Genomic DNA, 41,766 nt, shown 5'->3' on the forward strand with positions numbered 1-41,766 from the left:
TGGTAAGGGATCGCTACGAGCAAGAAAATAAAGTGCGTTCGCAAATAACGTAATTTATCTTTCGATAGGAAAAGTTCCAAAACAAAATCGAAAAGAAAAAACAAACAGATCCATAATTGAATCTTCTTATAAGAAGTTTGCGTGTAAAAGGGAATATTCTTAAATGTATCGATGGAGATACTGATAACCAAGAACAGCGACAACAATAGTATAATGATATGTAACACACCATATACCCCCTTCTTTCTCAATGCGAAATCAAATACGGCCATTTTCATAAGCGTTACTATTTATTTAATTATAATCCTTTTCATTTTGGTTTATGACAACAAACCTCATATACCATTTGTTTAAACAGCGAAATGTGTTAATTAACCAAGTTTTACGTAGCAAAAACAAAACATCTTCTTTGATTCGCTGTTATAAACTCAGACTTAAACGAGAGAAGTAATTCTCATTTTTAAAACATAAATCTATGGCAAATATCAACAAGACAGTAAAGCTAGGTGTGTTTACCCTAGCAATCATGAACGTGACGGCAGTAGTATCTTTACGCGGACTGCCAGCAGAAGCCGTATACGGACTAAGTTCGGCTTTCTATTACTTATTCGCGGCAATCGTATTCTTAATCCCGACCTCTTTGGTGGCAGCGGAATTAGCGGCAATGTTCCAAGACAAACAAGGTGGTGTATTCCGTTGGGTAGGTGAGGCCTATGGAAAACGTCTAGGCTTTCTGGCTATCTGGGTTCAATGGATTGAAAGTACGATCTGGTATCCGACAGTATTAACTTTTGGAGCCGTATCCATCGCCTTCATCGGTATGGATCATCCCGAAGATATGCTGCTGGCGAATAACAAATACTACACGTTAGCGATCGTGTTAATTATTTATTGGCTGGCTACATTTATCTCACTAAAGGGATTGAGTTGGGTTGGAAAAGTAGCGAAAATTGGAGGTATGGTAGGTACTATCATCCCGGCGGCGTTACTCATCATTTTAGGTATCGTATATCTAGCGACTGGCGGGCATTCCAATATGGATTTCCACAGTAACTTCTTCCCCGACTTCAGTAAATTCGACAACTTAGTCTTAGCCGCAAGTATCTTCCTTTTTTACGCAGGTATGGAAATGGGCGGTATTCACGTGAAAGACGTTGACAATCCTTCTAAAAACTATCCGAAAGCTGTATTTATCGGTGCCTTGATCACCGTTGTAATCTTCGTACTAGGAACTTTTGCGTTGGGTATTATTATCCCAGAGAAAGACATCAATCTTACGCAAAGTTTATTAGTGGGATTCGACAATTACTTCAAGTACATTCATGCCTCATGGTTATCCCCAATTATCGCTATCGCTTTGGCATTTGGCGTATTAGCAGGAGTATTGACATGGGTCGCTGGTCCTTCCAAAGGTATATTCGCAGTTGGTAAAGCAGGTTATCTGCCCCCGTTCTTCCAGAAGACCAATAAGATCGGCGTACAGAAAAACATCCTTTATATCCAAGGAGCGGCTGTTACACTTCTTAGCTTATTATTCGTGGTAATGCCATCCGTACAAAGCTTTTATCAGATCTTATCACAGCTTACGGTGATCTTATATTTAATAATGTATATGTTGATGTTCTCCGGAGCGATCGCATTACGTTATAAGATGAAAAAGGCAGGTCGTCCTTTCCGTATCGGAAAAGGTGGCAATGGCTTGATGTGGTTGATCGGAGGTTTAGGATTCTGTGGTTCCTTATTAGCGTTCGTATTAAGTTTCATTCCTCCTAGCCAGATTTCTACAGGAAATAATACGGTTTGGTTCGCCGTTCTCTTCATCGGTGTAATTGTTGTCGTTGCGGCACCGTTTATTATCTATGCGTCTAAGAAAGCATCTTGGGTAGATCCGAACACTGAATTCGAACCGTTCCATTGGGAAGTAAAAAATGACGTATCCGAGACGAATACGACAAAAGCATAACACACATTCATCTCGATAATTACCTAGTCCGGGCTGCGAAAATATTGCAGCTCGGACTTTTTCGTAAAAATAGCACAGAATATTTACGTTTTATTATGTGTATTATAAAAATGTAATTATCTTTGCGATAGTATTCATAAAATAAAATATCAAAAGAACTATGGCACGTACAGTAGATTATTCAAAAAAGGCAGAGAAAATCAAAGAGCAAGTAGATGAATTAGTACAAGAATTAATGGCTGCTAAATCGGCTCCGGTAGTCTCCAAAAGAAGTTTAAAAGTAGCTGACATCAATTTCGAGAACGAGGATGTTAATACATTAATGCAAATACAAGCTCGCCTCGCTCGCGTTATCTTGGAGAAGAGCAAATAAGAAAAAACTCTGCTAAGGTTTTAATAAAAGCGCCTTTCCCGTCTTTAAGGATGTTTCGGGAAAGGCACTTTATTTTTCAGGTCTCGTGCGAACTTTCAAAGAAAAAGCTTATCTTTGAAAACCTAATCAATAACATGTATGGAACTAACACTCCCAACGAAAGTTAATGTGACACATCCCATCATGCTAGACACGAAGATATTAGTCGTGATCGGAGCGAACGGTGCGGGAAAAAGCTCTTTTGGCAGAGATTTATTGGAGAGATATGCGGGTCAAGCGAAAAGAATATCCGGTATACATGCCTTATTCATCAGCGATGACGAATCTAAATTATCGGCCTCCAATGAATTCGCACGTTTACAGTCTATGATCAAAGAACGACTGTTCATGCCACGTATTTCTGAATACGAGAAACTGATTTTGCAACTCCAGAGCGAGGAGTTCGAGGCGGCAGTCAATTTCAAGGAAGCCTGCAAGACTAATAACGAAGTAGATCCTCCGATCACCAAGATAGATATTATACAAGCGATCTGGGAAAAGATGTTTCCGCATAATCGTCTGATACGAAAGTCGGGATTTATCGAGCTTGTATCCACGGGGCGTGATTCAAATTCCTACACCGCCGGACGCATGAGCGATAGCGAGAAACTGGTGTTCTACTTGATTGGGGCCGCATTATGCGCATGCCCGAACGCCTTGCTCGTGATCGAAGAGCCGGAAACCCTTCTCCACAACTCCATAAAGAACCAGCTTTGGGACGAGATTGAGGCGATACGTCCGGACTGTACGTTTGTTTATCTCACACATGACATTGATTTCGCCACCTCCCGCTCCGACAGCAAACGGATCTGGATTCGTTCTTACGATGCGGATCATTCCGTATGGGATTACGAGTTGATCGAGAGTAATGAAAGTTTCCCGGAAGAAGTATATATGGAAATACTTGGCAGCCGGAAACCGATCTTGTTTATCGAAGGGACCGACACGAACAGTATCGACAGCAAGCTTTACCCCTTCATATTCCCCGATTATTTGGTGAAACCGATGGGTGGTTGCCAAAAAGTAATCGAGACAACCAAAGCGTTCGGCCAACTGAAAGACTTCCATACATTAGATAGCAAAGGTATCGTAGATCGTGATAGGCGTACGCAAGGAGAAATAAACTATCTACGGGAACAACATATTTATGTACCGGACGTAGCGGAAGTGGAGAACCTATTGATGATAGAGGATGTGATCAAGACGGTCGCCAAACGGTTGATGAAAGATCCGGACGATGTTTTCAAGCAAGTGAAAGAAAACGTAGTACGTCTTTTCCAAAAAGAACTGGATTCGCAAGTAATCCTTCATGCCAAACATCAAGTCCGTAAAAAACTGGAGACTACCGTTGATCGCAAGATAACGACGGTGGAGCAATTAACCGAACATGTAGAGAGTATCCGTCTGAACATCCATGCGGAAGAAATATACAAAAACATAAAAGAAGAGTTCGAGTCTTATATAGAAACGGAGAACTACAAAAGCATCCTCCGTGTTTATAATCAAAAAGGGATGTTACCACAGAGCCGCCTATGCGCGATCTGCGGTATCAGTAACAAAGAGAGTTATTTAAACCTGATTCTCTCCATATTAAAGGAAAACAAGGAGGATGCGGAAGCGATACGAAAGGCTATCAAACATTCATTGGGCACATAAAAAGTTTCTAAAAATGCGGGGAAAGTCCATAAAAAATTGTTCTTTTGCAAACTGTTTTATAACATTAATGGGCCAAAGCCCTATATATTAATTGTCATATGCGTACACCTACACTTCAATATCTTTACTTGCAAAAGCCGGTAACCATGATGGTAGTAATCTGTATTATATCTGTGTTACCTTGGATTGGCCTCGGCGACTTTTCCACCAAAGGGGAACCTCGGGAAGCGGCCGTAGCGATCTCCATGCTCGAGACAGGTAATTGGGTCTTGCCACAATCTTACGCGAACGAGTTCGCTTTTAAGCCACCGATGGCGCATTGGTTAATGGCTGCTTTCTCCTATCCACAGGGATATGTTTCCGAGTTCACCTCCCGCTTGCCATCGGCTTTAGCCTTTATTACCTTGATCGGGTTCGTATTGGTCTTTTTCGGTAAACGAATCGTAAAGTTTCAGGAGGCATTCATAGCGACCCTCCTATTGGTCACCTGCGTAGAGATACATCGGGCGGCCATGACGACTCGGGTGGATATGTTGCTCACTACTTTCATCGTCATAGGGCTTTTCCAGCTATATCGATGGGAAGATAAATTAGAGCTGAAAGGACTTCCCATATTCATACCTTTATTATTAGGATGCGCCGTTCTGACCAAAGGACCGGTAGGCGTAGTATTGCCCCTATTCGTATTCGGCATTTATCTATTAATGTTAGGTCAATACAGTTATCTCACCATATTCAAGACTTTATTATATGCGGGAATTTCCTCTTTATTCCTACCGATGTTGTGGTATACCGCTGCATGGAAGCAGGGTGGAGATGAGTTCCTTAATGTCGTATTAGCGGAGAATTTCGCTCGTTTCTTACACCTAAACACTCCTGAAATTTCCTATGATCTGGGGCATGAGAATGGTGTTTGGTACAATTTCATGACGTTGGCGGCAGGCTTTATACCTTGGACTATTTTCTTTTTCTTCTCTTTATTCGGGCTGAAACTTAGTAAGCCTGAGCAACCTATTAAAGAGATCTTAAAGAATACGTGGAAACGTATCCGCTCCATGGAAAAAGTTCGTTTATTTAGTTTGGTTGCTTTAGTCGGCATCCTTTTCTTCTATTCGATCCCTTCCAGTAAACGAAGCGTATATTTAATGCCGGCTTATCCGTTCATTGCCTTGTTCTTGGCTCAGTATGCCTTATATATTACAGAATACCGTACGAAAGTAACTCGGGTATTCGCTGCCTTTTTAGCTTCCGTAGTAAGTGTCGTCATGATAGCGATCTTGCTTACGGTATTCAGTATTATTGATCCTGTTGGTATCGTCGGTCAATATACACAAAACGCATCGACCTTGGACATGGTACAAATGGTATCAAAAGTATTAGTTCACCCCAGTACGCTTACGATCTGTATTATCTTCATAAATCTATTGATATTAGGAACGGTCTATTACCAGATGTTCAAGAAAATAAATATCAAGATTCTCTACGCTACGATAGCCTTGACATTCTCGGTTAATTTATTAATTGATGGTGTCATTATGAGAGGTATTCGTGAAGGGGATTCTTGCCGTGTTTTCGCTGAACGTATCCTGAAAGAATATCCATTGAATAAAAAGAATGTATATGTCGTAAATAACCTTCGGATTTATCGGAATCTGTACGGGTTAAACTTCTATATGGGAAATATCTTCCATGACTTCGATAAAGAAACACCCGCCAAAGGTTATTTCCTGATCGGAGAAAATGAGATGGAAAAGGTACTTTCCACATACGGGGATAAATATACCTTCCGTACACTGACTAAGTCAGATCAAACGTTCAGCGAGCTAAAACAAAAAATCGTGCTTAGCGAGTTCGAGTTGAAATAGAAATGTAATATCTAATAGTATACCATGAATAGTTCCTATATTTCCCCTTTCGCCAAGCCGGTCTACATCATGTTGAAACCGGTTGGTTCTGTTTGTAATTTGGCATGCGAGTATTGTTATTACCTTGAGAAAAGTAAGTTCTATCCGGACGTGAAGAATCACATCATGACGGATCAGATACTCGAGAAGTTCATCAAGGAATACATGGAATGCCAAACCATGCAAGAAGTCTTGTTTACATGGCATGGAGGCGAGACGCTGATGCGGCCGATCAGCTTCTATAAAAAAGCCTTGGAGTTGCAGCGTAAGTATGCGGGAGGACGGCAAATAGATAACTGTATCCAAACCAATGGTACCCTATTGAATGATGAGTGGTGCCAATTTTTCAAGGAAAATAATTTCTTGGTGGGTGTATCTATCGATGGCCCGCAAGAGTTCCACGACGAATACCGTAGGAACCGGCAGGGACTCCCCTCTTTCTATAAAGTGATGAAGGGAATCGAGTTGCTGAAAAAACATGGGGTAGAATATAACGCCATGGCCGTCGTGAATGATTATAACGTGGATTATCCGCTGGAATTCTATAATTTCTTCAAGGAACTGGATTGCCGTTTCATCCAATTCGCCCCGATCGTGGAGCGTATCGGCCGGCACAAGGAAGGTACCAAGCTATCTTCTCCCGAGGAGCAAGACGCAGCGATCGAGCTAGCTCCGTTCTCGGTAGATAGCGAGAAATGGGGGGATTTCCTTTGCGCCTTGTTCGACGAGTGGCTGAAAGAGGATGTCGGCAAGTTCTACATCCAATTATTCGATTCCACCTTGGCGAACTGGGTAGGCGAGCAACCCGGAGTTTGCTCCTTGGCCCGCCATTGCGGTCACGCCGGGGTAATGGAGTTCAATGGCGACGTGTACGCTTGCGACCATTTCGTATTCCCGGAATACAAACTCGGGAATATCCAAACAAAGACATTAACGGAGATGATGTACAGTCCGGTACAACAAAAGTTTGGAACGGATAAAGAAGATAAGCTCCCTACGCAATGCAAGGAATGCGAATATCTTTTCGCTTGCCATGGGGAATGCCCGAAAAACCGGTTCCTCCATACGCCGAATGGAGAGCCGGGACTAAATTATCTATGTAAGGGATACAAGAAATTCTTCAAGCACGTAGCTCCTTACATGGATTTTATGAAAAAAGAGTTATTGAATCAACGTCCACCCGCAAACGTGATGGATTGGGCTAAACAACAACAACATGAATATTAACAGACGTGATTTCATTAAAACAGGAAGTATGGTTATGCTTGGAACATTAGCGGCTCCTTCCCTACTAGGAAGTTGCACCGGTAGTGAGAGTGATAAAGCAGCCGGTATTTCATTCGCCATGAATTATTTCAAGGTGAGTGAGGGGGATTTGAGGAAAGTATTGGCGGCAGCCTTGGAGAAAGGCGGGGATTATGCCGATTTGTTTTTTGAGCATTCATACAGGAACAACGTAGGGTTGCAGGATGGTGCCGTAAACCGTGCCTCATCTAACATCGATTTTGGGATGGGCGTACGTGTTTTGTCCGGCGACCAAACGGGATATGCCTACGTGGAGAACGTCAGCTTGGACGAGATGCTAAAGGCGGCTCGTACGGCCGCGCGTATCGCCACCGGATCAGCGAATACCGCTCCTATCAACTTAACGGAAGAAAAGCATACGAACAATTTCTATAGCGTACAAACACCTTGGGACGAGATAGCCATTAATGACAAGATGCCTTTCTTGCAGAAACTGAACGATCAGATATTCGCCAAGGACAATCGGGTCACCAAGGTGATGGCCTCTTTGGGAGACACGACCTCTCATATCTTATTCTGTAACTCGGAAGGGCAGATTTATTACGATTATCGCCCGATGAGCGCCTTGAGCGCCGTCTGCATCATGGAGGATAACGGGAAGATCGAGAACTCGTACGCCGCACGGGCTTTTCGTATGGGAGCGGAATTCCTGACGGACGACCTGATCGACGAGCTTGCCCAAGAGGCGGTGGATAAGACCTCTATCTTATTTCAGGCGATCAAGCCAAAAGGCGGGGAAATGCCCGTTGTCATGGGTGCCGGTGGCTCTGGCATCTTATTGCACGAGGCGATCGGCCATGCTTTCGAGGCGGATTTCAACCGTAAGAACACCTCTATTTTCTCTGATCAACTGAACAAGAAAGTTTGCAACGAGCATATCAACGTGGTGGACGACGGCACGATTCCTTTCAACCGGGGCTCGGTCAATATCGATGACGAGGGTGTGGACGGACAAAAAACCTATATCGTACGGGAGGGAGTCTTGACCAGTTATCTGCACGATCGTATCAGCGCGAAACATTACGGCATCCCCTCTACGGGCAATGGCCGCCGGGAGTCTTTCCGTCAGATGCCTATCCCCCGTATGCGTGCCACTTATATGGAAGCGGGCAACGTGACGGAAGAGGAGATCATCTCTACCGTAAAGAAAGGTATCTATGCCGCCAACTTCACGAACGGGCAGGTACAGATCGGCGCAGGCGATTTTACCTTCTTCGTGAAGGATGGTTACTTGATCGAGAACGGCAAGCTTACCCAACCTATCAAGGATATCAATATCATCGGTAACGGCCCGAAAGCGTTGGCGGATATCACGATGGTGGGTAATAATTACAAAATGGATAACGGCACATGGACCTGCGGTAAGGATGGACAGTCTTGCCCGGTAACCTGCGGTATGCCGTCGGCCTTAGTCAGCAAACTTACAGTAGGAGGAGAAAACTAATATGATAACAAACGAAAATAAGAAATTGGCTCAATGGGCCATGGAATATGCCTTGAAGAATGGTTGCCAATCTTCACGTGTCACGCTTTACAATGGTTCCAGCAGTTCGTTTGAGATACGGGATATGAAAATAGACCGTCTGCAACAGGCGTCCGAGAACAGCATGGTGGTTCATTTGTTCGTGGACGGCCGTTACGGCTCCTACTCTACCAATCGCTTGGATAAGAAAGAGCTGGAGAAGTTCATCAAGGATGGTATCGCCGCCACTCGTTTCCTCGCCGAGGACAAGGCTCGCACGCTGCCGGACGCTTCCTTGTATTATAAAGGTGGGGCGGCGGACTTGCGATTGGTCGACCCGAATTTCGACTCCGTGCAACCGGACGACAAGGTAGCGTTGGCCATGAGCGTCTGTGAGGAAATCATGGGCAAGGACGACCGGATCATCTCCGCCAACGCTTCCTACAGCGACGAGAAGGACTTTAAGTACATGGTAGCCAGCAACGGTTTCGAAGGCGAGGCTTCTGGTTCCTCTTATGGCTTGGTGGGGAGTGTCAGCATCCGTGGGGAGGGTGACGCCCGTCCCGAGTCTTATTGGTACGACTCTTCCTTGTATTATGACGAGCTGGTGAAGACCGGTATCGGTACGAAAGCGCTGGAACGGGTGCTTCGAAAACTGGGACAGCGGAAAGTGGCGTCCGGTAAATATACCATGATCGTGGATAACATGAACTCCAGTCGTCTGCTTTCTCCAGTAATCGGAGCCATTTACGGTTCCTCCATCCAGCAAAAGAACTCTTTCTTGTTGGATAAGATCGACCAAAAGGTAGCGAGCGACAAGATGACCTTGATAGATGAGCCTCATTTGGTAAAGGCTTCCGGCGCACGTTATTTCGATAGCGAGGGTGTTGCCACGAAACGTCTTCCGGTATTCGAGCAGGGTATATTGAAAACGTATTATATCGATACGTATTCCGCCAACAAGATGGGCATGGAACAAACGATCGGCTCTCCCTCGATTCTTACCATGCGGAATGGTGATAAGGATCTGGACGGATTGATCGCCTCTATCGACAAAGGTATATTGGTGACCGGCTTCAACGGTGGAAACTGCAATAGCACGACTGGCGATTTCTCGTATGGCGTGGAAGGTTTCTTGATCGAGAGAGGCAAGCTATCCCAACCGATCTCCGAGATGAACGCCACGGGTAATATGCTCTCCCTATGGAGTAACCTAGCGGAAGTCGGAAACGACCCCCGCCTATCCTCCAGCTGGCGAATCCCTTCCTTGCTTTTCAATGGGGTTGATTTTAGCGGATTATAAATACAAGAAACAACATCCGGAAGAACAAGAATAAAAGAAGCCGGAACCGCTAAACACAGTTCCGGCTTCTTTGTTTTTCCTTACACCAAATTATAGATCGCTATAAAATGGCAAACCGTTCCCCCGAGAACGAATAAATGCCATGCGGAATGCATATATTTATATTTATCCAGAAAGAAGAAAATCGTTCCTAAGGAATAGAACAAGCCTCCTCCGATCAGCCAATATAAGACATACATCGAATCCGTACGCTGGAAAACATCGATCAAAGGTTTGAAAGCGATAATCACCACCCAGCTCATCAGCAGATAACAAACCGTTTTCAGATTATCCTTTTTCTTCATCCGACGGAAACTAAACCATACGCCGATAACCGCGGCCAGCCAAACCGTAATAAATAATCCCCAGCCCCAGAAACCCTCGTCGCGGAGAGCCACCAAGGTAAATGGCGTATAAGTACCCGCGATATGCAAATAAATAGCGCTATGATCCCAACGGCGCAACTGGCATTTTCGCTTGGGATCGGAAGCGGCGTGGTAAAAGGTAGATGTCACATACGAGGAAGTCATGCACAACGCATAAACGGCGAAACTACCGATCACCCACGGATCACCTGTACGAATCCCGGCGATCATCAAGACGACAATCGCCGTTAAGCCGAACAACATGCCCGCGCCATGCGTAAGCACATTCGCTACTTCCTCACCATGAGTCTGTCTTTGTTTTCTCATCCATCCGATCGCTACGACTACAAGGCGCTGGCCTTGAAACCGGCCTCCGATACGGCTGAAAGAATGGTCTCCGCCGGAAGATCGGTTGTTATAGTCAATGTTTTATCCGGGGATTTCAAGTCGATCGACCATGCGTCCTCTTTTACTAATTTATTCAACTTAGCACCGATAGCCGCCACGCATCCGCCACATTTAGCGTTTGTCTTAAATTTTAATGTTGCCATATCTCTACTTATTATTTAAAGTTTACTCCATTTCAACCGTAAGCTATTTAATACCACCGACACGGAACTGAAAGCCATCGCGGCGCTCGCCAACATCGGGTTCAGTAACAGTCCGTTCACCGGGAATAAGACACCCGCCGCCAATGGGATTCCGATCAAGTTATAGATAAATGCCCAGAATAAATTCTGGTGGATCGAGCGAACCGTACGTTTCGACAAGCGGATCGCATCCGGCAATAACATCAAATCCGAAGTAATCAACGTGACCATCGCCACATCCATGGCGATATCCGTTCCCTTACCCATCGCAATGCTCACATCCGCACGGGCTAAAGCTTGCGAGTCGTTGATACCATCCCCAACCATAGCCACTTTCCTTCCGGCGGCTTGCAAGGAACGGATATACTCCTCCTTATCGCTCGGCAAGACATCTGCCTTATAATGACGGATATCCAGCATGGCCGCAACGGTCTCGGCGGTCCGTTTTCCATCGCCGGTCAATAAATGAACCTCGATACCCATTTCTTTCAAGGCCTCTACCGCCTCTCCCGACGTAGGTTTCAACCGATCCGAAATAGCCATGACCGCAAGCAATTCCGATTCCCAACCGTAATAAACGATACTCTTGCCATCCTCTTCCCACCGGATGATTTCCCGCCCAGCCTCGGGCGGAACCATCGCCTTGAAGGTTTCCAAAAAGCCTTTGCTTCCTACCCAATACGTCACGCCATGTACCTGCATTTGGATACCACGCCCCGTTACGCTCTCGAAACTATCAGCGTCGATCTCCGCAGCCTCCGTTCCTTTCAACCATGAGAGGATAGCGGACGCCAAAGGATGCTCAGACTTCATCTCGGCGGTATAAAGGATATCCAGCATATCCCGGCTCGCCTCCGATATCCAGAAAGAGTCTGTCACCTCGGGCACGCCCTCGGTCAAGGTCCCGGTCTTATCCAGCACGACGGTATCCACCTTACAAAGGTTTTCCAAGGCAAAAGCGTCTTTGATCAATATATGATGCTCGGCGCCTTTACCCATCCCGACCATCAAGGCAGTTGGCGTAGCAAGTCCCAACGCGCAAGGGCAAGCGATCACCAATACCGATACCGCCGATAAGAGAGCGTACGAGAAGTACCCGCTTCCTCCTACTACCAGCCAGACGATAAAAGTGAGTATCGCCAATCCGACAACGATCGGTACAAATATACCACTTATTTTATCAACGATACGCTGCACGGGTGCCTTACTTCCTTGAGCGGCTTGTACCATCTGTACGATTTGCGATAATACGGTAGCGCTCCCCACCCCGGTCGCCTCCATCAAGAAAGCGCCCTTTTGGTTGATCGTCCCGGCCAAGACCCGGTCACCTTGTGATTTCACGACAGGGATCGGCTCGCCACTCAACATGCTCTCATCCACGGAAGAGGAACCTTGAGACACCGTGCCGTCCACCGGGATCTTCTCACCGGGACGGACACTGACAAGATCTCCCACCCGCAAGAACGAGATAGAGACCTCTTCCTCCTGTCCATCCCGCACACGACGGGCGGTTTTAGGCTGCAATCCCATCAAGCTCTTGATAGCGGAAGAAGTGCTGTTCTTCGCCCGCTCCTCCAGAAGTTTACCCAACAGAACGAACGCTATGATCACGCCGGATGCCTCATAATAAACATGCGGCTCCAATCCTTTCTCATACCAGAACCGCGGATATACGGTATTGAAGAAACTGAACAGGAAAGCGATCGAGGTACTCAACGCCACCAACGTATCCATATTGGCGCTACCGTGCAACGCATGGCGCACGCCGTTCACGTAGAACGACCGCCCGAACACGATCATAATCACCAAGGCCAGCACCATCATGATCCAGTTACCGCCGGGCGTATGCATAAACACCATTCCCAGCAGGGCCAGCGGAATGGAAAGTACCCACGCCCCGATCGTATTCCGGCGTAGCTTCCGGTAATGCTCTCGTGCCATCTCTTCCTGTACCGCCGTCGGATCCTCTACCTCCACGACCAAATCGTATCCGGCCTCCTGCACGGCCTCTCTCATTTTCTGAGGAGTAATCAAGGATGGATGGTATTTGACGGAAAGCGTATTCGCCGCGAAATTCACCGATGCCTCCTCCACGCCGGGAAGTCCCTTCACCGTATTCTCTACGTTATTGGCACATACGGCACAACTCATCTCGAGAACCGGTAGTATAATTGTCTCCAAATCTTTCATAGATCGTATCACCTGTTTAGTTATATATAAATGAATAACAAAGATACGATAAATATGATTGCAACCAGATTGCAAACTTTACGAAACAGTATTTACGTACGTTAAGAAACCTAGGAACTTAATAGATTTATTTGAGAAATATGACTATTATTTAACAGGGAAATACCCGACATTTGTAACGATTTTCAAACCAATTACTAAAACTTAATAACAATATGATTCTAGACTCACTTGAGAACTCTAAGCGGATCGAATGTATCCATCCGCTGTTTAAGCAGGCTTTTGACTATGTTAAGTCTACTGATTTTTCAAAAATGGAAGATGGTAAATACGATATAGCGGACGCTGGTTTCACGGTTAGCATCGCCAGCCTCTTCGGAAAGGAGAAGTCGGAAGCGGCCATCGAGACCCACAAGAAATTTATCGATATCCAATTCCCCTTATTGGGCGTAGAGAAAATCGGGTGGAAACCGGGAGATCAATTACTAGAGGAGTCCGTTCCATACAACGAGGAGCAAGATATCGCCTTTTATATCGACAAACCTACCGCCTATACGAAAATCTATCCCGGACAATTCGCCATTTATTTCCCGGAAGACGGGCACGCCCCGGGTATCGGCCAAGGGAATATCCGGAAGGTGGTTATCAAGATCCCGGTCCAATAGTATCGAATACCCTATCTGTTCCGCAAGAATAATCAGCTGAATACTTATATATTCTATATCGGATCTACTTCTATTCTACAAACCACGGCGTGGTCTTTGTAAACCACGCCATGATCTGTAAAGACCACGCCGTGGTTTATAGGATTCACGACGAGAATCAAGGAATAGATACAGATACGATTATCTTTATTCATAAGAAGATTTCCCTATTCAACCGTATATTCGCATATATGCGTTTGTAATACTTTATTCACCTCAAATCCACTTAAATCTCGTAAATTCTTGTTACCTTTGATGCCCGGTACAAAATAAAAGTAATACAAAGGAAGATGATTTCAGAAGAATTGAAGAACGACCTAAAGATAAAATGGGATCGGATGAGAGATGGTATGGCGAAGATGGATATGGATGCCTGTTTGCTTACCGTAGATGTAAATCTTTATTATACGACAGGACAAATCTATAGTGGTTATTTTTATTTGCCGGTAGACGGTGAGCCGTGGTTCCTAATCAAGCGACCGAACGGGCTTTCAGGACATCAAGTGGAATACATCCGTAAGCCGGAAGACATCCCACCCTTATTTGCGGAACGAGGGATTAAGATGCCCAAAAAGCTCTTGTTAGAGGCAGATGAGTTAACTTATAATGAATACATCCGTTTAGATAAGGTATTCCAACCGGAGGAGGCCGGTAACGCCACCGCTTTCATGCGAAACCTTCGCCGGGTAAAAACCCCTTGGGAGATCGGGCAATTCCGTATCGCCGCCCGCAAGCACGAGGCTACTTATAGCGAGATCCCGGAATGTTTCCGTCCCGGTATGACAGACTTGGAGTTCCAGTACGAGATCGAGAAACGTATGCGCAAGAACGGCTCGATCGGTCTTTTCCGTGCTTTCGGAGCCAATATGGATATCTATATGGGTAGTATTCTCGCCGGGGAAAACGCCGAGACCCCATCCCCTTTTGATTTCGCCTTGGGTGGAGGCGGCATAGACGCTTCTTGTCCGCTAGGCGCTAACGGTACGTTATTAAAAGAAGGCACCGCTATCATGGTGGATATGGCCGGCAATTATACGGCTTATATGACGGACATGACCCGTGTCTTCTCCGTAGGGCGCCTGACGGAGGAAGCTTATCGGGCGCATCAAGTGGCCCTTACGATACAGCAGGAGGTAGAAAACGCTACCCGCCCGGGAACCGCTTGTTCGGATTTATATAATATAGCGGCGAATATCGCTAAGAAAGAAGGTCTTTCGGCTAACTTTATGGGAACCGAGCAACAGGCTAAATTCGTAGGACATGGCATCGGTATACAGATCAATGAGCTACCTGTGCTTACCCCTCGCTCGAAAGAGGAGCTTTTACCGAATATGGTGTTCGCCTTGGAGCCCAAATTCGTGATCCCGGGTGTCGGTGCCGTGGGTATCGAGAACAGTTTCCTTGTAACGGAGACGGGCGTGGAGAAGTTGACACGGTTCAACGAGGAGATCATCCCACTTGGAAATTAGGATTTAATAGAAGAATTTGTTATACATTATTAAATTAAAGCACATGAAAAAAACATTAGCTTTTCTACTTTTGCTGGCTATTATCATTATGCCGGCCAATGCCGTGGAAAAGGAGAACGTGAAGCCTGTCAAGAACGTGATTCTCTTAATCCCGGACGGAACCTCATTGGCGACTATCTCTATCACCCGTTGGTTACAATGGTACCAAGATCCCAGCAAACCGAAATTGAACATCGACCCGTATTTGTGCGGAACGGTGCGTACGCATTCTTCTAACGCCCCTATCGGCGACTCCGCTCCTACTACATCATGCTACATGACCGGACAGCCGAGCCGTACGGGTTATGTATCCACTTACCCGGAGAACGACGGTGATAACGATATCTACCCGACCGACCCGGCCCGTGCCTTCCAACCGCTTACCACCGTATTGGAGGCTGGCAAGATGTTGCAGGGCAAAGCTACAGGATTGGTTTTCACTTGCGAATTCCCGCACGCTACCCCGGCGGACTGCTCCGCTCATAGCTACAATCGTGGTAAATACGACTGGATCGCTCCGCAGATGGTTCATAATGATATCGATGTCGTTATCGGTGGTGGAGTTTCTATCCTTACAAAGGATATGGAAGATTATCTATTGGCGAACGGATACAATGTTTATAAAAATGACTTGAAAGGTATGCGTGCCGATAATAATCAGAAGATGTGGGCTTTATATGGCAACAAGGAAATGGCTTACGATATCGACCGCAATCCGGAAGAGCAACCTTCTATCGAGGAAATGACTCGTAAGGCGATCGACAAATTATCCAAGAACCCGAATGGTTTCTTCTTAATGGTAGAAGGCAGTAAGGTAGACTGGGCCGCTCATGGCAATGACCCGGTAGGTATGGCTACCGATTTCTTGGCATTCGATCGTGCCTGCGGTGCCGCATTGGAGTTCGCACGCAATAACGGCGAGACTGCCGTTGTCATCGTACCCGACCACGGAAACAGCGGTATCAGCTTAGGTAGAAGAGATTGTAAAGGTTACGATAAATTGACGAAAGACCAATTGTTCCACCAATTCTCCCTGTATAAATTGACCGCCGAGGGTTTCGCCAACAAGGTAAACAGCGTTCCTAACTCAGAAGTGCAAAACGTATTCCGCACCTACGCCGGCTTCGAGCTGACTCCGGAAGAGATGAACGCGTTAAACAATTGCAAGGATTATAAGAATAGCCCGATACCGGAAGACCAACGCAAACCGGAAGATAATTCCTCCATGTACAGTGGCTCGTTAACCGGATTGATGGCGCATATCATCACTTCCCGCACTTGCTTCGGTTTCACGACCGGCGGCCATACGGGCGAGGAAGTATTCCTAGCCGCTTACCATCCGCAAGGAACCTTACCCCTAGGTATGAATACGAACATCGAGCTGAATGAGTACTTATGCAATTTGTTCGGATTGACACACGGAAACTTGGAAGATCTTACAAGCAAGAACTTCGCACGCCACACGGACGTATTCGAGGATTACACTTGCGAGATCGTCCCTGCCGCCGACGAGAAAGGTTCTCCAACCTTGATCGTTAAGAACAAGAAAGATAAGAAAAAACAGCTAACGATCACCCCGTTCTCCAATATCGTGAAGTCCGGGAAGAAAGGCCAAGATGAGATACGGTTAAACTCTGTCGTCGTTTATGTCGATAAAAATAACACGTTCTATCTTCCGGCAAGTCTAGTTGATTTCTTAAAATAAAATATAAAGCGGAGGCCCTTCGGTCTCCGCTTTTTTTATACATTCGCGTACATAAGACAGAATATACACAACCTATGAAAAGTAAAAGTTTAGTTTCTATCGATCAATGTTCCAAAGAGGACATTCTTCGTATTCTGGATAACGCAAGGAAGTTTGAGGAGAATCCGAACCGGAAATTACTGGAAGGCAAAGTCGCCGCCACCCTGTTCTTCGAGCCCTCTACACGTACGAGACTGAGTTTCGAGACAGCCGTAAACCGTTTAGGTGGACGGGTGATCGGTTTCTCGGACGCTTCCACGACTAGTTCCTCCAAGGGCGAGACCTTGAAAGATACGATCTTGATGGTAAGCAATTACGTGGACTTGATCATTATGAGACATCATCTGGAAGGAGCCGCCCGCTATGCTTCTGAGGTGACGGATGTCCCTATCATCAACGCTGGTGACGGGGCAAACCAACATCCCTCGCAAACCATGCTGGACCTGTATTCCATCCGCAAGACACAAGGCAAACTGGATAACCTCACCATCACGATGGTCGGCGATTTGAAGTATGGCCGTACGGTTCACTCCTTGATCGTGGGAATGTCTCACTTCCATCCGACCTTCCACTTCGTCGCACCGAACGAGCTACGCATGCCGGACGAGCAAAAGAACTTCTGCGACAAGCACGGACTCAAATACGAGGAGCATACCGATTTCACGGAAGATATCATCAACCAGACGGATATCCTTTATATGACCCGTGTACAACGTGAGCGTTTCACAGACTTGGAAGAGTACGAGCGGGTAAAGAACGTGTATATCCTGCGTAACGACATGCTGAGAAACAGCCGTGAGAACCTGCGTATCTTACATCCGCTACCCCGTGTGAACGAGATCGCTTACGATGTAGATGACAATCCAAAGGCTTATTACATCCAGCAGGCACGCAACGGGCTGTTCGCACGCCAAGCTATCATTTGCGAAGTTTTAGGTATATCTATCGACGAATAAAAACGAAGTTTTATGTCAGCAGAAAAGAAAAAAGAGTTGCAGGTAGCCGCTTTAGAGAACGGTACCGCCATAGACCATATTCCTCCCAGCCAATTATTCAAGGTAGCCTCTTTACTGGGACTGGAGAAAATGAACAATACGATCACGATCGGCAATAATTTCCATAGCAACAAGATGGGATGCAAGGGTATGATCAAGATCGCCGACAAGTTTTTCGAGGAGGACGAGATCAACCGTATCGCCATGATCGCCCCGAATATTATATTGAACATTATCCGTGATTATGAGGTTGTAGAGAAGAAGACGGTTACTTTACCCGACGAGCTGATTGGCTTGGTCAAATGTAACAATCCGAAATGTATCACCAATAATGAGCCGATGCTTTCCCGCTTCCACGTGATCGACAAGGAAAAGGGAACCATTAAATGTCATTATTGCGAACGTAAGATTAATAAAGAAGACATTATCATTAAATAATTGAAAGTTGAGAATTGAGAATTAGCTTTACGGAATCTTTAATTCTCAATTCTCAACTTTCAATTATAAAAACGCAGTTTTTATTATGAAGCATGATTGGAAACCGGGAACCATGATCTATCCATTGCCTGCCGTAATGGTGAGTTGTGGGAATGAGCCTTCCGAGTACAATATAATAACAGTCGCATGGGTCGGTACGATTTGTACGAATCCGGCGATGTGCTATATATCCGTACGTCCGGAACGATTCTCTTATCCGATCTTGAAGAAGAATATGGAGTTCGTCATCAACTTGACGAATCGTGAGCTGGCCTACGCCACGGATTGGTGCGGGGTAAACTCAGGGAAAGACCATCATAAATTCGAGGAGATGAAGCTCACTCCCGGAAAAGCGACCGTCGTTAACGCCCCTACGATAGACGAGTCTCCGCTTTGTATCGAATGCCGGGTAAAAGAGGTAATCGCTCTCGGAAGTCATGATATGTTTATCGCTGATGTCGTAAACGTACAGGCCGACGACCGATATCTAGACCCAGAGACAGGGGCTTTTGATATGCAGAAAGCGGATCTTTTAGCTTACTCGCATGGTAAGTATTACGGGTTAGGTGAATTTGTCGGTAAATTCGGCTGGTCCGTGAAAAAGAAAAAATAACGGTATGAAAAAAGTCTACCTTATAGGAGCGTTGCTATCTTTCGGTCTGTTAGCAGAAGCCCAGAGCTTCATGCGTTTCGAGGACAAGGCATTCAACTTTGGAGCCAAAGTGGGATTCAACGCTACTTTCCCAGTCATAAACTCCCTTTCCATCAATGGGAAGGAAGCGGAGAATATAGACATCGAATATAAGGTAGGTTATCTGGCCGCGGTCTTTTGCCGGGTCAATATCGAACGGTTCTTCCTCCAGCCAAGTTTCTCATGGCATCGCTCTGAGGGAAATATCCGTTTTTCCATACCTCAAAGTTTGCCGGAAAATAATATGATGTCCAATACATCGGCAACTACCGACCTCTTGATGATGAAAACCAGTTCCTTAGAGGTTCCCATAATGGTAGGCTATAACCTAGTGAAGAAAGGGCCTTACGGACTTAGCCTTATGGTCGGCCCCAAATTAAAATACAACTATAAGATCGCCTATACGGTAGAGTCTTCCACCACGCATGTAGAATACGTGAATGACAACACCCCGTTCGGAGTCAATATCGCTACGGGTGTAGGGGTTAGCATCGGACGGCTATTCTTCGACTTTGTCTATGAGTTCGGATTGAATCAAGTGGAATCCGATTTCGAGAAAGTCAACAACCCGGTTCCCGAGATTAATTATGATATCAATATTGACAAGCGAACGAACGTGATGAGTATCTCACTCGGCGTACTCTTCTAAAAAGACATTTTACCCATTTTTCAAGTACTTGACCAAAACCTTATCGATCCGGGCGCCATCCATATCTACGATCTCGAACTCAAAGTCCAGCCACTTTAATTTCTCACCCGTCTTCGGTACACGTTCCAATATCTCTAGGATCAAGCCGCTCAAGGTATTATAATCATGCTCGGCATACAAATCCTCCATGTCGAAATATTCCAAGAAATCATAGAAAGAATATTGGCCGTCCACCAACCAAGTACCATCCTCACGTTGTATGATCTCGGACTCCTCTCCGACTTCCGGTACTTGCCCGATTAAGCCTTCCATAATATCCTTCAAGGTTACGATACCTTGGATACCTCCGAACTCATCCGTAACGAGTCCATATTTCACGTGTGTCTGCTTGAAAGATTCCAAGGCGTTATATACGCTCTGGTTCTCGGGAACGAACTGTGCCGGGCGGAGTACTTGGTTGATCGAGAAATCCGGTTGGTCGATCCTTCCGAACAAATCTTTCAGATAAACGACCCCTACTATATTATCGAACTTCTCCGAAGCCACGGGATATATATTAAATAAGTTCTCCTCCACTTTCTCCCGAATCTTCTCCGTACTATCCGTCACATCCAGCCAAACCAGCTCGCTACGATGCGTCATGATAGAACCCACGTTACGGTCTCCCAGATTAAAGACCCGCTCTACGATGTCCTGCTCTACCTCTTGCACCTCGCCACCGTCGAAGCCCTCTTTCACGATCGCCTTGATTTCTTCCTCTGTTACCCTATTTTCCTCTTTCGTATCCACGCCCGTCATCTTCACAGCCAACGCCGTACTCTTTGAAAGTAGCCAAACAAAAGGAGAAGATATCAAGGAAAGAAAATTCATGGGTTTAGCAACTAACATAGAGACCTTCTCGGCACACCCCATGCCGATCCGCTTCGGTACCAACTCTCCGAATATAAGTGTAAGATACGTCACGATAATAACGATCGTCGTTTTAGCGATCCCCAACGCATACGGTTCTAGGGCCGGTATTTGCGCTATTATAACAGCGAAATTATGAGCTAACGCCTCGCCAGAGTACAAACCGGTCAAGATACCGATCAAGGTAATTCCGATCTGGATGGTTGAGAGAAACTTATCCGGCTCATTTGCCAGCTTCAAAGCAGTGCCCGCAGATTTATTACCACGTTTCGCTTCGGTTTCCAACCTAGCCTTCCGGGCCGAGACCAAAGCGATTTCCGACATCGCAAGAATTCCATTCAGTAAGATAAGGCCAATAATAATGACTATTTCCATTAATTAATTTATAGTTTGATTATGCTGCGAAGATATATAAATACTTTAATATATAAAACAAGACACCTAAGTGTCTGCGCTTACATTTAACTAAAAAACCTTACGAATCCCTTGCGGTTTCAAAAGAAAGGCGTACTTTTGCATGACAAATACAAAGTGTGATTAGAAATGCTCGATAAAATTAAGGCTCTGCTTCATGAAGTAGAGAATATGAAAGTGGCAAATGCCGAGGAACTAGAAGCTTTACGTATAAAGTATCTCAGCAAAAAAGGCGAGATATCGGCGTTGATGAATGATTTCCGTAATGTGGCGGCTGATCAAAAACGTGAGGTTGGTAAATACTTGAACGAACTGAAGGAAACAACCCAGAGCAAGATCAACGAATTAAAAGAAAGCTTTGAGAATGTACAGACCGCAAACGATGATATTGATTTGACTCGTACGGCTTACCCGATCGAACTAGGCACTCGTCATCCTCTATCACTTGTAAAGAAAGAAATTTGCGATATATTCGGACGGTTAGGATTCAGCATCGCTGAGGGACCGGAAATCGAGGACGACTGGCATGTCTTCTCTTCCTTGAATTTCGCCGAGGACCATCCTGCCCGCGATATGCAAGATACGTTCTTTATCCAGCATAACCCGGATGTATTGCTTCGCACACATACTTCTTCCGTACAGACCCGAGTAATGGAAAAGCAAGAACCGCCTATCCGTATCATCTGTCCGGGACGTGTATATCGTAATGAGGCTATCTCCTATCGTGCTCACTGTTTCTTCCATCAAGTAGAAGCGTTATATGTAGATAAGAACGTCTCATTCGCCGACTTGAAACAAGCCTTGTTGTTCTTCGCCAAGGAAATGTTCAGTCCGGATACAAAAATTCGCTTGCGTCCTTCTTACTTCCCGTTCACGGAGCCATCCGCCGAGATGGACATCTCCTGCAACATTTGTGGAGGTAAGGGTTGCCCCTTCTGTAAAGGAACCGGTTGGGTAGAGATCCTCGGTTGCGGTATGGTAGACCCGAACGTGCTTGAGAACTGCGGTATCGATAGCAAGGTTTATTCAGGCTACGCATTGGGAATGGGTATCGAGCGTATTACCAATTTGAAATACCAAGTAAAAGACTTACGCATGTTCTCGGAAAACGATGTTCGTTTCTTGAGACAGTTTGAGTCGGCCAATTAAATTGAAAACCTAAATCATTTACCATCTCCCCGGGCCTTAACCTAGCCCGGGGGAAACACACTAGGTTAATTATGATAAAGGTTTTTCTTTTAATAATAGGAGGAGCTATCGGATCTGCGCTACGGTTCGGAGTTTCCACGTGGGTGCAACGATCGATGCTTTACTCCTTTCCTTTTGGTATCTTGTCGGTCAATGTGATCGGCTCCTTTTTAATCGGCTTCTGCTGGAGTATAGCGGAAGCCTATAATTTTTCTATCAATACAAGAGCTTTCCTATTCACTGGTCTTTTCGGTGGTTTCACGACTTTCTCTTCTTTCGCTCTCGACACGATGGTACTTATGCGTACCGGAGAATACAAGATGGCACTACTCAATGTACTTGCCAGTAATATCCTTGGTTTGATAGCGGTCTTCCTTGGGATCATACTTGGGAAGAATATCATTGCAATGATCAAGTAAATAAAAAAACACGGCACAAGTCAGTCATGACAAGGCCGTGTTATATCGAATAAAGCTGTTTCCAAATTATCTATTTACTAACCTCAAGAATACTTTCTTAGAAAAATAAGAAGGTAAAAACAGAATAAAGAAATACAGATACGAAGCCATCGGGGAGTATCCGAGAACCGTTTTATAAACACTTATATTATACTTCATAAGAGCCCCCTTATTCCTTGAGATCGAATTTGAGTGAATCCGGTAAATCGCCAACGGCTCTTTCAAGCCGTAAGCGACCTCACAACGCCTGAGTATGGTAAGCCATAATCCCCAATCTTGCCGCTTACGTAATTCCGGCATAAATACTTTTCCCACTTTCTCCGTATCATAAACTGCGGTCAGACAGCCAATTCTATTATCACACCGCATAGAAAAATAGGTCTCTCTTCTTTTTCCGATAACAATGCTGGAAATCTTGCCACTCTCGTCGCAAGTCATATACGAGGTATAAGATAAGGCACAATCCTTCTCTCGCATAAAAGCCAACTGTTTCTCCAGCTTCTCCGGACGCCATCGATCATCACTATCGCAAAAAGCGATAAATCGTCCTTTGGCCTCCGAGATAGAGCGATTCCGGCAAACACCCGCCCCACAATTCTTTTCTAACCGGAACAACTTAATACGGGAATCCCTTTGAATATACCGCTCTATGATCTCAACAGAACGATCCGTAGAGCAATCGTCGGTAATCAACAGTTCCCAATTAAGATAAGTCTGAGAAAGAATCGACTCAATGGTTTCCGCTATAAAAGACGAAGAATTATAAGAAGGAGTAATAATGGAGACCAAACCGAAATTATCCATAACTATTTTCCGATGCATTCATAGGTAAAGCCTAGCTCACCCAATTCCTTCGCGTCATAGATATTGCGACCATCCAGCAGCAAAGGTTGCCTCATTACTTTCTTGATCACGGCCCAACTTGGCAAGCGAAACTGTTTCCACTCGGTCAACAACAACAATGCGTCTGCATCGATTACCGCCTCATACATATCCTTCGCGTAAACAACCCGATCAGCAACTCTACGTTTGCACTCGCCTATCGCCACAGGATCAAACACCTTGACCACGGCACCCGCTTTCCGTAAAAGATCAATCATCACCAAAGAGGTAGCCTCACGCATATCATCCGTCTCCGGCTTGAAAGACAAGCCCCAGAGAGCGATCGTTCTCCCCTCCAAAGAGTCAAAATGTTTTCTAAGCTTCGTATAAAGGATCGTCTTCTGACGTTCATTCACCTCCTCCACGGCCTTTAGCACTCCCATCGGATAACCATTCTTTTCCGCCGTCTTGATAAGAGCCTTCACGTCTTTAGGGAAACAACTACCTCCATAGCCACATCCCGGATACAGGAATTTATTACCGATTCGACTGTCCGAACCGATCCCCTTCCGGACCATATTCACGTCAGCGCCAACCAACTCGCAAAGATTCGCTATATCATTCATGAACGAGATACGAGTAGCCAACATGGAATTAGCCGCGTACTTAATCATCTCCGCCGAGGGAATATCCGTAAAGATCACCCGGAAATTATTCAGGAGAAACGGACGATAGAGCTTGCTCATCATCTCCTTCGCCCTCTCCGACTCCACACCGACCACTACCCGGTCCGGACTCATGAAATCCTTGATGGCCGCACCCTCCTTCAAGAACTCCGGATTCGAGGCCACATCAAAGGGGATATCCATCCCACGTTTACTCAACTCCTCTTGAATCGTAGCCTTTACCTTCCGTGCCGTACCCACGGGAACCGTACTCTTGGTTACCAATACCGTATATTTCTTAATATATTGGCCAAACGTACGAGCCACCTCCAACACATAACGCAGGTCGGCGCTACCATCCTCGTCCGGTGGCGTACCCACGGCGCTAAAAACGATATCCACGTTATCCAGACAAGAGGCCAGATCCGTCGTAAAATGAAGTCTACCTTCCTTGGAATTACGCAATACCATCTCTTCCAACCCCGGCTCATAAATCGGGATATTCCCCTCCAACAAGCCATTTATTTTCTCCCGGTTGACATCCGCGCAAGTGACATCAACCCCCATCTCGGCAAAACAAGTCCCGGACACCAGGCCTACGTAGCCGGTGCCGATAATTGCGATATTCATAAGTTATAAGATTATATATTTCAGGAAATCTATAGAGAAGTAGTCAAGTTTTGGTATACGTATATTACGCATATCAAGCCAAATGATATGCGATATTCAATTTTTTAAACTATTTACGGCAAAGAAGACAAGGATAGCCTCATGCTTTTCCCTCTATCAACGAAAGCAAGGTATTCAAATAATTATCAACAGAATCCATCAAGGGAAGAATCTCATTGGCATCGATCACAATCCAATCATCATAATCCCCACTTTGTCTCAACTCAAATAGTTTACTATAAAAACGTCCCAAGTCTTTACTGATTATTCCTGTACTTACAAAATGAAGACCTAATAAACGAATCACTCCTGAATGCGTAGAAGCCTGAAAGCCATTTTTAATTAACAGTGCCGTGGTCATATAATAACAAGCATAATACATTCTATTAGCGGCCGCATGCCAATAACCACACTCTACGATCCCTTTGGTTTCCTCCCAAGTATCAAAAGCTCTAGCCTTTCTTGCTATAACAAGGGCTTCCCGTTCTTCATCTGTTAGATTCATAGTTCTATACCATCTAATTCCACATTCTTGAAAAAAGGAGTACCTTTACGTTTCATCCATTCAGTAAAGGTATATAACTTAGTGCTAAAATATTCGCCAAATTGCCATCCTAGGTCGATTAAAGGATAGGCATAGGTATCAAAATCCGCAGAGGTTATCTTTTCCTTGTCCAACAATATTAGAATATCCCAATCCGATTCATCATGGACATCTCCACGGGCTTGCGAACCAAACAAAAAAACCTTTGTTCCAGCTGGCATCACTTGCTTTATCAAAGCCCTAAGAGAATATAATATATCGTCCTTCCTCATTGTTGTACAAAATAAACATATTATCATACGATCGATCATATTGATTTACAGCCATCGCACGATAGTTACCACCACAAATATACTTACTTTTAGCTAGGCCACAAATATTCTTCTTGATTTTTATCGTATAAGACACCTTGCCTACATAGCCGGTACCGACAATGGCATTATATACAACCCCCGTTTTCCAGTACGAGGCGAATCAAAGCATAGGTACTTTCCAGAAGGGGATACTCTGGGATGTAAATCGCAAGCTATATGGCATTTAAAATCTTTCGTTTGAAACTCTTTGGGAGAATAGATACTTAGCAACAAATCCGCACTTTGAGTATTGATATCAGCCTTATAGATTTTTGCCATCCTATATTTATCCGGATAAGTATCCGCCACAAAAGACGTATCCGAGATAAAGGACTGATGACCATCCGAATTCAACACATCCCCTACTATTATTTGATAATGATCTACATCTTTCATGTCATACAATACATGACAACTGTTACCATTTATAATGCAAGACGCTATCAATTGATTCCTGTTATTCCATACATAATGAGAACCGGACTCTTGAGTAGGTAAGGTAATAAGTCGCCGATCACGCAAATCATAAACCATGATCTTGGTATGCCGCCTCATATAATCCCCATCGGTTGGTATTTTTCGGTATAAGAAAGAAAGATACCGACCGTCTTTCGAGAACTCCGAATGGGTTACAAAATGCATATAGCCCTGCCTATAGGATTCATCTTCCATCTGTGCCAATTCAGACAAAGAGATAAGCAACTCTGAAGTATTCTCCTTTAAATCCACCAAGAACAAACCGCTATCTTTAGGTGCCGGATCATCCAATTTCCCTCCATCCCGATAAGGATAACCATACCCGGGCATACAACGCTCCAAGCGCTCATAACTAAAAGAAGAAGCCAAAGATCTTTGCTCATCTTGATAGACCGCATCAATCGGGCAGTCTATTACTTGGTATTCCCCTGTCGATAAATCATGAATCTTAGACACAAGCCGATTCGCTATCGCCGTATTATAAATCATCCGGTTCTTATCCAACCATTGCAGCCTGCATCCTTTATGATAATTCCATGCGTAAGAGGTATCCACCCTATGAAAGTCCTTTATAGAGCCTTGTTCCAAATCAAAATATCCGACATCCAGTCCATCAGACGGTAAAGGCATACGTAAATCCAACCTATTTTGATTCGCCAATAGCTTGGTCTCATCAAAAGAAAAAGGCGTGACATCGTGAAATCCGAAAAAGAAGCCTTCCCGGTATTGATAGGGAGAGGCGAAATACTCCTTCTTCCTTGGCAGCAAATCAAATATGCCTTGATACATATTCCGCACGAACTGCTTTAAGGCTGGATTTTTACGGACGAGGTTATAGATGGTAGATTCTAGTTTATTCATAAATCAACATGATTATTTTTTCAATTCAGAGACAACTGCCTTAAACTTCCCTGCTTTTGTACGGGGAATCTCATCCACATACTCAAATTTTACCTTTATGGTAGGGCTTATCCATTGAGATATATTTACCAACAATTTCTTCTCCGTAGCCACACTATAGGAATTCCTTCTCACAATACGTAAAATCATTTCACCAAATACTTTTTGGACTACTTGACACTCCTTCACCTCCGACGTATCTTTGAAAATATAATCCAGACGCTGAATGTGAAGCCCCTCTGGTGTAACTATATAGTCTTCATTGCGACCAACAATATCTTCTATAATTTGGCTATGTAATCCACATCCACATTCCCGGTCGGAGAACACTGCCGTATCCCCATTTTGATAACGAATAAAAGGCATACCAAGATTAGCGAACCCGGTAGCCAAAATCTCACCCTGCATCCCACTCTCTGTAGGAACAGCTTGATCCAATTCCATATGACCAATCTCGAAATCCTCGTGATAAACCGAGTGGATACAATGGGTAGCGATAGCGGCTTGCTCAGAAAAACTATACAACTCATGGATTTGGACACCTTTAAAAACAGCCTGTAAGATATTTTTCTGATTCTCGTATAACTTCTCGGCACCCGTGAATATGTGTTTAGGAGGAAAATCCAAAGCCATACCCACATTCATCAACTCATTCGCAAATGTGGTCATAATAGATGGATAGCCTATGAACATCTCTATACGTTTCAGATTAATCCAATTTACGATATCCCGAATCTTCTGTTCATTCAACTGATGCATATTTATGAAATAACGGTTCAAGGCTCTATCATATCTCCAAAAGGGAGGTCTCGAAGTTGAAATAGGAACAATAGGACGACCGGAGAAATTTATACAAGCTTTTCCGAGATCAAAGCCAAATCTATTTTTATATCTTTGGTCTACCGCCCAATAATAGGCTGCACTATATTTAGTCCAATAGAAGTCCAACGCTTTTCCCGTTGAGCCACTAGTATTAAATAGAATAAGATCTTTTTGAGGAATATTATTGGCAACCAAGCCAAGCCAATTCTCTCGAATTTCCTCTTTCGTCAGAATCGGGAACTTTTGCAAGTCTCCTAATTGTTTAAAATCAGAAGGAGATAAACCAGCATTAGCATATTTCTTTCGATAATAAGGACAGTGATTATAGGCCTGTTCCAATATCTTAAAAATATGTTCTTCTTTGTAAGAACGAATCTGTTCTTTTGACCAACCCTGGGTTGAGTTCAAGAAATCCAAGATCTTATAAAAGTCATCGTTGAAACGCTGTCTCTTTAGTTTGTAGCCGTGAAGAGAGACTGCGATATTTTGAAGCCAATAAGGGAGGGAAGAGTAAATAGATATAGTGTTCATTTGTCATTTGTCTTTTGATAATTAGGTAACTCGATATACCCCTTCCAGCCAAAATAAGGAACAAAATCAAAATGCTCCTTCTCTCTCAGTTCATCCAAGCTACCCCTCCAATCTTTAATATCACTAACTATATTTATAGTTTGTGGGTCAATTTCAGATATAGGCATTTCATGCTTTGAGAAAGCCTCATATACCACAGGTAATTTTCTCCAGTCAAAACCCATCAATGTCGTAGCCACAGTATCTACACTAGCGGGATCCTCTCCCGATATATAGACACCACATTCCTTTGGATCTCCTTGCATCGGACCAGCTCCTTCCATGGCAATAACACCATCTATAACTGAATAATAACGTTTTTTTGTTTTCCGAAACGTACCATCCGGATTCCCATATATCAGACAACGATTCAAATCCAGCGTCATTCGCCAAGTGGTATCATTCCCATACCAGTTCCCACTCCGGATTGTATTGTGCGTAGCGCCAAATACCTTCTCCCCCTCTGCACGAAGTATTTGAGCCATCTTAATTCCTATAAATGGAATATTGATTATTATCCTTTTTACGAACTTGGATCCCCATGTCTCGAACTGTCGTTTAAATGATGTATCAGGATAATCATCACCTCCATGTTTAGGAGATCCCCATGTGTGATGGGGCAAATAATTCTTATCAGCCGTTATCCCCACAAAATTCTTAATGCTTAAAGTAACACCTGTTTTTTTATGTGTTTTCATCTTCGGCAAAGAAATCACCACATCTGCCATAATAGGAGTAGCGCAAAGTAAATACTCTTGTATTGTTCCCTGATGATGTTTATTCAACTCCTCATAATTGGAGTCTGCTCCAAAATAATTACCTTCTCCCTTATGCCCATAAAACAAACTGTTCTTTTCTAAATTAAAAAGAACTGTTCCATTTGGGTCACCGGCCAATTTCTTTTTATGCGTGATAATCCCTTTCTCACTTGTCCACTCTTCATTCCGCAAATCAATTATTCGTACCGGCACTCCATACTTAGAGGTACAATCCGAAGCTATTTTTGTTAAGCCTATTTTTTTATCAATCTGCTCAAAAGAGGAATCGGTTTGAGGAGCGTCACAAATATAGACTTCTCCCTTTCCTCCTAATTTCTCACATACATAATTCGCTACATACCGAATCAACTCCGGAGATGTAACAACACATTTCCATTCATTTTTATCCGTTTCTTTTCCCTCTTTCACCAAATTTGGCTTCAATACCACCCGATCTCCCGGACGGATATCCATGAAATCAAGATAAGGAAATTGTTCATTTACATATACGTTCATATTCATTACGAATTAATATTCATCTACACAAGGATTGATACAATTGATTGTAACGATTCCCCATAACGGATACATCATATTTTTCACTCCGTTGTTTACATTTTTCAGAAACACTTTTATAGAATAATTGATCTTCCATCAACAGCCTTATTTTAGCCGCTAAATCTTTCTCATTATGAGGCTCAAAAAGAAGTCCTGCACCTTCTACTATATTCGACAGACCTTCCACATCCGAAGCGATAACAGGTTTTCCCGCAGCCATACCTTCTACTGCCGCTAAACCAAAACCTTCAAAATTGGATGACATAACAACAATATCTGATGCCTTCAAGATAGAAATAGCATCCTCCCTTACACTCAAAAATAAAATTCGTTTCGATAGATTGTAATATTGAGCAAGTTTTTGATACTCATCTAACAAGGGGCCATCTCCGACAAACAGAACATAAAAATCATCTGGTAAAAGAGCTAAAGCCTTTATAAGAGTCTTTTGATCTTTTTGTGGATAAAACCGACCTATTTGGACTATCAATTTTGCTTGAGAGGAAAGATTCAATTGTTCTCGGCCAATAATCTCACATTGCCGAATATTTTTTACATTAACACCATTGTTAATCACAAAAAACTGATACTTATTCCCTAGATACGATTTAAAAAATAGAGAAACTCCCTCTGAAATAGCAACAATTGCATCATATTTAGAATAAATAAATCTCTCTATAGGCTTCAATATCTTAAAAGACTGCCTATTGTTAAACGTACTATGTTCTGTCAATACCAATTTACAAGAAGCTGAAGAGAAATACTTTGCTAATGCCACCCAATAAAGAGCGGGAAACAGATGCACATGAACAATATCAAACTCTTTAATTATCTTTCTTAATTGAAAAAAGAATTTAGGATTATATAAAGAGTACCTTCTATTCTCTAAATAAATAACCTCACATCCCAACTTCTTTAAATCCTTTTCGTAAGAAGGAGACATTATAGACAAAGAAACAACCGTCACTAAGTTACCATGAGTAATTTGATAATCTACTAAATCTTTTACGATCTTTGCGGCACCATTTCCCCGCCACAATTGAGGGATAACATGAAGGATTCTCATTTTTAATTTTCTCTTTCTAGTTTAGCATACAAATCCATATAGCACTTCACGATAACAGGTAATTTAAATCGCTCAATATTTTCAAGTCCTCTCTTGATGAGATCATCACGATAATGATGATTTTTAATAAGTTTCATGACTCCATTCCTTATACTCTCTATACTATATGGATCCACCAACAAAGCAGCATCACCTGCTATTTCTTTCATAGGTTCCAAATCGGAAGTGAACACCACTCTCCCGACTGCTTGCCCTTCTATAATAGGCATTCCAAAGCCCTCATATAATGAAGGAAAAGAAACTATGTCACAATTCATATATTCATCTAATATTTCTTGATTAGACAAATCACACTTATAGACATATCTAATAGAATAAAAACGAAGCATATCCTCTATATCTTTTCTATATTTTCCCACAATATGCAATTCACAATTAATTCCTTTTAATGCAGGTATCAATCGTTCTAGATTTTTATTTTCAGCAGTTCCTATATGTAGAATAATCGGACAACCCTCATTAAATAGTTTAAATTTATAGTTATAATTTGTATCTAATGGATTATATATGATATGTATCTTATCTTTAAAACGAGGAAAATACGAAATAAGCTTCTCTCTCACCTCATTTGATATGCAAGTCACGTACGAAGCCTTTCTCATGGGAAGATAAAACCAAAGCCATTTAAAGATCATTTTTTTCAGCCCATGTTCAAAATCAAGAAATCTCGTATCATGAATGGTTAATACGACCTTTCCCTTACATAAAAGGATCGCATAATGCGTATCTCCCGTCAAATGAGTAATGCTATTACATAATCTTTTTACATAAAGAATGTTACGCAATAAATTACTAACACAAACTCTCGCATAGGGTAAGAAAATATTCTTAACAAGGACATTCTCCTTACGCAATCCGCTTTCCACAGTATTGAACACATGTTCTATACTATAATTTAAACCGGATTTTCTATAAACAAAAAATACATCTTTCATTAAAAACAAAATTGATAGGGAATAAATGGATTATAGCGACCGACTGAGTAATAATCAATACCTTTATAAAGCATACCAATAAAATAAACAAAGATCATTATTAGCATTATTATTTTTACACCTTTACCTTTATAACCATAAACCACATAAGAGACAATGAATACCTCATATATTGTGAAGTAGTTAGTACCTCTTGACACGATTATCTGAAAATCAGTTCCATTGAATATTGTATAAATAAGCAAAGATAAAAAGTAAAGGTTAAAGGAAAGCAACAATAACCCTTCTCGTTCTTTCTTCAATAGAGGATACGCAAGAAACAACCAAAGTGATTTCCGTGCTATTCCTAAAAAAGAAGCATTTACGCCTGTAGATTCTATTTCAGTATAGCCCATCAATCGTGTATCATCCCCTGATACATATGGTACTATCTCCCCAAAATATTTATCTATTACATCAAAGACAGATAGTCCGATACAAACAACCAGTAAAAGAACATAATATTTAGTCTTCAACTTGCTGTTCAAAAAATAAGCGACAGCAAATATCAATATAGACAAATGAAACGGGCAAGCCAATAATATAGACAAATAAAAAAAAATCCATTGACGGTTCAATATAAACCGAATACTATAAATACTGATAGCCAATGAGATCAATTGACGATTCATCCCTAATACGGGCAATAATGTGCAATAAAGACAAAAAAGAGTAAGTAAGGGATCTGGCGAATATTTCCTTATAGTGGGAAAGATTAATCCCCACACGATCACCGCTTCACAAAGCAAGAATACGTTATAATCTATCGTAAGTCCCCTTATCAGCTGATTAAACAAAACATATCCCGGCTCGAACTGTTCCCATTCATCCCATAAGCAATTTAAAAAGAACCGATAATAGTTTCCCCAATCCGTTCCCGTCTCCCACCGAAGGCCATCATGTAATACAAACAGGAAAAAAATGAATGTAAATAAAATATATCCAATCTTACGATTTGCCTTAAAATCGAGCCAAGAGCAACTATAAAGGAACAGTACCATAAATATATAGACAGCCATACTTGTCAAATTTTAGCTGCCTCATTCAATACATATTCAACCAAACTATCATAACTATAATGTTCCACAAAATGATTGTATATTAAGTTTGACAAGTCATATCTATCTTGTGAGTGATCTAGGTAATAGTTTATCTTTTCCACCGCATCGTCAATTGTCCGAAATGATACGAGCTCCGGATCTATCGGTAGAAGATCTTTCAATATCGGACGATAATCACACAGCTGGAAAGCACCGGATCCATTAATCTCAAAGAACTTATTATTCACAGATTCAATTTCCGCATAATGCAAATTATTAAATACGATCTTAGCTCCATATAATATACGAGCTTTTTCCTCTCCTACTATATATTTCCCTTGGAAACAATCATCTAACTCTGAAGAGAAATAGGCTCCTTTTTTACCGTACAAAGCCAAGTGTACTCCTCGTTTTTTCAAGATAGAAAGCATTCTAGTCCGATATGGGTACATATTACCAAACGCCAGTACATCTATATTCTCTTCCTGTTCGCATGTCAATTTATCTCGCTTAGGCCGTTTATGGATACGTGTATTAAATGCCTCATTATACAACCTAACATTCAACTTCATGTTATCCCGCATGAATCTCATCATATAAGGATCTTTAGTAAAATAGAGGTCATAAGGTTCTACAAATAATTGCAGACGTTCAAGAGTTGTTAGTTGATCTGGATTTATATGGATAATATGGATTCTATTAAGCTTTATTATACGTACTAATTCCGGATGGATAAACCGATAAACCCCTATCACCAGATCCGGATCACGACGAAGAACACTATCAAGTACCCTATTAAACACACTCCGATCATAAGTTTCCGAGTATCTTCTGGCTAATGTATCAAATGTACGTAACCACTTATTAGTACTAACAGAAGAAGAGTAAATATCCACAATCGAACACGAATGCCCCTGTTGATTGAATGTTTCATTCAAGTTATATTCCAAAGAATCAAACGATTTCGATCCAACAATTACTATTTTCATATTTAGATAATTTTATACATACAAATATTTATTGTATTATCCTATAAACAACTTCTTTAAAGAATCGATATATACTTCTTAATTGAACATTAATATGTGTTTTATATATATAAATAATCATTTGCTTAAAAAATAACAATAGATCGATCTTTATAAGAGCTAAAACAAACCATAATGTATAATTATAATATTCTATTTTATTTATATCATAAAGAAAATCATTCACTTTATATCCAACCTTTATTCTTGATAAAAGATATTCCTTATTTAGAGAATACTGAAGAGATCCATATCTTACATTTCTTATATATACAATATAGTTGCAGATATCAATTTCTTTTGCTACATAGCCAACATTAACACTAAACCAAACATCATTTGAAGCGACAACTTCCTCAAATTTAATACTATACCTTTCTATCATACTAACTTTTACCATTTTTGCCCATGGCGAATAGCACCTATATCTTAAAGTATCACTTCTTTTCTTATAAAGGTCTTCTTCTAGATTAGTAACACACAACCCATCTTCTAAATCTTCTCCTGTTATTAAATCTATCGTTTTATATGGAATGTAAATTACGTCCATTACAGAATTCTCATAATCATCAAATAATCTATTTACATTTTCAGAAAAATAATCATCTGCATCAGAGAATAGCAACCATTTACCTTTTACATATTTTATACCTGTATTTCGGGCATATCCTGCACCTTTTCCTTCTTTTGTAAAAATAACTTCAACATTAGATCTATTTAAACCAGGAAACTTATCAAAATCTACAATATTAGGATCACTATTATCATCTACTACAATAATCTGTACATCCTCTCTATTGGGAATCGAATCCAAGCAACGTTGAAGTAAATTAGGAATATTTTTATGTGGAATAATTATTGAGTAATTTATCATTACATTAAAAAATTAAATTAATAAAAAACAGTAGCATTTATATTCTCTTTTTGAATTCCAACAGCTCTAAGCACCAATTCCTATAAATCAGCGTTACAAAGCAAAAAAACTCTACCGAAACGACCATCACCGTCATCGTATAAAGATTTACGTGTTGTGTAAGTAAAAGCAAAGTGATTCCTGTCATAAAAAATAAGCAATTATTCACCATCACACGCATATAAATAGCCGAATATCCAAACGGAACGAGGCGATTTCCTCCCATAAAACTATTGAAGGAAACTAAGATCACAGAAATACCCAGTAATCGTATAATAACAGAAGTCTCCTCCATATATTGCCCGATAAAAAGATACACAATCCAATCACTACAAAGACACACACATATATATGCCAAAAGCACAGCTCCTGCGACCAAAAACATCACACGATTAACAAATCTAATATTACGTTCACGAGCTATCCTTGGGAAAACTGCTTGTGCCATCATTGAAATAGGGAGCTTCAAACATTGTATCACCTTATCAGCCATATCATAGATAGATACTTCTGACATACCAAGAATAGAACCTATCACTAATTTGTTTATATTCACGTAGATTTGAGTAGATAAACCCGAAACAAACAATGGAAGACTCTCCTTATAAGCTAATTTCAAATCTCTTATTGATATTATTGACAACCTTATCTTCTCTTTTCCTAATACGATATATAAAGATAGGCTACCTGCCAATATAGTGCCAATACCATTCAAGAGCGGCACCAACAAATAATCCTCCTGATTATGGATAAACAAGAATATAGCGACCACGAACAGCAAACGGGCCGACAAGTTTACGATCGCAATATATTTCATCTTCTCAATTCCTTGGAAGAACCAAATAGGTAACAAAAGCTCATTAAATGTCAATAAAAAAGTAAGGGCATAGACCCAATAATGATCCTTAAAAAACGGGACTATACTTATAACCGAAAAATATACGATCAAACAAATCAACCAAAGGATAAACTTACACAAATAAGTGGATGATACAATCTGAGATAGCCTCTCCTTATTCCCTTTATAAACCGCTACATTCTTCGCTCCGGACATATTAAATCCAAAGTTTATAACCAATGATACATAAGCTATAATCGTTTGAGCGAATACGATCACTCCATACAAATCCAAACCTATGATCCGTAATAAATAAGGATAGGTCAATAATGGGAATAAGATCGTAAAAACTTGCAATATGCTCAAGTAGGAAAAATTAGCCAGTACGGTCTTATTCCTACTCAGTTTCTCTCGTAAAGACATGATTTGTAAAGTGAATCTGTAGGTATACAAATATAAGAGTGAGTTCCATTTGGAACCTACCTATATTTAGATATTCAAATTTTATCGGTTATTCCTATTATCGTTTTATAGCTGCGGCTCTTTCATATAACGTGATCCACCTTTAGCGTTTTCAATTGATCTTCCACCCCTCGATCGTCCTCTTCTCCGTACTGAAATTAATCCCCACCTTCACCACCGGCAGGCCGCAGAGGGCGAAACGTTCAGGGTAATCCTTCAAATCGATTTGCTCCATGGCAGCTTCGGCGCTTTGGTCCAATTTCAGCTCGATCACGTAAAGCGTGGAAGGTGTGCGGAGCACCATGTCCACACGGCCTTGCGGCGTACGGACCTCCACATCGACATAATTACCGATCAGCGTGAAAATGACATAGAGCAATTGCTGGTAATGGCCTTCGTAATGCGTGTTATCGCAATAGGGGATCGTGGAGAGATAGGTGCGCATCAAGCGCAACGCACCATCCATGTCACCGTTGTAGATCATCTCCGCCATTTCCGCCACCATCGTATTCAACTCGGCAGGACGTTGCACATAGTTGGGCAACAGGCTGCGCATCAAACCGATCCGGACCTCTTTATTCGGGATATCGAGCTTATAAAGACCGGAAAACGCCGAGTAGCCCTTGATCGTGATATAACCGCTTTGATAAAGTAATGGCGTGATGCTCGTCATCCGTTCCGTTGGTGCGTCAAAATCAGCCGCCACACATTTACGATTACCTATTTCTTGCGGGATCACGTGGTACTTACGCAGCATCTCGACCAAGTAGGTCGGCGTTCCGCTACCGAACCAATAAGAGTCGATCCGGCCATCGGCTAGCGCATTCAGCAGGCCGAACGGATTGTATATATCGGGCGACGGCCACGTGAAATGATAACCGTCGTAATTCTGTTTCAAGACTTCCAAGGCCTCTTCCGGAGTAACGCCGAGGTTGCCGGCCAAACGACCGATGCCCTCACCCATCTGTTCTCGCATCTCCTCTTCCGTGATACCGCAGATCGATCCATACTCGGGGAGCATACTGATATTCTTGATATTATTCAGCTCGCTGAAGATACTCAACTGGGAGAATTTCGTGATGCCGGTCAGGAAGACGAAACGCAGGTAAGGGTCGCATGCCTTCAGTGGGCTGTAGAAGTTGCGCATCACGTTGCGCAACACGGGCAGATTCTTCTCCTCATGCACCACATCCAGCAAAGGAGCGTCGTACTCATCGATCAAAACAACCACCTTTTGCCCGGTCTGCTCGAAGGCACGTTTGATAAGGCTCTCCAAGCGGTCGTTCACCATAAGCGCATTCTCATCACGCCCATAAATGGACTCCCACTCTGACAAACGACGCCCCAAATAATGTTCCAAACCCTCCCGATCCAAGTGCTTGCCGAGGCTCATATCGAAATGAAGCACCGGATAACTCGTCCATTCCTTCTCCAATTTCTTGATAGCCAAGCCCTCGAACAGCTCCTTCCGGCCCTCAAAGTAGCTGCGGAGCGTGGAGGTCAGCAAGGACTTACCGAAGCGACGAGGACGGCTCAAGAAGATATAACTCGACGCTCCATGCGTCATACGGTACACTAACTCGGTCTTGTCCACGTACACATAATTACCCTCCCGTAATTTCGAGAATGTCTGGATACCTATCGGATATAATCGTCGTTGCTCCATAGCCGTGAAGATTTATGATTTTATACTACAAATATAACACATTTCCGGCAAACCATCAACCATCAATCACAAATCCCCCCTCTCTTTCTCCACCCTCTCCCGCACCTTCCCCGATAGCGGATAGCTCAGCTCCAGTATCCGGCTGCGGGAACATCGGAGTTCATTTCGCTCGGGCTCACGCTCCTTCTCCGGGAAATGGAAGGACACCAAGTGGAGGAAGGTGGCGTAGACACGGTCTAGTGATTCCAGCCGCAGACTGCCATCCGGATGGCTTGGACTCAACTTCGACAGTGTGTGGCGGCTGATACCCAAGAACACGGAAGCGTCTCGCACGGAGGACAGACCCCAACGATCCAAGATGAGGTATACCTCGAAGGACGCCACACGAATCCAAGGGTTCAGATCCGAGCTTTGCGGTTCGATCATTACGTCTCAAGGGGGAAATCTCTCCATGGTGAAACGCTAAAACCTTGAAGAAACATTAAAATAGGTTATAATACTCTTAAATTGGCGCACCCATGAGTGCGCCACCCACAAATTCAAAGGCTATATCTTTACCTGCGATCCGAAGCGAAAGCCTTGGATCATCATTGTTTAAACCTTATTAAAAAACAAACACAATGAAAGAATCCATCATGTCTTTTTACAACGCTCCGATTACCAATCAAGTGCCAAACGGAGTGGTCAGTATCGACCAATTGTACACCTACGTCAGCACCAATGAATGGCTACGGGAACGGACGGACCGCACACGTGTCGCACTGGACGACGAGAAACGGTTCAGGCAGTTGAAGCAAAGCCTGCTGCCCTATGTCACGCCCGCCGGGGTATTCTCCTACCGAAAGGAGGACCGGTTGCTTTTTCCCTCGGGTGAACTGGTTATCGATATCGATCATCTCGCCTCGCCCGAGGAGGCTTGTACGTGGCGAGACACGCTGTTCGCCGACGAGCGGCTACGCCCCGACCTCGCCTTCATCAGCCCCAGTAACACAGGCGTAAAGCTCTTCGTGCCTTATCGTTTGTCCGTTACCGCCACGATCGAGTGGGCCTTCGACGAGGCACGACGATCGGCTTGGGAATACCTTGAGTGGAGATACGGACTGAAAGCCGATACCTCAAACGCCGACTTGTCAAGGGCTTGCTTCCTCTGCCACGACTCTTCAGCCAAGCTGAGAAATCGTGGCAATTGAAAATTGAGAATTGAAAATTGAAAATTATATATTACCATGAACACTATTCAAGATTTAGAGCGGCTCGTGGCCGCTATCGAGAAACAGGGGGCGAACGTCGCTCCCACCTATCAAGAGTATATGCCGCTGGCCTTCGCTATCGCCAACGATTGCGGTGAGGCGGGACGGTCGTTGTTCCATCGCATCTGCCGTATCTCGGAAAAGTATGTGTCCGACGAGGCGGACAGACTCTTCGACCACGCCCTCAAAGGGGGTAACGGGCGAAACGGAATCGGGTCTGTCTATCACTGGGCAGAGACCGCTGGCGTGAAACTCGACAAGCAACTGGCCGGTACCGCCCGGAGCTACGCCGGGAAACAGCCCGAAACTTGCGAACTTACAAACTTGCAGCCCGCTCATCCTCTCACACACACCTGCGCACATGAGGCGTACATTAATATGCCCGTCTTCGGAAACTATGATTGGCCCCTTTTCTTGAACCAGCTCATCGACTGCGGTGACTCCCCGGCGCAACGGGATATCCTGCTGCTAGGTGCCGTCACCGTACTAGGCGCTACCCTCAACAAGCACTTGCGCATACTCTACGGACGTAAATACCATTATCCCTGCCTGCAAACCTTCATCGTGGCACCTCCCGCCTCGGGAAAAGGGGCGCTCACTTGGGTACGCCACCTAGCCGAACCGATCCACGAGGCAATGATGGAGGAATTCAAATCCCTACGCAAGGAATACCGGCTGGAGAAGGCACGCTGGGGTTCCCTAGGCAAGGAGCGGGCGAAAACCCCTGAGCCGGAAGAGCCAAAGCCTAAGATGTTCCTGATCGCCGGCGATAATTCCGGAACGGGCGTATTGGAGAATCTGATAGAGGCGGACGGCGTGGGGCTGATCTGCGAGACCGAGGCGGATACCGTCAGCACCGCCATCGGCACGGATTACGGCCATTGGAGCGATACCTTGCGCAAATGCTACGATCATGACCGACTAGCCTTTAACCGGCGTATGAATCATGAGTATCTGGAATGTATGAAATCTTTTCTCAGTGTCTTGTTAAGCGGGACACCGGCACAGGTGAAACCGCTCATTCCCTCGGCCGAGAACGGATTGTTCTCACGCCAGATGTTTTACTATATGCCCTCCATCACCGAATGGGTAAACCAGTTCGACCTGTCCGATGAGGATTATGATTCCCGGTTCACCGGATGGGGCAAACAGTGGAAGACGTTCATCGAGTGGCTCGGCGCTTCCGTGAATCTCATTCAGCTCAAGCTGTCCGAAGAGCAAAAAATCCGTTTCAACGAACGTTTCGCACAACTTTTCGGCCATGCGGGTTTCACGCATGGGGGAGCCATGAGAAGCACCGTGGCACGTATCGCCATCAACATCTGCCGAATCCTAAGCGTGGTGGCCCTGCTACGAGCCACGGAAAAACTCCTCCCGCCACACAAAACAATTTTCAATTCTCAATTCTCCATTTTCAAATGCCCCGGTCTCTCCCCTTCCGATGACATACCGGAAGAGAATGTCCGAGACGGTATCGTACCGAAACTGGACCTGACAGCGACAGGGGCTGATTTCGAGGCCGTGCTCAACCTCACCGAGCCTCTTTACCGGCACGCTTGCCATATCCTGTCTATCCTGCCCGCCACCGACGTGCAACAACGGGAACCTACACCTCAGGAGGCGTTATTCGATGCCCTCCCCCTCGCCTTCAACCGCCAAGAGGCGCTCCGGGAGGCAAAGAGGATCTGCATGGGTACCGATACCCTAGACTCTCACTTACGGCGTATGCTGGAAAAGGGCGTGATCCAAAAGAACGCACGGGGTGAATATATATTCACGGCCAAACAACGCCAGACACCCCAATCCCCTTTATAATGTACATGTATGTGTGTGAGGTATGGAACCGACTGCAAGTTTGCAAGTTCGCAAGTTTCATTTTCCCAGATTCATAATCCATAAACAATAAATCAAATGTCCTTACCATTAAGAAAGTCCGCATTGGCGGCATCCTATTTCCCGGAACTGGCCTCCCATCAAGCCTGCAACCGTCTACGCCGCTGGATCATCCGATGCACGGAGCTGTACGACAAGCTGCGGGAGACGGGCTACCGCCCCGAGCAACGTATATTCACGCCACGACAGGTGGGGTTGATCATCCACTACCTCGGAGAACCGTAAATTAGTTGACAGGTGACAAGTAACAGTTGCGCACGGCGGTGAATTAACTGCCACTTGTCAACTATCAACTAGAACGCCCATCCAAGGCTCCTTATAATGCCCATTCAAAGAGGCTTACAATGCCTATCCAAAGGGGCTTACGATGGGCAGCGTAGTCCGGCGGCCATTGGCTACCATTATTCATTGTTAATTATTCATTATTCATTCCCTAAGGTATCACCCGGCATCACCGCCCCTTACGGCGGAACCTATCTTTGTAACGTTGATCAACAAACAATTAATTTTCT

At 43.6% G+C, this 41,766-nt stretch carries 40 protein-coding genes and 1 pseudogene (1 of these 41 running past the window's edge); 20 read left to right on the forward strand and 21 right to left on the reverse strand.

Features of this window, described 5'->3' with window-relative positions; genetic code table 11:
* On the reverse strand, positions 1 to 278 hold the beginning of the coding sequence (locus DWX84_RS04050; RefSeq protein WP_048928450.1) for a potassium channel family protein. 478 nt of this gene lie to the left of the window's left edge; only the first 278 of its 756 coding nucleotides appear in the window; it begins with the start codon at positions 276 to 278; its stop codon lies beyond the left edge, outside the window.
* A gap of 197 nt (positions 279 to 475) precedes the next feature.
* Here DWX84_RS04050 and gadC point away from each other — a divergent pair, with 197 nt between their 5' ends.
* The 7 genes from gadC to DWX84_RS04085 all read left to right on the forward strand — a co-directional run bounded on the left by gadC (position 476) and on the right by DWX84_RS04085 (position 10,005).
* Entirely contained in the window at positions 476 to 1,963 is a 1,488-nt protein-coding gene (gene gadC / locus DWX84_RS04055; protein ID WP_005857294.1) for a putative glutamine/gamma-aminobutyrate antiporter GadC, read from the forward strand.
* Positions 1,964 to 2,123: 160 nt separating this feature from the next.
* Entirely contained in the window at positions 2,124 to 2,336 is a 213-nt protein-coding gene (locus DWX84_RS04060; protein ID WP_005857296.1) for a hypothetical protein, read from the forward strand.
* Positions 2,337 to 2,474: 138 nt separating this feature from the next.
* A complete protein-coding gene (locus DWX84_RS04065; protein WP_005862693.1) occupies positions 2,475 to 4,031 on the forward strand; it encodes a DUF4435 domain-containing protein in 1,557 nt (518 codons plus the stop codon).
* 98 nt (positions 4,032 to 4,129) lie between these two features.
* Positions 4,130 to 5,896, forward strand: coding sequence for a glycosyltransferase family 39 protein (locus DWX84_RS04070; protein WP_005862695.1), 1,767 nt, complete (start codon positions 4,130 to 4,132; stop codon positions 5,894 to 5,896).
* Between the two features lie 24 nt (positions 5,897 to 5,920).
* On the forward strand, positions 5,921 to 7,162 hold the full coding sequence (locus tag DWX84_RS04075) for an anaerobic sulfatase-maturation protein (RefSeq protein WP_005862697.1): 1,242 nt from the start codon (positions 5,921 to 5,923) through the stop codon (positions 7,160 to 7,162).
* Complete coding sequence (locus tag DWX84_RS04080) at positions 7,152 to 8,684, forward strand: TldD/PmbA family protein (protein ID WP_048928449.1); 1,533 nt, start codon at positions 7,152 to 7,154, stop codon at positions 8,682 to 8,684. The genes DWX84_RS04075 and DWX84_RS04080 overlap by 11 nt, the downstream gene beginning before the upstream one ends.
* Position 8,685: 1 nt before the next feature.
* Positions 8,686 to 10,005, forward strand: a complete 1,320-nt coding sequence (locus DWX84_RS04085) for a TldD/PmbA family protein (protein WP_005862700.1) — start codon at positions 8,686 to 8,688, stop codon at positions 10,003 to 10,005.
* An 80-nt stretch (positions 10,006 to 10,085) separates the two neighbouring features.
* Here the strand turns inward: DWX84_RS04085 and DWX84_RS04090 are convergent, their stop codons facing one another.
* The 3 genes from DWX84_RS04090 to DWX84_RS04100 are packed head-to-tail and all read right to left on the reverse strand — an operon-like array spanning position 10,086 to position 13,189.
* Positions 10,086 to 10,736 (reverse strand): hemolysin III family protein, encoded by a 651-nt coding sequence (locus DWX84_RS04090; protein WP_005857308.1) that lies wholly within the window; start codon positions 10,734 to 10,736, stop codon positions 10,086 to 10,088.
* A 17-nt stretch (positions 10,737 to 10,753) separates the two neighbouring features.
* Positions 10,754 to 10,960 carry a heavy-metal-associated domain-containing protein gene (locus tag DWX84_RS04095; protein ID WP_005857310.1) on the reverse strand — a complete coding sequence of 69 codons (207 nt, stop codon included), beginning with the start codon at positions 10,958 to 10,960 and terminating at the stop codon, positions 10,754 to 10,756.
* Between the two features lie 15 nt (positions 10,961 to 10,975).
* Entirely contained in the window at positions 10,976 to 13,189 is a 2,214-nt protein-coding gene (locus DWX84_RS04100; protein WP_048928448.1) for a cation-translocating P-type ATPase, read from the reverse strand.
* A gap of 215 nt (positions 13,190 to 13,404) precedes the next feature.
* On the opposite strand from DWX84_RS04100, the gene DWX84_RS04105 reads away from it, so the two are divergent.
* A complete protein-coding gene (locus DWX84_RS04105; protein WP_005857314.1) occupies positions 13,405 to 13,854 on the forward strand; it encodes a YhcH/YjgK/YiaL family protein in 450 nt (149 codons plus the stop codon).
* 53 nt (positions 13,855 to 13,907) lie between these two features.
* Here the strand turns inward: DWX84_RS04105 and DWX84_RS21590 are convergent, their stop codons facing one another.
* Entirely contained in the window at positions 13,908 to 14,048 is a 141-nt protein-coding gene (locus DWX84_RS21590) for a hypothetical protein (protein WP_005857316.1), read from the reverse strand.
* 135 nt (positions 14,049 to 14,183) lie between these two features.
* Between DWX84_RS21590 and DWX84_RS04110 the strand changes: the two genes are divergently transcribed.
* The 6 genes from DWX84_RS04110 (at position 14,184) to DWX84_RS04135 (ending at position 19,957) form a co-directional block, all read left to right on the forward strand.
* Entirely contained in the window at positions 14,184 to 15,362 is a 1,179-nt protein-coding gene (locus DWX84_RS04110; RefSeq protein WP_005862709.1) for a Xaa-Pro peptidase family protein, read from the forward strand.
* 43 nt (positions 15,363 to 15,405) lie between these two features.
* The gene (locus tag DWX84_RS04115) at positions 15,406 to 17,106 is read left to right on the forward strand and encodes an alkaline phosphatase (protein WP_048928447.1); all 1,701 of its coding nucleotides are present in this window, start codon (positions 15,406 to 15,408) and stop codon (positions 17,104 to 17,106) included.
* 74 nt (positions 17,107 to 17,180) lie between these two features.
* The gene (pyrB, locus tag DWX84_RS04120; RefSeq protein ID WP_005857322.1) at positions 17,181 to 18,101 is read left to right on the forward strand and encodes an aspartate carbamoyltransferase; all 921 of its coding nucleotides are present in this window, start codon (positions 17,181 to 17,183) and stop codon (positions 18,099 to 18,101) included.
* A gap of 12 nt (positions 18,102 to 18,113) precedes the next feature.
* Positions 18,114 to 18,578 (forward strand): aspartate carbamoyltransferase regulatory subunit, encoded by a 465-nt coding sequence (pyrI, locus tag DWX84_RS04125; RefSeq protein ID WP_005857324.1) that lies wholly within the window; start codon positions 18,114 to 18,116, stop codon positions 18,576 to 18,578.
* Positions 18,579 to 18,663: 85 nt separating this feature from the next.
* Complete coding sequence (locus tag DWX84_RS04130; protein WP_005862715.1) at positions 18,664 to 19,230, forward strand: flavin reductase family protein; 567 nt, start codon at positions 18,664 to 18,666, stop codon at positions 19,228 to 19,230.
* A gap of 4 nt (positions 19,231 to 19,234) precedes the next feature.
* Positions 19,235 to 19,957, forward strand: coding sequence for a porin family protein (locus tag DWX84_RS04135; protein WP_005857327.1), 723 nt, complete (start codon positions 19,235 to 19,237; stop codon positions 19,955 to 19,957).
* 9 nt (positions 19,958 to 19,966) lie between these two features.
* On the opposite strand, the gene DWX84_RS04140 is transcribed toward DWX84_RS04135, so the two are convergent.
* Positions 19,967 to 21,241, reverse strand: a complete 1,275-nt coding sequence (locus tag DWX84_RS04140; protein ID WP_005857328.1) for a hemolysin family protein — start codon at positions 21,239 to 21,241, stop codon at positions 19,967 to 19,969.
* Positions 21,242 to 21,409: 168 nt separating this feature from the next.
* On the opposite strand from DWX84_RS04140, the gene pheS reads away from it, so the two are divergent.
* Positions 21,410 to 22,429 (forward strand): phenylalanine--tRNA ligase subunit alpha, encoded by a 1,020-nt coding sequence (gene pheS / locus DWX84_RS04145; RefSeq protein ID WP_048928446.1) that lies wholly within the window; start codon positions 21,410 to 21,412, stop codon positions 22,427 to 22,429.
* A 71-nt stretch (positions 22,430 to 22,500) separates the two neighbouring features.
* Positions 22,501 to 22,887, forward strand: coding sequence for a fluoride efflux transporter CrcB (gene crcB, locus DWX84_RS04150; RefSeq protein ID WP_008772297.1), 387 nt, complete (start codon positions 22,501 to 22,503; stop codon positions 22,885 to 22,887).
* A 66-nt stretch (positions 22,888 to 22,953) separates the two neighbouring features.
* On the opposite strand, the gene DWX84_RS04155 is transcribed toward crcB, so the two are convergent.
* The 15 genes from DWX84_RS04155 to DWX84_RS04225 all read right to left on the reverse strand — a co-directional run bounded on the left by DWX84_RS04155 (position 22,954) and on the right by DWX84_RS04225 (position 38,537).
* Complete coding sequence (locus DWX84_RS04155) at positions 22,954 to 23,730, reverse strand: glycosyltransferase (RefSeq protein WP_005857330.1); 777 nt, start codon at positions 23,728 to 23,730, stop codon at positions 22,954 to 22,956.
* Positions 23,731 to 23,732: 2 nt separating this feature from the next.
* The gene (locus tag DWX84_RS04160; protein WP_048928445.1) at positions 23,733 to 25,043 is read right to left on the reverse strand and encodes a UDP-glucose/GDP-mannose dehydrogenase family protein; all 1,311 of its coding nucleotides are present in this window, start codon (positions 25,041 to 25,043) and stop codon (positions 23,733 to 23,735) included.
* A 139-nt stretch (positions 25,044 to 25,182) separates the two neighbouring features.
* Complete coding sequence (locus DWX84_RS04165; protein WP_005857332.1) at positions 25,183 to 25,587, reverse strand: HEPN domain-containing protein; 405 nt, start codon at positions 25,585 to 25,587, stop codon at positions 25,183 to 25,185.
* Entirely contained in the window at positions 25,584 to 25,898 is a 315-nt protein-coding gene (locus DWX84_RS04170; protein WP_008778387.1) for a nucleotidyltransferase domain-containing protein, read from the reverse strand. The genes DWX84_RS04165 and DWX84_RS04170 overlap by 4 nt, the downstream gene beginning before the upstream one ends.
* Before the next feature lie 141 nt (positions 25,899 to 26,039).
* Complete coding sequence (locus DWX84_RS04175) at positions 26,040 to 27,317, reverse strand: hypothetical protein (protein ID WP_048928444.1); 1,278 nt, start codon at positions 27,315 to 27,317, stop codon at positions 26,040 to 26,042.
* Positions 27,318 to 27,329: 12 nt separating this feature from the next.
* Complete coding sequence (locus DWX84_RS04180; RefSeq protein ID WP_048928443.1) at positions 27,330 to 28,709, reverse strand: phenylacetate--CoA ligase family protein; 1,380 nt, start codon at positions 28,707 to 28,709, stop codon at positions 27,330 to 27,332.
* Complete coding sequence (locus tag DWX84_RS04185) at positions 28,706 to 30,022, reverse strand: DUF362 domain-containing protein (RefSeq protein ID WP_048928442.1); 1,317 nt, start codon at positions 30,020 to 30,022, stop codon at positions 28,706 to 28,708. The genes DWX84_RS04180 and DWX84_RS04185 overlap by 4 nt, the downstream gene beginning before the upstream one ends.
* 19 nt (positions 30,023 to 30,041) lie before the next feature.
* Entirely contained in the window at positions 30,042 to 31,130 is a 1,089-nt protein-coding gene (locus tag DWX84_RS04190; RefSeq protein WP_005857337.1) for a glycosyltransferase, read from the reverse strand.
* 2 nt (positions 31,131 to 31,132) lie between these two features.
* Positions 31,133 to 32,125, reverse strand: a complete 993-nt coding sequence (locus DWX84_RS04195; protein ID WP_048928441.1) for a glycosyltransferase family 1 protein — start codon at positions 32,123 to 32,125, stop codon at positions 31,133 to 31,135.
* Positions 32,125 to 33,183, reverse strand: coding sequence for an EpsG family protein (locus DWX84_RS04200; RefSeq protein ID WP_005857339.1), 1,059 nt, complete (start codon positions 33,181 to 33,183; stop codon positions 32,125 to 32,127). The genes DWX84_RS04195 and DWX84_RS04200 overlap by 1 nt, the downstream gene beginning before the upstream one ends.
* A 5-nt stretch (positions 33,184 to 33,188) precedes the next feature.
* On the reverse strand, positions 33,189 to 34,193 hold the full coding sequence (locus DWX84_RS04205; RefSeq protein ID WP_048928440.1) for a glycosyltransferase: 1,005 nt from the start codon (positions 34,191 to 34,193) through the stop codon (positions 33,189 to 33,191).
* Between the two features lie 28 nt (positions 34,194 to 34,221).
* Entirely contained in the window at positions 34,222 to 35,106 is an 885-nt protein-coding gene (locus DWX84_RS04210; RefSeq protein ID WP_048928439.1) for a glycosyltransferase family 2 protein, read from the reverse strand.
* Positions 35,107 to 35,143: 37 nt separating this feature from the next.
* The gene (locus tag DWX84_RS04215) at positions 35,144 to 36,406 is read right to left on the reverse strand and encodes an oligosaccharide flippase family protein (protein WP_083434152.1); all 1,263 of its coding nucleotides are present in this window, start codon (positions 36,404 to 36,406) and stop codon (positions 35,144 to 35,146) included.
* 151 nt (positions 36,407 to 36,557) lie between these two features.
* On the reverse strand, positions 36,558 to 38,111 hold the full coding sequence (locus DWX84_RS04220) for an ATP-binding protein (RefSeq protein ID WP_048928438.1): 1,554 nt from the start codon (positions 38,109 to 38,111) through the stop codon (positions 36,558 to 36,560).
* A gap of 66 nt (positions 38,112 to 38,177) precedes the next feature.
* Positions 38,178 to 38,537: a hypothetical protein gene (locus tag DWX84_RS04225; protein WP_048928437.1), complete on the reverse strand. Its 360-nt coding sequence runs from the start codon at positions 38,535 to 38,537 to the stop codon at positions 38,178 to 38,180.
* 194 nt (positions 38,538 to 38,731) lie between these two features.
* Between DWX84_RS04225 and DWX84_RS04230 the strand changes: the two genes are divergently transcribed.
* The 4 genes and pseudogenes from DWX84_RS04230 to DWX84_RS21775 form a co-directional block, all read left to right on the forward strand.
* A complete protein-coding gene (locus DWX84_RS04230) occupies positions 38,732 to 39,301 on the forward strand; it encodes a BT4734/BF3469 family protein (protein WP_121961362.1) in 570 nt (189 codons plus the stop codon).
* Between the two features lie 36 nt (positions 39,302 to 39,337).
* Positions 39,338 to 41,176: a DUF3987 domain-containing protein gene (locus DWX84_RS04235; RefSeq protein WP_048928435.1), complete on the forward strand. Its 1,839-nt coding sequence runs from the start codon at positions 39,338 to 39,340 to the stop codon at positions 41,174 to 41,176.
* A gap of 96 nt (positions 41,177 to 41,272) precedes the next feature.
* A complete protein-coding gene (locus DWX84_RS04240; protein ID WP_005857347.1) occupies positions 41,273 to 41,479 on the forward strand; it encodes a DUF4248 domain-containing protein in 207 nt (68 codons plus the stop codon).
* Positions 41,480 to 41,575: 96 nt separating this feature from the next.
* A pseudogene (locus DWX84_RS21775) lies at positions 41,576 to 41,766 on the forward strand (DNA-binding protein); the annotation flags it as partial.

The organism is Parabacteroides sp. AF21-43, from assembly GCF_003635435.1.
GTDB classification, from domain to species: domain Bacteria; phylum Bacteroidota; class Bacteroidia; order Bacteroidales; family Tannerellaceae; genus Parabacteroides; species Parabacteroides distasonis.

Bases quoted from the DNA above. Each gene is read 5' to 3' on its own strand.
- gadC (WP_005857294.1), top strand. From the start codon at position 476: ATGGCAAATATCAACAAGACAGTAAAGCTAGGTGTGTTTACCCTAGCA.
- DWX84_RS04060 (WP_005857296.1), top strand. From the start codon at position 2,124: ATGGCACGTACAGTAGATTATTCAAAAAAGGCAGAGAAAATCAAAGAG.
- DWX84_RS04065 (WP_005862693.1), top strand. From the start codon at position 2,475: ATGGAACTAACACTCCCAACGAAAGTTAATGTGACACATCCCATCATG.
- DWX84_RS04070 (WP_005862695.1), top strand. From the start codon at position 4,130: ATGCGTACACCTACACTTCAATATCTTTACTTGCAAAAGCCGGTAACC.
- DWX84_RS04075 (WP_005862697.1), top strand. From the start codon at position 5,921: ATGAATAGTTCCTATATTTCCCCTTTCGCCAAGCCGGTCTACATCATG.
- DWX84_RS04080 (WP_048928449.1), top strand. From the start codon at position 7,152: ATGAATATTAACAGACGTGATTTCATTAAAACAGGAAGTATGGTTATG.
- DWX84_RS04085 (WP_005862700.1), top strand. From the start codon at position 8,686: ATGATAACAAACGAAAATAAGAAATTGGCTCAATGGGCCATGGAATAT.
- DWX84_RS04090 (WP_005857308.1), bottom strand. From the start codon at position 10,736: ATGAGAAAACAAAGACAGACTCATGGTGAGGAAGTAGCGAATGTGCTT.
- DWX84_RS04095 (WP_005857310.1), bottom strand. From the start codon at position 10,960: ATGGCAACATTAAAATTTAAGACAAACGCTAAATGTGGCGGATGCGTG.
- DWX84_RS04100 (WP_048928448.1), bottom strand. From the start codon at position 13,189: ATGAAAGATTTGGAGACAATTATACTACCGGTTCTCGAGATGAGTTGT.
- DWX84_RS04105 (WP_005857314.1), top strand. From the start codon at position 13,405: ATGATTCTAGACTCACTTGAGAACTCTAAGCGGATCGAATGTATCCAT.
- DWX84_RS21590 (WP_005857316.1), bottom strand. From the start codon at position 14,048: ATGAATAAAGATAATCGTATCTGTATCTATTCCTTGATTCTCGTCGTG.
- DWX84_RS04110 (WP_005862709.1), top strand. From the start codon at position 14,184: ATGATTTCAGAAGAATTGAAGAACGACCTAAAGATAAAATGGGATCGG.
- DWX84_RS04115 (WP_048928447.1), top strand. From the start codon at position 15,406: ATGAAAAAAACATTAGCTTTTCTACTTTTGCTGGCTATTATCATTATG.
- pyrB (WP_005857322.1), top strand. From the start codon at position 17,181: ATGAAAAGTAAAAGTTTAGTTTCTATCGATCAATGTTCCAAAGAGGAC.
- pyrI (WP_005857324.1), top strand. From the start codon at position 18,114: ATGTCAGCAGAAAAGAAAAAAGAGTTGCAGGTAGCCGCTTTAGAGAAC.
- DWX84_RS04130 (WP_005862715.1), top strand. From the start codon at position 18,664: ATGAAGCATGATTGGAAACCGGGAACCATGATCTATCCATTGCCTGCC.
- DWX84_RS04135 (WP_005857327.1), top strand. From the start codon at position 19,235: ATGAAAAAAGTCTACCTTATAGGAGCGTTGCTATCTTTCGGTCTGTTA.
- DWX84_RS04140 (WP_005857328.1), bottom strand. From the start codon at position 21,241: ATGGAAATAGTCATTATTATTGGCCTTATCTTACTGAATGGAATTCTT.
- pheS (WP_048928446.1), top strand. From the start codon at position 21,410: ATGCTCGATAAAATTAAGGCTCTGCTTCATGAAGTAGAGAATATGAAA.
- crcB (WP_008772297.1), top strand. From the start codon at position 22,501: ATGATAAAGGTTTTTCTTTTAATAATAGGAGGAGCTATCGGATCTGCG.
- DWX84_RS04155 (WP_005857330.1), bottom strand. From the start codon at position 23,730: ATGGATAATTTCGGTTTGGTCTCCATTATTACTCCTTCTTATAATTCT.
- DWX84_RS04160 (WP_048928445.1), bottom strand. From the start codon at position 25,043: ATGAATATCGCAATTATCGGCACCGGCTACGTAGGCCTGGTGTCCGGG.
- DWX84_RS04165 (WP_005857332.1), bottom strand. From the start codon at position 25,587: ATGAATCTAACAGATGAAGAACGGGAAGCCCTTGTTATAGCAAGAAAG.
- DWX84_RS04170 (WP_008778387.1), bottom strand. From the start codon at position 25,898: ATGAGGAAGGACGATATATTATATTCTCTTAGGGCTTTGATAAAGCAA.
- DWX84_RS04175 (WP_048928444.1), bottom strand. From the start codon at position 27,317: ATGAATAAACTAGAATCTACCATCTATAACCTCGTCCGTAAAAATCCA.
- DWX84_RS04180 (WP_048928443.1), bottom strand. From the start codon at position 28,709: ATGAACACTATATCTATTTACTCTTCCCTCCCTTATTGGCTTCAAAAT.
- DWX84_RS04185 (WP_048928442.1), bottom strand. From the start codon at position 30,022: ATGAACGTATATGTAAATGAACAATTTCCTTATCTTGATTTCATGGAT.
- DWX84_RS04190 (WP_005857337.1), bottom strand. From the start codon at position 31,130: ATGAGAATCCTTCATGTTATCCCTCAATTGTGGCGGGGAAATGGTGCC.
- DWX84_RS04195 (WP_048928441.1), bottom strand. From the start codon at position 32,125: ATGAAAGATGTATTTTTTGTTTATAGAAAATCCGGTTTAAATTATAGT.
- DWX84_RS04200 (WP_005857339.1), bottom strand. From the start codon at position 33,183: ATGGCTGTCTATATATTTATGGTACTGTTCCTTTATAGTTGCTCTTGG.
- DWX84_RS04205 (WP_048928440.1), bottom strand. From the start codon at position 34,193: ATGAAAATAGTAATTGTTGGATCGAAATCGTTTGATTCTTTGGAATAT.
- DWX84_RS04210 (WP_048928439.1), bottom strand. From the start codon at position 35,106: ATGATAAATTACTCAATAATTATTCCACATAAAAATATTCCTAATTTA.
- DWX84_RS04215 (WP_083434152.1), bottom strand. From the start codon at position 36,406: ATGTCTTTACGAGAGAAACTGAGTAGGAATAAGACCGTACTGGCTAAT.
- DWX84_RS04220 (WP_048928438.1), bottom strand. From the start codon at position 38,111: ATGGAGCAACGACGATTATATCCGATAGGTATCCAGACATTCTCGAAA.
- DWX84_RS04225 (WP_048928437.1), bottom strand. From the start codon at position 38,537: ATGATCGAACCGCAAAGCTCGGATCTGAACCCTTGGATTCGTGTGGCG.
- DWX84_RS04230 (WP_121961362.1), top strand. From the start codon at position 38,732: ATGAAAGAATCCATCATGTCTTTTTACAACGCTCCGATTACCAATCAA.
- DWX84_RS04235 (WP_048928435.1), top strand. From the start codon at position 39,338: ATGAACACTATTCAAGATTTAGAGCGGCTCGTGGCCGCTATCGAGAAA.
- DWX84_RS04240 (WP_005857347.1), top strand. From the start codon at position 41,273: ATGTCCTTACCATTAAGAAAGTCCGCATTGGCGGCATCCTATTTCCCG.